General features: G+C 40.9%; 63 protein-coding genes and 1 other RNA gene (1 of these 64 running past the window's edge). 6 read left to right on the forward strand and 58 right to left on the reverse strand.

What is annotated here, in order from left to right; all coding sequences use genetic code 11:
• Positions 1-256: 256 nt before the first annotated feature.
• The 8 genes from DET59_RS21755 to DET59_RS16240 all read right to left on the reverse strand — a co-directional run bounded on the left by DET59_RS21755 (position 257) and on the right by DET59_RS16240 (position 7,711).
• Positions 257-430 (reverse strand): hypothetical protein, encoded by a 174-nt coding sequence (locus tag DET59_RS21755; protein ID WP_181778203.1) that lies wholly within the window; start codon positions 428-430, stop codon positions 257-259.
• 96 nt (positions 431-526) lie between these two features.
• Positions 527-1,666 (reverse strand): THUMP domain-containing class I SAM-dependent RNA methyltransferase, encoded by a 1,140-nt coding sequence (locus tag DET59_RS16210; RefSeq protein WP_113970665.1) that lies wholly within the window; start codon positions 1,664-1,666, stop codon positions 527-529.
• Between the two features lie 152 nt (positions 1,667-1,818).
• Positions 1,819-2,203, reverse strand: an RNA gene (gene rnpB / locus DET59_RS16215) — RNase P RNA component class B.
• A gap of 60 nt (positions 2,204-2,263) precedes the next feature.
• Positions 2,264-2,572: a cell division regulator GpsB gene (gene gpsB, locus DET59_RS16220; protein ID WP_113970666.1), complete on the reverse strand. Its 309-nt coding sequence runs from the start codon at positions 2,570-2,572 to the stop codon at positions 2,264-2,266.
• A 115-nt stretch (positions 2,573-2,687) separates the two neighbouring features.
• Positions 2,688-3,245 (reverse strand): SLOG family protein, encoded by a 558-nt coding sequence (locus DET59_RS16225; RefSeq protein ID WP_113970667.1) that lies wholly within the window; start codon positions 3,243-3,245, stop codon positions 2,688-2,690.
• 258 nt (positions 3,246-3,503) lie between these two features.
• The gene (locus tag DET59_RS16230; protein ID WP_113970668.1) at positions 3,504-3,836 is read right to left on the reverse strand and encodes a CotD family spore coat protein; all 333 of its coding nucleotides are present in this window, start codon (positions 3,834-3,836) and stop codon (positions 3,504-3,506) included.
• 335 nt (positions 3,837-4,171) lie between these two features.
• Positions 4,172-5,455: a ribonuclease H-like domain-containing protein gene (locus DET59_RS16235; protein WP_113970669.1), complete on the reverse strand. Its 1,284-nt coding sequence runs from the start codon at positions 5,453-5,455 to the stop codon at positions 4,172-4,174.
• An 18-nt stretch (positions 5,456-5,473) separates the two neighbouring features.
• Positions 5,474-7,711, reverse strand: a complete 2,238-nt coding sequence (locus tag DET59_RS16240; RefSeq protein ID WP_397540959.1) for a DEAD/DEAH box helicase — start codon at positions 7,709-7,711, stop codon at positions 5,474-5,476.
• A gap of 261 nt (positions 7,712-7,972) precedes the next feature.
• Between DET59_RS16240 and DET59_RS16245 the strand changes: the two genes are divergently transcribed.
• Positions 7,973-8,416, forward strand: a complete 444-nt coding sequence (locus DET59_RS16245) for an Hsp20/alpha crystallin family protein (RefSeq protein WP_113970671.1) — start codon at positions 7,973-7,975, stop codon at positions 8,414-8,416.
• 56 nt (positions 8,417-8,472) lie between these two features.
• Here the strand turns inward: DET59_RS16245 and DET59_RS16250 are convergent, their stop codons facing one another.
• Positions 8,473-8,964 carry a YppG family protein gene (locus DET59_RS16250; protein ID WP_258549705.1) on the reverse strand — a complete coding sequence of 164 codons (492 nt, stop codon included), beginning with the start codon at positions 8,962-8,964 and terminating at the stop codon, positions 8,473-8,475.
• Between the two features lie 201 nt (positions 8,965-9,165).
• On the opposite strand from DET59_RS16250, the gene yppF reads away from it, so the two are divergent.
• Entirely contained in the window at positions 9,166-9,348 is a 183-nt protein-coding gene (gene yppF / locus DET59_RS16255; protein ID WP_181778204.1) for a YppF family protein, read from the forward strand.
• Positions 9,349-9,376: 28 nt separating this feature from the next.
• Here yppF and DET59_RS16260 read toward each other — a convergent pair whose 3' ends face one another.
• From DET59_RS16260 to DET59_RS16270, 3 genes are all read right to left on the reverse strand, one after another.
• The gene (locus tag DET59_RS16260; protein WP_113970673.1) at positions 9,377-9,733 is read right to left on the reverse strand and encodes a YppE family protein; all 357 of its coding nucleotides are present in this window, start codon (positions 9,731-9,733) and stop codon (positions 9,377-9,379) included.
• A gap of 69 nt (positions 9,734-9,802) precedes the next feature.
• On the reverse strand, positions 9,803-10,057 hold the full coding sequence (locus DET59_RS16265; protein WP_113970674.1) for a hypothetical protein: 255 nt from the start codon (positions 10,055-10,057) through the stop codon (positions 9,803-9,805).
• A gap of 363 nt (positions 10,058-10,420) precedes the next feature.
• Positions 10,421-11,458, reverse strand: coding sequence for a DUF2515 family protein (locus tag DET59_RS16270; RefSeq protein WP_258549706.1), 1,038 nt, complete (start codon positions 11,456-11,458; stop codon positions 10,421-10,423).
• Between the two features lie 115 nt (positions 11,459-11,573).
• Between DET59_RS16270 and recU the strand changes: the two genes are divergently transcribed.
• Together recU and DET59_RS16280 are read left to right on the forward strand one after the other, a co-directional pair.
• The gene (gene recU / locus DET59_RS16275; protein ID WP_113970675.1) at positions 11,574-12,182 is read left to right on the forward strand and encodes a Holliday junction resolvase RecU; all 609 of its coding nucleotides are present in this window, start codon (positions 11,574-11,576) and stop codon (positions 12,180-12,182) included.
• Between the two features lie 103 nt (positions 12,183-12,285).
• Positions 12,286-15,027, forward strand: a complete 2,742-nt coding sequence (locus DET59_RS16280) for a transglycosylase domain-containing protein (protein ID WP_113970676.1) — start codon at positions 12,286-12,288, stop codon at positions 15,025-15,027.
• A gap of 37 nt (positions 15,028-15,064) precedes the next feature.
• On the opposite strand, the gene DET59_RS16285 is transcribed toward DET59_RS16280, so the two are convergent.
• From DET59_RS16285 to panB, 12 genes are all read right to left on the reverse strand, one after another.
• Positions 15,065-15,580, reverse strand: coding sequence for a YpoC family protein (locus DET59_RS16285; RefSeq protein ID WP_113970677.1), 516 nt, complete (start codon positions 15,578-15,580; stop codon positions 15,065-15,067).
• Positions 15,577-16,233 (reverse strand): endonuclease III, encoded by a 657-nt coding sequence (gene nth, locus DET59_RS16290; protein WP_113970678.1) that lies wholly within the window; start codon positions 16,231-16,233, stop codon positions 15,577-15,579. Before nth ends, DET59_RS16285 begins: the two co-directional genes overlap by 4 nt.
• A 102-nt stretch (positions 16,234-16,335) precedes the next feature.
• Complete coding sequence (locus DET59_RS16295; RefSeq protein WP_113970679.1) at positions 16,336-17,046, reverse strand: DnaD domain-containing protein; 711 nt, start codon at positions 17,044-17,046, stop codon at positions 16,336-16,338.
• An 822-nt stretch (positions 17,047-17,868) separates the two neighbouring features.
• On the reverse strand, positions 17,869-19,161 hold the full coding sequence (gene asnS, locus DET59_RS16300; protein ID WP_142675601.1) for an asparagine--tRNA ligase: 1,293 nt from the start codon (positions 19,159-19,161) through the stop codon (positions 17,869-17,871).
• A 146-nt stretch (positions 19,162-19,307) separates the two neighbouring features.
• Positions 19,308-20,498, reverse strand: coding sequence for a pyridoxal phosphate-dependent aminotransferase (locus DET59_RS16305; protein WP_113970681.1), 1,191 nt, complete (start codon positions 20,496-20,498; stop codon positions 19,308-19,310).
• A 17-nt stretch (positions 20,499-20,515) separates the two neighbouring features.
• Positions 20,516-20,992 (reverse strand): cell wall elongation regulator TseB-like domain-containing protein, encoded by a 477-nt coding sequence (locus DET59_RS16310; RefSeq protein WP_113970682.1) that lies wholly within the window; start codon positions 20,990-20,992, stop codon positions 20,516-20,518.
• A gap of 12 nt (positions 20,993-21,004) precedes the next feature.
• The gene (locus tag DET59_RS16315) at positions 21,005-21,175 is read right to left on the reverse strand and encodes a YpmA family protein (protein WP_082051082.1); all 171 of its coding nucleotides are present in this window, start codon (positions 21,173-21,175) and stop codon (positions 21,005-21,007) included.
• A gap of 224 nt (positions 21,176-21,399) precedes the next feature.
• Positions 21,400-22,245 (reverse strand): MBL fold metallo-hydrolase, encoded by an 846-nt coding sequence (locus tag DET59_RS16320; RefSeq protein ID WP_113970683.1) that lies wholly within the window; start codon positions 22,243-22,245, stop codon positions 21,400-21,402.
• Between the two features lie 72 nt (positions 22,246-22,317).
• Positions 22,318-25,119: an ATP-dependent DNA helicase DinG gene (dinG, locus tag DET59_RS16325; RefSeq protein ID WP_113970684.1), complete on the reverse strand. Its 2,802-nt coding sequence runs from the start codon at positions 25,117-25,119 to the stop codon at positions 22,318-22,320.
• A gap of 116 nt (positions 25,120-25,235) precedes the next feature.
• A complete protein-coding gene (panD, locus tag DET59_RS16330; RefSeq protein ID WP_113970685.1) occupies positions 25,236-25,619 on the reverse strand; it encodes an aspartate 1-decarboxylase in 384 nt (127 codons plus the stop codon).
• Entirely contained in the window at positions 25,612-26,481 is an 870-nt protein-coding gene (panC, locus tag DET59_RS16335; RefSeq protein ID WP_113970686.1) for a pantoate--beta-alanine ligase, read from the reverse strand. Before panC ends, panD begins: the two co-directional genes overlap by 8 nt.
• Entirely contained in the window at positions 26,478-27,317 is an 840-nt protein-coding gene (gene panB / locus DET59_RS16340) for a 3-methyl-2-oxobutanoate hydroxymethyltransferase (protein ID WP_113970687.1), read from the reverse strand. The genes panC and panB overlap by 4 nt, the downstream gene beginning before the upstream one ends.
• Before the next feature lie 101 nt (positions 27,318-27,418).
• On the opposite strand from panB, the gene DET59_RS21760 reads away from it, so the two are divergent.
• Positions 27,419-27,580 carry a hypothetical protein gene (locus DET59_RS21760; RefSeq protein WP_181778205.1) on the forward strand — a complete coding sequence of 54 codons (162 nt, stop codon included), beginning with the start codon at positions 27,419-27,421 and terminating at the stop codon, positions 27,578-27,580.
• 18 nt (positions 27,581-27,598) lie between these two features.
• Here DET59_RS21760 and DET59_RS16345 read toward each other — a convergent pair whose 3' ends face one another.
• The 7 genes from DET59_RS16345 to DET59_RS16375 are packed head-to-tail and all read right to left on the reverse strand — an operon-like array spanning position 27,599 to position 33,225.
• Positions 27,599-28,582 (reverse strand): biotin--[acetyl-CoA-carboxylase] ligase, encoded by a 984-nt coding sequence (locus tag DET59_RS16345; protein ID WP_113970688.1) that lies wholly within the window; start codon positions 28,580-28,582, stop codon positions 27,599-27,601.
• On the reverse strand, positions 28,567-29,760 hold the full coding sequence (locus tag DET59_RS16350; RefSeq protein WP_113970689.1) for a CCA tRNA nucleotidyltransferase: 1,194 nt from the start codon (positions 29,758-29,760) through the stop codon (positions 28,567-28,569). The genes DET59_RS16345 and DET59_RS16350 overlap by 16 nt, the downstream gene beginning before the upstream one ends.
• Positions 29,761-29,802: 42 nt before the next feature.
• Positions 29,803-30,927: an N-acetyl-alpha-D-glucosaminyl L-malate synthase BshA gene (gene bshA / locus DET59_RS16355; protein ID WP_113970690.1), complete on the reverse strand. Its 1,125-nt coding sequence runs from the start codon at positions 30,925-30,927 to the stop codon at positions 29,803-29,805.
• 4 nt (positions 30,928-30,931) lie between these two features.
• Positions 30,932-31,633 carry a bacillithiol biosynthesis deacetylase BshB1 gene (bshB1, locus tag DET59_RS16360; RefSeq protein WP_113970691.1) on the reverse strand — a complete coding sequence of 234 codons (702 nt, stop codon included), beginning with the start codon at positions 31,631-31,633 and terminating at the stop codon, positions 30,932-30,934.
• 1 nt (position 31,634) lies between these two features.
• A complete protein-coding gene (gene mgsA / locus DET59_RS16365; RefSeq protein WP_113970692.1) occupies positions 31,635-32,042 on the reverse strand; it encodes a methylglyoxal synthase in 408 nt (135 codons plus the stop codon).
• Between the two features lie 12 nt (positions 32,043-32,054).
• Positions 32,055-32,825: a 4-hydroxy-tetrahydrodipicolinate reductase gene (dapB, locus tag DET59_RS16370; protein WP_113970693.1), complete on the reverse strand. Its 771-nt coding sequence runs from the start codon at positions 32,823-32,825 to the stop codon at positions 32,055-32,057.
• Positions 32,812-33,225: a nucleotide pyrophosphohydrolase gene (locus DET59_RS16375; RefSeq protein ID WP_220154070.1), complete on the reverse strand. Its 414-nt coding sequence runs from the start codon at positions 33,223-33,225 to the stop codon at positions 32,812-32,814. The genes dapB and DET59_RS16375 overlap by 14 nt, the downstream gene beginning before the upstream one ends.
• A 100-nt stretch (positions 33,226-33,325) precedes the next feature.
• Between DET59_RS16375 and DET59_RS16380 the strand changes: the two genes are divergently transcribed.
• Entirely contained in the window at positions 33,326-34,195 is an 870-nt protein-coding gene (locus DET59_RS16380; protein ID WP_113970694.1) for a YitT family protein, read from the forward strand.
• 86 nt (positions 34,196-34,281) lie between these two features.
• On the opposite strand, the gene DET59_RS16385 is transcribed toward DET59_RS16380, so the two are convergent.
• From DET59_RS16385 to DET59_RS16515, 27 genes are all read right to left on the reverse strand, one after another.
• Entirely contained in the window at positions 34,282-34,962 is a 681-nt protein-coding gene (locus DET59_RS16385) for a zinc metallopeptidase (protein WP_113970695.1), read from the reverse strand.
• Positions 34,963-35,021: 59 nt separating this feature from the next.
• Positions 35,022-35,813, reverse strand: coding sequence for a sporulation protein YpjB (gene ypjB / locus DET59_RS16390; protein ID WP_113970696.1), 792 nt, complete (start codon positions 35,811-35,813; stop codon positions 35,022-35,024).
• Between the two features lie 66 nt (positions 35,814-35,879).
• Entirely contained in the window at positions 35,880-36,476 is a 597-nt protein-coding gene (lhaT, locus tag DET59_RS16395) for a lipoprotein heptaprenylglyceryl N-acetyltransferase LhaT (protein WP_113970729.1), read from the reverse strand.
• 63 nt (positions 36,477-36,539) lie between these two features.
• Positions 36,540-37,310: a menaquinol-cytochrome c reductase cytochrome b/c subunit gene (locus tag DET59_RS16400; RefSeq protein ID WP_113970697.1), complete on the reverse strand. Its 771-nt coding sequence runs from the start codon at positions 37,308-37,310 to the stop codon at positions 36,540-36,542.
• A 48-nt stretch (positions 37,311-37,358) separates the two neighbouring features.
• Positions 37,359-38,033: a menaquinol-cytochrome c reductase cytochrome b subunit gene (qcrB, locus tag DET59_RS16405; RefSeq protein ID WP_044336350.1), complete on the reverse strand. Its 675-nt coding sequence runs from the start codon at positions 38,031-38,033 to the stop codon at positions 37,359-37,361.
• A gap of 13 nt (positions 38,034-38,046) precedes the next feature.
• Complete coding sequence (locus tag DET59_RS16410) at positions 38,047-38,556, reverse strand: QcrA and Rieske domain-containing protein (RefSeq protein WP_044336348.1); 510 nt, start codon at positions 38,554-38,556, stop codon at positions 38,047-38,049.
• A gap of 140 nt (positions 38,557-38,696) precedes the next feature.
• Positions 38,697-39,161 (reverse strand): YpiF family protein, encoded by a 465-nt coding sequence (locus tag DET59_RS16415; protein WP_113970730.1) that lies wholly within the window; start codon positions 39,159-39,161, stop codon positions 38,697-38,699.
• 174 nt (positions 39,162-39,335) lie between these two features.
• A complete protein-coding gene (locus DET59_RS16420; protein ID WP_044336344.1) occupies positions 39,336-39,875 on the reverse strand; it encodes a ReoY family proteolytic degradation factor in 540 nt (179 codons plus the stop codon).
• A gap of 140 nt (positions 39,876-40,015) precedes the next feature.
• The gene (locus DET59_RS16425; RefSeq protein ID WP_113970698.1) at positions 40,016-41,275 is read right to left on the reverse strand and encodes a tetratricopeptide repeat protein; all 1,260 of its coding nucleotides are present in this window, start codon (positions 41,273-41,275) and stop codon (positions 40,016-40,018) included.
• 34 nt (positions 41,276-41,309) lie between these two features.
• Positions 41,310-42,080, reverse strand: a complete 771-nt coding sequence (locus DET59_RS16430) for a hypothetical protein (RefSeq protein ID WP_181778206.1) — start codon at positions 42,078-42,080, stop codon at positions 41,310-41,312.
• A 257-nt stretch (positions 42,081-42,337) separates the two neighbouring features.
• Entirely contained in the window at positions 42,338-43,630 is a 1,293-nt protein-coding gene (gene aroA / locus DET59_RS16435) for a 3-phosphoshikimate 1-carboxyvinyltransferase (protein WP_113970700.1), read from the reverse strand.
• 12 nt (positions 43,631-43,642) lie between these two features.
• Positions 43,643-44,746: a prephenate dehydrogenase gene (locus tag DET59_RS16440; protein WP_113970701.1), complete on the reverse strand. Its 1,104-nt coding sequence runs from the start codon at positions 44,744-44,746 to the stop codon at positions 43,643-43,645.
• 77 nt (positions 44,747-44,823) lie between these two features.
• On the reverse strand, positions 44,824-45,924 hold the full coding sequence (gene hisC / locus DET59_RS16445; RefSeq protein ID WP_113970702.1) for a histidinol-phosphate transaminase: 1,101 nt from the start codon (positions 45,922-45,924) through the stop codon (positions 44,824-44,826).
• A gap of 2 nt (positions 45,925-45,926) precedes the next feature.
• Entirely contained in the window at positions 45,927-46,328 is a 402-nt protein-coding gene (gene aroH, locus DET59_RS16450; RefSeq protein WP_113970703.1) for a chorismate mutase, read from the reverse strand.
• A 76-nt stretch (positions 46,329-46,404) separates the two neighbouring features.
• On the reverse strand, positions 46,405-47,487 hold the full coding sequence (gene aroB / locus DET59_RS16455; protein WP_113970704.1) for a 3-dehydroquinate synthase: 1,083 nt from the start codon (positions 47,485-47,487) through the stop codon (positions 46,405-46,407).
• A gap of 3 nt (positions 47,488-47,490) precedes the next feature.
• A complete protein-coding gene (gene aroC, locus DET59_RS16460) occupies positions 47,491-48,663 on the reverse strand; it encodes a chorismate synthase (protein ID WP_113970705.1) in 1,173 nt (390 codons plus the stop codon).
• Between the two features lie 214 nt (positions 48,664-48,877).
• Positions 48,878-49,651, reverse strand: a complete 774-nt coding sequence (locus DET59_RS16465; RefSeq protein ID WP_113970706.1) for a CheR family methyltransferase — start codon at positions 49,649-49,651, stop codon at positions 48,878-48,880.
• A gap of 146 nt (positions 49,652-49,797) precedes the next feature.
• The gene (gene ndk, locus DET59_RS16470) at positions 49,798-50,244 is read right to left on the reverse strand and encodes a nucleoside-diphosphate kinase (RefSeq protein ID WP_034758349.1); all 447 of its coding nucleotides are present in this window, start codon (positions 50,242-50,244) and stop codon (positions 49,798-49,800) included.
• Between the two features lie 102 nt (positions 50,245-50,346).
• On the reverse strand, positions 50,347-51,309 hold the full coding sequence (gene hepT / locus DET59_RS16475) for a heptaprenyl diphosphate synthase component II (RefSeq protein ID WP_113970707.1): 963 nt from the start codon (positions 51,307-51,309) through the stop codon (positions 50,347-50,349).
• 27 nt (positions 51,310-51,336) lie between these two features.
• Positions 51,337-52,038 carry a demethylmenaquinone methyltransferase gene (locus DET59_RS16480; RefSeq protein ID WP_113970708.1) on the reverse strand — a complete coding sequence of 234 codons (702 nt, stop codon included), beginning with the start codon at positions 52,036-52,038 and terminating at the stop codon, positions 51,337-51,339.
• A gap of 6 nt (positions 52,039-52,044) precedes the next feature.
• Entirely contained in the window at positions 52,045-52,878 is an 834-nt protein-coding gene (locus DET59_RS16485; protein WP_113970709.1) for a heptaprenyl diphosphate synthase component 1, read from the reverse strand.
• Between the two features lie 204 nt (positions 52,879-53,082).
• Entirely contained in the window at positions 53,083-53,304 is a 222-nt protein-coding gene (gene mtrB / locus DET59_RS16490; RefSeq protein WP_034758340.1) for a trp RNA-binding attenuation protein MtrB, read from the reverse strand.
• 13 nt (positions 53,305-53,317) lie between these two features.
• Positions 53,318-53,884 (reverse strand): GTP cyclohydrolase I FolE, encoded by a 567-nt coding sequence (gene folE / locus DET59_RS16495; protein ID WP_113970710.1) that lies wholly within the window; start codon positions 53,882-53,884, stop codon positions 53,318-53,320.
• A 227-nt stretch (positions 53,885-54,111) separates the two neighbouring features.
• Positions 54,112-54,384 carry an HU family DNA-binding protein gene (locus DET59_RS16500; RefSeq protein WP_169213765.1) on the reverse strand — a complete coding sequence of 91 codons (273 nt, stop codon included), beginning with the start codon at positions 54,382-54,384 and terminating at the stop codon, positions 54,112-54,114.
• Positions 54,385-55,016: 632 nt separating this feature from the next.
• The gene (gene spoIVA / locus DET59_RS16505) at positions 55,017-56,495 is read right to left on the reverse strand and encodes a stage IV sporulation protein A (RefSeq protein ID WP_113970711.1); all 1,479 of its coding nucleotides are present in this window, start codon (positions 56,493-56,495) and stop codon (positions 55,017-55,019) included.
• 253 nt (positions 56,496-56,748) lie between these two features.
• Entirely contained in the window at positions 56,749-57,459 is a 711-nt protein-coding gene (locus tag DET59_RS16510) for a hypothetical protein (RefSeq protein ID WP_113970712.1), read from the reverse strand.
• Between the two features lie 31 nt (positions 57,460-57,490).
• Positions 57,491-57,671: the 3' portion of a DUF2768 domain-containing protein gene (locus DET59_RS16515; protein ID WP_181778207.1), read on the reverse strand. It continues 20 nt past the right edge of the window; only the last 181 of its 201 coding nucleotides appear in the window; its start codon lies beyond the right edge, outside the window; the stop codon is at positions 57,491-57,493.

Here is a 57,671-nt window from a genome sequence, read left to right on the forward strand (position 1 = left end):
GAAAGTTGATTGGAGCGGAAGGATGCTCGACTCCTGCGGGAATAGCTGGACAGGTGAGACCCCGGAGGCTTGCCGAGGAGGCTCACCGCCAGCCCGCGGAAAGCGAGCATCCTGGAGCGGAAATCAACCTATTACTTTCTCTTCTACAAAAGCAACAAGCTATACGAAAAGAGCCTTAACATAAGAAAAGAGACGCTCCATACAGGGGTAGATCTACCACTTGTATGGATGTCCCTAGTCTCCTTTTAGAATACACTCAGTCGTATATTCTCTTTTTCCTTAACCATTCATATTGAAAAGCCTGATCAAGGTTTTTCGTTGCTTCTTCCAAGCCTGCTTGGATGGCTCCTCCTTCTTCTCCTGAAACGGAAGAAATAGAGCTTTGCAATGCCTGATAGATTTTGTGGTAATCGATGAAAGAATGGTCCATCCTCTTTCACTCCTCTAAAAATGATAGAACTATTATACGCAGGAAGTGAAAGGGATATTCTGAACTTCTATTCTTTTTATTGTGAACTTGAAATGATTACCCTTTTCTCGGCGGACGCGGGCCAAAGTATTGATAGAAATCTGTTCGAATAAATCCGTTAAACAATTTACGTTTTTTCGTAGCTTGTTTACCGTAGACTTGTTCAAAGTTTTCATGGGAAGTCATCATGTAAACAGACCAAGTATCCAGCTTCTCGAAAGCTTTCCCCATTTCCTGGTACATTCTCTCCACATCTTTTCTTTCTCCTAAACGTTCACCATAAGGAGGATTTCCGACGATGATGCCGTATTCCAATTCCGAAGTGAAGTCTCTTACTTGCATTTGTTTAAATTTCACCAAGTCTCCAAGTCCCGCTTCCATTGCATTCTCTTTGGAAACTTCAATCATTCGGTGATCGATGTCCGTACCCAGTATTTCAAGAGGCTGGTCGTAGTTAGCCAAATCCTCTGCTTCCATACGTGTTTTCTCCCAGACCTCAGTAGGCATGAGTGGCCAGTTCTCTGACAAAAACTCACGATTGAATCCTGGAGCAATATTTTGCCCGATTAAGGCCGCTTCAATCGGAATGGTTCCAGACCCGCAAAATGGATCTACAAAAGGTCGGTCAGGGTTCCATGTCGTTAATTGGATCAGGGCCGCTGCCAGGGTTTCCTTTAAAGGGGCCTCACCTTGTCCGATTCGATATCCCCTCTTATGAAGACCTTGTCCACTGGTATCCAGGGTGATGCTTGCTACATCTTTATGGATCGCCACCTCGATTTTAAACAAAGGACCCGTTTCGTCAAGCCACGATGTACGTTTGTATGCTGTACGTAAACGTTCAACGATTGCTTTTTTTACAATCGCCTGGCAATCAGGTACACTGTATAGCTTTGATTTGACGGATTTCCCCTGAACGGGAAATTCTGCGTCTACTGGAAGGAAGTTTTCCCAAGGCAGCTTCTTTGTATTTTCAAAAAGTTCATCAAAGGAGTACGCTTTAAAGTCTCCAACGAGTATCTTAATCCTGTCAGCGGTTCTCAGCCACATATTGGCTCGGGCAATAGCCGTTTCATCCCCTTTGAAGATGACTTTTCCGTTATCCACCCGACATTCGTATCCCAATTCTTTCACTTCTTTTGCAACAATTGATTCTAAGCCCATCGCTGCCGTTGCAATTAATGTATATGTACTCATAATTGTCACCCCGTCATTAAGTATCTTTATATCAATAGTATAGTCTTGTTTCCTTAAATATAAAAAGGACTGATACAAAAGAGCAGTGTATTACCTGCATGTATCAGTCACTTGCATTATTTAATCCTTATTGCTCTTATCCCGTAATAATGTTCTGTAAGCCATGTTTTGTTCCGTTGTACTACAAACGACTCTTCGTCTCGTACTCGGGTGGTAATCATCTATCTACAAAGGAAGCTCCTTTGTCCCTCTCTTCGTTCGTTTCCTCTGAGAGGATTCCCCTACCTAATTTGGGTTTCTCGCTCGTGGGGTTTACCTCGTTCCACTCCTGCCATTTCTAACAGGACTTCGTCACTGTGGCACTTTCAAGGTAGTCACACCATATCCAAAGGACTTAGGTGTTTTCCCTGCCGTCAACTCAAAACTTGAGCTGCCCTAGCTTATGAATTGGCTAGGCACGATCACTACGTGCATCTCAGCACCGTGCGAGCATGGACTTTCCTCTACAACTTAACGTTGCAGCGATTACCCGAACACCATTAAGGATCAGCAATAACTAATTATACTGTAGTTCTTCCAAGTATTCAACTGGAAATATCAGTCATACAATTTGTTTCCAAATACATGTTTCTCTAAATTAGACAAGCGCTTAAGAATATCGAAATTCGTTGTGCCTGTCTGTTGAGCCGGAGCAGCGGAGCGTTGTTTACTTGCTCCCTCAACTTGTTTCTTCAATCGCAGGTTTTCTTGCTGCAGATCTTCTATTTCTTGATGGAAGGTTTCATAATCTTTTATAATCAGATCTAAAAATTTATCTACGTCTTCTGGTTTATATCCCCGCATGCCACTTTTGAATTCTTTTTCCAGGATATCCTTGGCGGTTAATTTCACTTTATCTGAGATCATTATATTCACCTCTATATTTATGACTATCATTTTTTCAAATAACCATCAGTTTGTCAATTATAATTGTTTTCGGGGCTATACAATTCCCGAAGTGTTAATGAGTAATAAACATCCTCTACTCATTCTTCCACTGCTCTTCTTCTACGACCCATTGCAGATCATGGAAGGTGATCGCCCTTATTTCAAAGGAAGGATCAGTTTCTTTCTTCTTCTTCGCTTCTTGATAGAAGTACCTGGGTGAGCCTTCTTTTTCTTCATCGTACAGTATCACTAATGCTTGGCTTTTTTGCAAGAATAACTGATTTTTGTTTCGGAATTGCTGTGGACTCTTGTAAGGTTCTTTTGAGATTGACTCGACAAAATCAGCTTGAGAAAGAATGAGTTCATAGTACTCTTTATTGGGGTCGTTCCAATTTTCTTCCTGAGAGAGAAAAGGAGTCAATATAGCCAGTTTAAGATCAGGGTAATCTTCCTGAAGCTCAAACACCACTTCTGCCCCCCAAAGCTCAACCCCAATTTGCCCACTAATGAGTACCCATTCTAATTCTTCATCCAAAAGGGATACTAATTCTTTCTTTAGAGCCTGCTTTATGTAGTGAATTGCTTTGTCATCTTGCTTAAAAACTCCCAGTTCAAAGGATTTATATCCGGTTATGCACGCAACATTACTCAAATGCAAAACTCCTTCATTAAACTTTCAGGACAGACAAGTTCTCTTTAAAGCTTAGTGTGCCCCAATCCTTTACACTCTATTGTAACATATTTTACGAATTACGAGGTCAATATCCCAATATATCAGATAATATTTACCATCATAAAGAAGAGATGACCCTAATAGGCATTAGTCACTTTAGCAGAGCGACACAGTGTATCACTCTGCAAATAAAACTAACCTCTTAGAGGCATCTCTCTGAAGTCTTCACTCAGAATATTATCGTCCCATACCATACGGTCCGAATGGTGGTCTTGGACGCGGTCCGAATCCCGGGCCGAATCCCGGTCCTCCTGGTCCTTGAGGTCCACCTGGTCCACCTGGTCCACCTGGTCCACCGCCACAGTTGAAATGTTGGTGTGAAACACTGTCTACTTGTGATTGTGTTTGTGGGAAATAATGTTTATGTTGATACATAACATTATTTACATTTGTCGTGTGAGTAGGGTGAATGTGTGGCACCTCATAGGTGTTGCATGACTGATTCACACAACATTTTGTCGGGTGCATGACTGCAGGAAGTACTTGATTGGGTCTTGGTCTTTTATACATAGAAACGCTCTCCTTTCATCTCTTAGTTGTTACACTAATAGCCTATGAAACGAAGAGGGTACATGTACTAATGCAAATACCTATTTTTAGGAAAACATTTTGCAGGCTTACATAAAGCTATATAAACTTTCCGGATAATTGGTAAAAACAAAAGCCGTTAAACCAATGACGACAAAGAACAAAATTAAGATCGCTCGGTTCATTTTCATCATCCCATCTAAATATTAAATATTTTCAACACAATTAACTATTTTACATCTACTTTTGAAAATTCTCAATATAAAAATAAGGAGTTTGAACCACTTTTTTAGTATAATTTATAAAAATTTGTATATCTAGGATGGATGGTCTGTATTCTTATTCAATTTTCTTGTTAACCGGTTCTTTCGATGATGAAGTTTCCCTGTAAAGACCTCGTGCTTCTGACTGTTTGCTTCCTTTGTTTCAATCAGCAGTGATTCAAGTTGCTCACATCTTTCTAATGCTAACTGGAAATTCTTCGTTTTGTGCTCATACAATTTAGCCAGTTCCAACAATACGACTTTTCTAATGGACATAGGGGCTGCTTTCCACACTCGTTCCCATAACTCTATCGCCTTCCACTCTTCTTTGTCTTTCTTGTATTGAAGAGCGAGGAGGTGCATCGCCTCATAGTTTGTCCTGTCATCCTCCCTGATTATCTCTTGATAACGTTCTTTTGCAATCTCTCTGTTACCCGTGTATTCAAGCCATCTCCCGACCTCGAACCGCTCTTGGTCAGAGGATTTCTTATGGACATTCAACAGTTGAAACGTTAAATGCGTATAGAGAGTGATCAATGACAATATATCCAGCTCATTATGGGTAATAACCTTGAATATACCCTCCGGATCCTTACGCTCGATATAGTCAAAATAAATCATAGGGGCTAAATATCCCGGAACATCGTCTACTCTATTAAATCCAAGTATCTTTCGCTCTACGTTTACTAATTTTACCGACTCTAACTTGTGCTTGAAGAGTCTTCTGGATCCGTGATAAAGGTCAAAATGTCCAAATGCGGGCAATTTGGGAACATGATCTTTAATGAGTGTATGCCTTGTCTTTACCTGAGGCCAATCAAACGCTTTTCCGTTATATGTCACGAGTGTGTTATAATCCACATGGCTTAAAAAGCTGTGATAGAGAGGTATTTCACTTCCCGGTTGTGGCAAAAAATGCTGGGTCACTATCACCTCTGTTTCTGTCACCCTCCCATGCCCTAATAAAAAGATTGTATTTCCGACCCCCCCACCTAAACCGGTCGTTTCCGTATCAAAGAAAAACATTTGTTCATGAGTAAGCCCTTTAGAAGACAAGGGATGAACACCTGCAAAGTCTTGCCAAGCATCCACCGCCCTAATAAAATCTTTAAACGTGTAGTCCCCATGCTGATGATCGATTGGATATCGCTTCTCTCTCACCAGACAAAAATCACCGTCAATATCGTACATAGTGGCACCATTTTGTTTCCATAAATCAAGAAATGGCAAGTCTGCCGCTTCCTGCTCTATAATGGGAGGCTGACTTTTCTTCTCTTCAGCGTCCTCTTCTCTAATAAGATGTTTCTTCATTCTGGATAATTTATTTTTAAGTGACATTTTGATTCCCTCCTTCTATTATTGAAGGAAAAGATGAAGAAGATTTAATGTATCCACTTTGGCTGTGTCCAGTGAATGATCCGTTCCAATACATGATGGACAACCAGCTTTACACGGACATCTCTCAATCATAGCAGATGTCTCAAGGAGTATTTTCTCCATCTGTTCATACACCTTTTCACTTAACCCGATTCCCCCAGGGTACCGATCGTAGATAAAGACGGTAGGCTGTTCATTATGTGCAGCTTTTATTTGGGGCACGACGAAAATATCACTGGGGTCACACATCACAAATAAAGGAATAATCGATTTCAAGCTCTGTGCCGCCCCAATGAGACCTTCTTCCAAACGCTCCTGACTAAATGAAGCAGCGTCTTTTAAAGAAATCCAGCTTGAGCTCGTATGAAGTTCTTCTTCAGGAAGATGGATGGGTCCTGATCCAATATTTTCGTGGGTATCAAATTTAATTTTCTTAAAAATCGTTGCCATTGCTTGAACAGTTACGTCCCCATAAGCTACGTCATACCTTTCCCCGGTGCGAATCTTGTCTGTTTCGAGTACTCTTAATTGTACAGCCAGATTGGCATCAGTGAAATAATCCACGTCCACTTCCCGTACATACGCTTTCTTTTCTTCCCAATCCAGTTCCTCTACTTGAAATTGTACTCCCTGGTGTAAATAAATCGCTTCATCATGCAATAAGGTCATAGCTGAGAAACGATCCATCTCCCCTATAACTTTCACGGCTGAGATGTCGGTTTGGTCAATAATGATGACATTTTCCTGGGAAGCTGAGCGAAGGCTGATGTTATGTGCAGGAAACACATCATTCATCCAATACCATTTTTCACCGTTCTTATGAACCACCCGCTCTTCTACTAAAAATTCTAAAATATCATCAATGTCGTGCCTGCCAAATTGTTCCCCTTCCTTAAAGGGAAGCTCATAAGCAGCGCACTTGATATGATCAATGAGAATAATCAAATTATCAGGGTTGATTCTCGCCGTTTCAGGCGTTTGCTCAAAGAAGTAATCCGGATGCTCAATAATGAACTGATCTAATGGGCTAGAGCTTGCCACCATGATGACCAGAGATTCCCCATGTCTTCTGCCGGCTCTTCCGGCTTGCTGCCAAGCACTTGCGATCGTCCCGGGATAGCCGGTCATGATGCACACTTGTAATTGACCGATATCTACCCCTAATTCAAGGGCATTCGTGCTGACAACTCCGTAGATTTCACCAGATCGCAAGCCTTTTTCAATCTCCCGGCGTTGAGTTGGCAGATATCCTCCCCTGTACCCTCTGATTGATTTCGTTCCTAATTGACTTTTCACCAATTCTTGTAAGTAGGTAAGGATAATTTCCACCCTTACCCTGCTTCTGGCGAATATGATCGTTTGCACCTTATTCTTCAATAACTCACCAGCAATCCTCCTGACCTCGAGGGTCGCACTCCTGCGTATATTCAACGGTTTGTTTACAACAGGGGGATTGTAGAATACGAAATGCTTTTTGGCACTTGGTGCACCGTTATTATCTATCAAATTCATTTCATTACCTGTTAAATGCTCTGCCAGCTCTTTCGGGTTTGCAATCGTTGCCGATGTACAGATGAAAATGGGAGAAGCTCCATAAAACTCGCAAATCCGTTTCAATCTCCTGACCACATTGCTTACATGGGAACCAAAGACTCCCCTATATATATGAAGTTCATCGATTATTACGTATTTAAGATTCTCAAATAGAGACACCCACTTTGTATGATGAGGAAGGATGGCTGAGTGGAGCATATCTGGATTCGTTATGACGATATGCCCAGCTTTCCTTACTTTTTGCCGGATATTGGCGGAGGTATCTCCATCATATGTATAGCTATTAATAGAAGCTTCTGCTTCTGAGATGATTTCGTTCAACTCGCTTTTCTGATCTTGTGCGAGAGCTTTAGTTGGAAAAATATATAACGCCCGTGCACCCGGGTTGTCCATGATCGATTGTAATACGGGAAGATTATAACAAAGAGTCTTTCCCGAGGCTGTTGGAGTTACCGCGGTAAAGCTCTTTCCTTGCATTGCCAGCTGAAAAGCGGAATGTTGATGGGTATAAAGCTTTTCGATGCCTCGTTTTTGCAGTGCATTTTTTATTTTTTCATTTATCTCCAGTGGCATATCTACCAATTGAGCAGGTTTTTCATCTATGGTATGCCAGTGAACAATCTGTTTATTGAAATCATCGTCTTTTTTAAAATGTTCTATCAACTGCTGAAGATTGTTTTTCTTAAACACAGGTATCACCTCTTCTATTCATTTTACCGAATCTATGTTCGAAACTAAAGAAAAAAAACCAGGTTATCTTTTCCGCAATTATCTAATTAGAATGTAAAGGAACTTATATGGGGGAGACTTTGATTCTTTGCCCTTGTTCATGAACCGGTTTATATGGAGGTATAGGACAAATGCACATTTTCAGCAAGCGTTCATACACTAGTATGAATACTTTTGCGTGAGAGGAGAATACCCATGTCGAACGAGAGAAAAGGTTTTGGTGACCTGATGCATTCCATGAACGAGTTTTTTCATGAAAAACCTATGAAAGGAATGCTTCAAAGCATTGATGAATTTTTCACATCTTCTTCTAACCCATTTGGTTCTTTCCCGGTCGAGTTAACTGAAACAGACAATTATTATATCGTGACTGCACAACTACCTGGTATTAAAAAAGAGCAGATTCATCTTGATGTGTTCCCTCAGTACATTACGATTTCTGTGACCAATAAAGAAGAGTTCTCCGAGGAAAATGATCAAAATCAAATGATCAGAAGAAAGCAATCCATGAAAAAAAGCAGCAGGACCATTCCATTTCCAAGGGTGGTTAATGAAAAGAATGTGAAAGCTTCTCATAAAGATGGATTGCTGACTGTCAAGGTAGACAAAGAATCCGGTAAACGAATCCCTATAGAATAAGTTTCCTATTACCATTTGAAAAAGGAGCTGCCGAGTCGGCAGCCCCTTTTGTCATTCTATAGTTTAAATATTCCACCCAAGCCTTTTACCAAAGAGGAGACTTGATTAATTGCCCCCATCATTTGTCCTGTCGTATTCATCATTTTATTAAAATCCAAAGATCCATCCTGTGACTTGAATGAATTCATGATCGAACTTACTCCTCCAGACTGAGGTTTAGCCATGAACGAGGCTTTCGGATATGGATTAGCATAAGCCTGTTGTTCCATTGCTTTCATTTGGTACGGATTGTATTCTTTCTGCTGTAAAGGATTTTCAAAATATGGATTCATTTGCTGCTGGTTCATCTGTTGATATTGGTTCATTTGAAACCCCGGTGCAGGATATTGGGCTTCTGGTTGAGGATAATAATTAGGTTGGAAAGCTCCATATTCTGGAGGTCGCATACCCTGTCCTTGATAGTTCATCACTGTGCCCATATACGTTGATTGCGAAAGATAACTTGGATGATAGTTACGCATCTGTCTCGAATGAAGTAAAGAATTCATACTTAGCCCCCTTACTTTATAATGGTTACTATACTTTATGTTTTAACTGGATAAATGGTGAAAGAACCCATAAAGATATTTCGACAAACCCAAGAAGAATGTCGGAAGTTACACTATTCTTACAACTTAAAGAAAGGGTTTTCTATGATAGGATAAATGTAGATGCAACGCAATGAAATATAAGTATTGGGAGGAATTAAGGTGAACCTGAGTGAACTGCTGAAGAGATACGAAAGTAGTAAACATTATCAAGCAACGGATCAACAAGAACTTCTTACAATGGCCAAAAAACTTTATATTTCTAATGAGATTTCACTGCATCATTATAAAGAGCTAGCGAAGCAAATCAATACAGTAGAAGAAAAAGCAATTTCAACTCCATAATGTAAAGAGGCTGCCGGTCGGCAGCCTCTTATTTTTCATTCAATTCATCCAACTGGGTCTGCAGTACATATGAGACAGATTGATAATGACTGATAAACCGGTTGTAACTGGACTCTGGAAAGAAACAGTGAACCGATAGCATCTCAATATTGTCGAACGTGTTTAAAATTTGAGGGAAATGAAGGTGTTTTGGCCTTTGTTCCTTGATCCAAATCAAGGACAATTCTTTCCACGCATCATTCGCCGCTTTTACTTTATCGGCAAAAGGTTTCACTTCTGTGTAAAAGTCTCCTTTTTCACTTGACTCACGTCTGCCTTTATATTCTTTCATCATCTGCTCAACAAGGATGAGCAGTTCCCCCGTAACTTGCTTCAACTCTTTCAAAAATAGCCCTCCGTAAAAATGTAGACAAAAATAAAAAGTAGCACAACGCTACTTTCTTATTAATTCAGTTTAAGACGTCTTATAGGATAATTCAAGTTTTTGTAAGACAAAGGACTTTTCTCTATTTTTCATAAGAACGGTTTTAGACTCCGCATTTCTCTCCACCGAGTTCAATTTACTGTCGATTTTCTGTATCTGGTTCGTCAACGAATTCATTCCTTCTTGTTCTTCGACTGAGATTCGATCATGCAGACTTTGTTCTAATTGATTCAAACTTTCTTCAATTTCAGCTAGTTTCAACATAATATCTTGTTTTGGAAGCATTGTGAATCCTCCCACCTTTTTTTTGGATTAATACTGTAATTCTCTCTTTATGAACCGTTCCCTTCCCCCCTGACAAAACTAGAAGCGTTTCGCCAAAGAAAGTGTTAAATGGACATGAGGTTAATTATGTTTCGACACTTACTGAATAAATAAGGCGTTAACTAGAAAATAATATAGGTGGAGGTGTTACCCAATGAAAAATCAAAAAAACAAACAAAACAAACAGCAAACTACAAATTCAGCCCAAACCAAAGCCTCAAAAGGCAACCCTAAACTACAAGGCGAAAACCGTCCTTCTACCTAAAAAAGCGGAGGCGGCTCGTTCAGACCCGACAAGCATGACAAGAAGAGACCAGCACTACTTTAGGGTGTTGGTCTCTTCTTCTTTCTATCCCTCTTCCAGATCTTTTTTAACCCATCTTTTACATTTGCCACCTTCTCAAGCTGCCTTTGCTTATGAAAAAACCATTTTGTTAATTCGATTCCATGAGGGAGTCCCTGCTCTTTGTACCAATCCTTATTCATCTTCTTCTTAATCGACCAGTCCGTATGAGTCTTCCAGTGATGTGGAACATCGTCATAAGCTTGATGGAGCATTGGCGTATTCGTTTCTGGGACTCCCTTACAATACTGTTCGTAGTCTCTTCTGGATCCTGTATGCTCTACTTGTAAAGCAAAGTTCAAAAAGGAGGAGTGATGATCAGGATGAAATAAAATCGTAAATAATTTATTTCCTAAAAGAATTCTGTTTTCTATTTTTCTGAAGCCATGGACACTCGCTCCTAAAAGTTCCCCCTCTAATGTCGGAAATAGAACGGAGCTGAAATGGAGATGATCTTCAATAAAGAATAGAGTTGAACCAAACACCCTCTTCTTAAATACCTCATGTTCAATGACCGGTCCTTGAATGAGGTGCTGCTCATTTATTATTAGGGAATGAACCAATCTATGGTCATCTCTCTCCACCCAATAACGATTCCACTCCTCTTCCATGAAGCTTGAAATATGAAATTCTTTAAACAAATGAAACATTTTCTTCTTGTACCTCGTCGAATAATGATAGAGAAGGAGTTGAGGAAAGGCATCCTGAAAAATGCTCCAGTTAGCTCTTTCATACGTCATGAATAGATCATCGCGGGTAGCCGGATGTAAAAGGCGCGTGAAGATATCACCTTTCAGATCGGTCATATTCCAGCCGGCATTCCTTGATACCATCGAAGCCAGGAAAGACCATTTTATTTCAGGATGAAGAAGGAAGAATTTTTGATAAGCCATCGTTCTTGATATATTATCTTGATTATGCAGATTCACTAGTTGCTTGATTTCATAAATCCACTCATTTGTACGTTTAGGTTCAGGTATATAGGGTAAAAAGCGATAAGTATTGCTCATTTCATCCATTCTTATTATCCCCCTCTCTCCTATAGCCATAGATTGAGGAGATTTGTAAACAATTATTCACACAAATTGGAGTGGTTTCTGTTATGATATAGATTAGTCTGCGAGGTGAATTACCATGAAATTCCATTATCCTAATGGTAAGAAACATGTGGAAGCGTCATTACCCTCAAAAAAAGCGAAGGCAAAACCGAAACAACTATCATATAGCAACAGAGGTATGACCCTTGAAGATGACATTAATGATACGAACCAATATTATTTAACGTTTCATAAAGCAGTCATTCACAAAAAACCGACTCCCGTTCAAATTGTGGATGTCCATTATCCATCGAGAAGTGCGGCCGTTATTAAGGAAGCCTACTTTAAGCAGCCCTCCACGACGGATTATAATGGTGTGTACAACGGAAGATATATCGACTTTGAAGCGAAAGAAACAAAGAATAAAACATCCTTTCCACTTCAAAATTTTCACGAGCATCAAATCCGGCATATGGAAAACGTCCATAATCAAGACGGCATTACCTTTGTACTAGTAAGGTTTTCTGCTTCCGAAGAAGTGTTCTTACTTCCCTACCAAGCTCTAAGGGTTTATTGGGACCGCATGATAAATGGAGGAAGAAAATCAATCAAACGGGAAGAGCTTGAGGAAAAAGGAGTCATCATTCCTTTAGGGCTACATCCCAGGGTCGATTATTTAAAAATAGTCCATCAGTTATATTTTTAGTTTACGAAAAATGAGTTAATCTATAATTTATCTCAATATCAGTAGTATATTTTAAATCTTAGACAATACTAAAAACACTGAAGATTGAAAGTGAGGAAACAATATGGCTGGTCAATATAAGTCAAGGGAAGAAAAGCGTCTGGCCCAACAAAAGTCAAAATCCACAAAGAGCAAGAAAAAGGGCTCTATGGTTAAGCGCGTCATTATATCATTATTTATCATCGGTATTATCGGGATGCTTGCAGGTGCTGGATTATTTGCTTATTATGCGTCCAGTGCCCCTAAGCTTGATGAAAAATTACTCAAGGATCCGATTGCATCAGAAATTTATGATATGAACGGGGATTTGATCACGACCGTCGGGAAAGAAAAACGGGAATACGCAAACTTCGATAATATCCCAAAGATCATGCAGGACGCGGTCCTTGCCACAGAAGACAATCGATTCTATAAGCATAACGGAATTGACTTGATTCGATTAGGGGGCGCCGTCATAGCCAATGTGACAGGCGGTTTCGGTTCAGAAGGAGCTTCGACGATTACCCAGCAAGTGATCAAGGGTTCTTTTTTAAGCCCTGAGAAAACATTAAAAAGAAAAGCTCAAGAAGCATGGCTGGCTCTTAAGCTTGAGCAGGAATATACAAAAGAAGAAATCTTTGAAATGTATTTCAATAAAGTGTATATGTCCGCTGGAATAAACGGAATGGCTACTGCTGCAGACTATTATTACGGTAAAGACATTAAGGACATCGAGCTTCATGAAGCAGCCCTGATTGCCGGACTGCCTCAAAGTCCAAACAATTATAATCCTTTTAAATACCCTGAAAAAGCGGAAAAGCGACGAAATATCGTTCTATCTTTAATGGAACAGCACGGTAAAATCAATGAAGAAGAAAAAAAGGAAGCACAGGCCATCCCGATCACTAAAGGATTGGTATCAGCTGAAGAAGTCGAAAAGAAAAACGGAAACAAATATCCTGCGTTTGTGGATGCGGTTATTGATGAAGTACAAAAAATGGGTGACTATAACCTATTTTCAGATGGCTTAAAGGTTTATACAACCGTTGATCCAAATGCTCAAAAACGTTTGGAAGAAATTTTAGCAGGTGAAAATACCAGCTTCAGTTATCCGGAGAATCCTGAAGAGCCCCTGCAGGCGGGGGTAACCCTTATGGATACGAAAACGGGAGAAATCAGAGCGATTGGTGGCGGCAGAGAGCAGGATCCAAACGTTCAGCGTGGATTTAACTTTGCAATCGATACAAAACGTCAGCCCGGATCTACGATTAAGCCTTTATTAGACTATGCTCCTGCCATCGAGCATTTAAAATGGTCAACCTACCATATTTTAAATGACGAGCCTTATAAATATTCTGATGGAACAGAACTCAATAACTATGATGGTCAATTTAAGGGGCCGATCACGATACGAGAGGGTCTCTGGGATTCCCGAAATATTACTGCCCTAAAAGCCTTTCAGGAAGTCGGTCCAGAGAAAGCAGAGGAATTTGTGAATGGTCTCGGATTAAAGTTCGATCATTATTATGAATCTGCTTCAATCGGTGGTGTGTCTCCTGGAGTAAACTCCGTACAAATGGCCGGCGCTTATGCCGCATTTGGGAATGAAGGTATTTACAACAAGCCACATACGGTTACAAAAGTCGTCTTACGCGATGGTGAAACAGAGATTAAAAATGATAATAAACCAAAGCCTGCAATGAAAGAATATACCGCTTATATGATTTCTGATATGCTGCAGAGCGTCATTGATCATCCAAGAGGAACAGGCCTTTATGCCAAGGTGCCAGGTTTACCGATGGCCGGAAAATCAGGTACGACGAACTATACTCAAAAAGAACGCGAAAAATACGGAATTGCTAAGACAGGCGCACCTGATTCATGGTTTGTAGGCTATACCACAAACTACACAGCGGCAGTTTGGACTGGATATAAGACACGTTCCATATCACTATCCCCTACGGATAGAAGGGTTTCACAATACATCGTCAGTGACCTGATGAGCTATGTTCACGAAGGCGTTGACACACCTGATTTTAATAAACCGGACAGCGTGGTTGAATCCAAGGTTGAACTAGGAAGCAATCCGCCTAGACTTCCAAGTGAATACACTCCAGATGACAGAGTGATTACTGAATTATTCGTCCGTGGAACGGAACCTTCCAAGGTTTCAAAAGAATTCGACAAGATTGATGCACCTTCAAATCTGAAAGGTAAATTCAATAAGAAGGATCAAACCATCACTCTTGCCTGGGACTATGGTAAAGAGAAGGACGTTCAGTTTGAAGTTGCGGTTTCGATAAATGGTGAAGCGAAACAAGTATTAACGACAACGGATAAGAAAGGATTAAATGTAGAAAACATTCAATCCCAAGGAACGTTCACCTTTGAGGTTGTAGCCATATCAGGAGATCAGCGCAGTAATCCTGCAACGGTCAATGTTGATGTCAAGGCTACTGATGATGAAGATGAAGAAAACCCAGATGAAAACAACGATGAAAATCAAGATAACAATGGTAATGGTAACAATAATGGAAATAGCAACGGTAATGGAAATGGTCAAGGAAATGTTCAAGGAAATGGGAACGAAGAAGATTCAGGTAATGATGGTGAAGACACAGGTGACGATGATGGCACTACTCCTCCACCTGAAGGAGATGGGACTGGTGACGGAGGTACAGATGACGGCACTGGTGATGGAACTGGAACCGGAGATGGAACCGGAGATGGAACTGGTGACGGTACCGGCGGTGGCTCTGGAACTGGAGATGGTGCCACGAATGGTGCACCTGCCACCCAATCGGACTCCCGAAGAGAACAAGAATAAGGTAAAAAGGCAACGAGAACATGTTCTCGTTGCCTTTTTAGTTTTCTCTAGCCCGCTTTAGAGCCAGAGATTTAGCATATTGTTTATGTTGTTCCACGAATAGCTGAGATAACTGTACGAAAGAATGGAAAAGGGTTGGATTAATCCTGATAAATGACATTCTCTCCCCTGCGTTGACCGGTTTAATGGAAAGACTATCAATGGGAGTAATGTCAGAATTTAATATTACCGGCATTGAATTACTCCAGTATAAAAGCATATAAGCTTGTGCAATACTCTTTTTCATCAGAGGTAATGTATCCTTGGAACGTTTATTAAATAACGTTTTAAGACACTCCTCCCCCTCTCTCCAGCTCTTAAGTATGTTATTTATAAAGTATTCATGATCCACCCAGGGAAGCGAACCTGGAGACTCCTCATTGAAATAGAGAATTTCATACGCGAAGAAAGGCTCATAAGGTATGATATGAGAAGTATCCACCCTCACTTTTAAATCAGGAAAGAAAAAAGGATCCTTTAGTTGTAATGGAATGCTTAAGGTCATTTCTTTCATATGTTACCTTTTTTCTTTAGCCTCTTCTGACCTTCTCTGCATAGATCGACCAGCGGGCATACATCACATTGAGGTGATTGGGCTTTACAATGGTACCTTCCAAAGAAAATCAACCGGTGATGAGTTTCGGACCATTCTTCCTTCGGGATTTTTTTCATTAACGTTTTCTCTACTTCTAATACGTTATCTTTCCATCGGCAAATCCCTAATCTCTTACTTACACGTTCAACATGGGTATCTACTGCCAGAGCAGGCACTCCAAATGCAACCGATACTACTACATTTGCTGTTTTCCTTCCTACACCCGGCAGCTTCACTAATTCTTCATGACTTTCAGGAACATTCCCCCCATGTTCAGTCAGGATGATCTCACATAGTTTACGAATGTTTTTCGCTTTGTTTCGGTATAACCCGATGGAACGTATATCCTGTTGAAGTTCTTCCAAAGAAACATTCAGATAATCTTCAGGTTGCTTATATTTTTCAAATAAGCCTTTTGTAACTTTATTCACGAGGGCGTCAGTACATTGAGCCGACAGAAGCACCGCAATGACAAGCTCAAAAGGATTTTCATGACGCAGCTCACAGTGAGCGTCTGGAAACATCTCTCTCATTTCATCTAAGCAAATTTGTATTTGTTTTTTATTTAGCATGTATCCTAATACCTCCAACTTGTCCTAAAAATCAACAAAGATTATCCAAAATAAAAATAGACCAACCCTCAAGCATTTGAGAGTCAGCCCCTTTTTTTCGCCCTATTGCTCAAGCCAATTATAAAATGGTACTGATTTTCGTTTAGGAGAAGCAGCAGAATCATTGGAAGCTGCGGGGTTTTGATGAGAACGGAAGCGCTGGCTTTGGTTACGCGCATCTTCAATGGTTTTCACACCGTTTTTCTTCCATTCGAATAGAATCCGATCGATATATCTAAAATTCAGCTTGCCGGATATGACAGCTTCTCTCAATGCTGCTTTAATAATAATAGCATTATGATCATCCTGATCCAACCACATGGCCAGGGTTTCACATTCTAACGGAGATAGCGGACGACCAAATTCCTGTTCGAATGTCGTGTAAATGTCCGCTTCTTCTTCCATGGATTTCTCCATCTGCTTCATTTTGGAATCCTGTATTACGAACTCAGCCATTTTTTCCCATAAAGGATTAAGAGAATACTTTTCAAACAGGATTCCATCAGGTGAAGATCCCTCTTCGATCGATAGAAACTGTTGTTGCATTAACTTTCTTAAAATAGATGAACAGTATTCAGTAGAAATACTCATAGGTTCCGAGAGCTCTTCTGGTGTCGGGAAATAGTTTCCCTTTTCCAGATGACCGTAAATTTGCAATAACAGAACAAACTCTGACTCATTTAAACCAAGGGTATTGTAATTTGATAATAATAATTGCGGAATGTTAAGTGTCCCCTCTTCGATCCAGGACACCATTAAACGTTTATAATCCATATTCGGCACACCTCACTCACTAGTATATCATGCTTCAGTATATGTGGACATGGTTATGAATTAGAAGAAAGATGGAAATAAGAAAAGATGAGCCGACTTTTCAGGACCAACAAGCCTTTAAGGAACAGTAGGGGCAACTGTATAAAAAATGCTGTTTTCACAAGGATATTGTTTTGTAACATACGATCTGCTAGAAGCTCTGTCAACAAGCTTGTGCTGGATGGTGAGGGGAACAGCTCCGCTTTCCGCGGACGTTCGGCCGAGCCTCCTCAGCTTCGCTTCCGGGGTCTCGGCACGACCGTACTTCCGCAGGATCTTTAAGAGATTTTCGTGACAGAGCTTAAAAGTGTAGAAACAATCTAAAAAGACAATTTCTTATGCTACTTTGTAGATCGTTTGTTTTTGGAAACAAAGAATCAATAAATCTACAATAATTTGTGTTTTCTTTCCGTCATTTTGCAGTAAAAATATGGATTCACAGAGTGGATTGTAGCGGAGGGCACTTGACTCCTGCGGGAGATAGAGGAAAGGTCGAGACCCCACAGGGCAAAAGCCCGAGGAGGCTCGACTTCCTCCCCGGGGAATCTTGTGCCTGGAGAGAAAAGGAACGGTCCCTGTTTTCTAACTACCACTTAGAATAAATTCACTTTCTTGAAGGTATACAAGCACCATCCCCGCGGAAAGTTAGCATACTATATCAGAAATGAATTCCTACTTTCATCTACAAAGTAGCCACAATCTCAACAAAAAAAGAGCCAAAATAAAAGAACCGGCCGGATTGCTTTTTAAGCAATCCAGGCGGTTCGTTGTAGGATGTTTGTATTATGGATATAAACGGTTTAGTAGACGTGGGAATGGGATGGTTTCCCTTACGTGTTCTACTCCGCTTATCCAAGCCACCGTTCTTTCAAGTCCAAGACCGAATCCTGAATGAGGAACAGATCCATATTCTCTTAGTTCCAAGTACCACTTGTACGCATCCGTAGCAAGTTCGTGCTCTTCAATGCGACGTTTCATAAGTTCCGCATCGTGGATACGCTCTGAGCCACCGATAATCTCTCCATACCCTTCTGGTGCGATCAGGTCGGCACATAATACGACATCATCACGGTCTGGATCAGGCTGCATATAGAAAGGCTTTAGAGAAGTCGGGTAATGCGTGATAAATACCGGCTTGTCGTAGCTTTCAGCTATGGCTGTTTCATGTGGAGCTCCGAAATCGTCTCCCCACTCGATATCATCGAACCCTTTTTCATGCAATAACTTAAGTGCATCATCATAAGTGATTCGCGGGAAAGGCGCTTTGATCTGCTCTAATTTAGATGTATCTCTTCCTAATCGGTCTAATTCAAGCTTGCAGTTTTCCAGGACCGATTGAACGATATAAGAAACATATTGCTCCTGCACTTCCAGGTTATCTTTAAAATCATAGAATGCCATTTCAGGCTCGATCATCCAGAATTCGATTAAATGACGACGAGTTTTCGATTTCTCCGCTCTGAAAGTCGGTCCGAAAGAGAATACTTTCCCTAATGCCATGGCCGCTGCTTCCATGTACAGTTGACCACTCTGAGAAAGGTAGGCATCTTCTTCAAAATATTTAGTGGCAAATAACTCGGTCGTTCCTTCCGGAGCACTGCCAGTCAGGATTGGGGGATCCACCTTTACGAATCCTTCTTGATTAAAGAACTCATAGGTTGCACGGATGATTTCGTTACGCACTTTCATCACGGCATGCTGTTTACGGGAACGAAGCCAAAGGTGACGATGATCCATCAGAAATTCTGTTCCGTGCTCCTTCGGTGTAATTGGATAGTCCACTGCTTCATGAATCACTTCTACGCTTTTCACTTGCAGTTCGTATCCAAACGGCGAACGGGAATCTTCTGAAACCGTTCCTGTAACATATAGAGATGTTTCTTGAGTTAATGATTTTGCTTTTTGAAAGATTTCTTCTTCCACTTCACTTTTTACGACAACACCTTGAATGAATCCAGTTCCGTCACGAAGCTGAAGAAAGGCAATCTTTCCACTTGAACGTTTGTTGGCAAGCCAAGCACCAATGGTTACTTCTTCTCCTACAAACTTACTTACTTGAGATATAGTAGTTTTCACAATTTTTTCCCTCCAAAAAAACTTAAGACGCTTATGTATCGTTATTTATTATACATTTACCATTATCCCGCCGCAATAGATACAGCAAAACGAGATGATTTTAAGGAAAAAGCAGACCGAAACGAACGCGGTCTGCAAACCTTATATTATTTACTCTTACTGACAACAAATTCATGCATTCTCTCAATTGCTTTTTCGAGTGCATCAAGACTTGTGGCATAAGAAAGTCGGATATTATTGTCCGATCCGAAACCAGAACCTGGAATAACCGCTACCTTTGCCTCTTCCAGCAGAGCTTTGGTAAATTCGTCCACATTGTTGTAGCCTGTTTTCTCGGCCGCCTCTGACACATTCGGGAACAGATAGAAAGCACCTTGAGGCTTCAAACAATGAAACCCTGGAATACTATTCAATTTATCAAAAACAATGTTTAGTCGCTCTTCAAATGCCTGTCTCATTTCCTCTACAGGTTGTTGATCTCCTAAATAGGCAGCAACTGTCCCATATTGTGAAGTCGTCGTTGGGTTAGAGGTAGAATGACTGGCAAGATTGGTCATTGCTTTAATGATTGCCTCGTTCCCTGCCGCATATCCAATTCTCCATCCCGTCATGGAATGAGATTTTGACACCCCATTGATCACGATGGTTTGCTCTTTAAGTTCCGGAGATAATTCAGCAATAGACGTGTGTGAGTTCCCGTCATACACAAGCTTTTCATAAATCTCGTCTGAAACGATCAGAATATCGTTCTCTAAGCATACTTCTCCAATCGCTTGTAACTCTTCTTGGGAGTAAAGCATGCCTGTAGGGTTACTAGGTGTGTTGAGAATGACTGCTTTCGTTTTGGAAGTAATCGTCTCTTTTAACTGCTGTGGAGTAACTTTGTACTCATTCTTTTCTTTCCCTTCAACGATCACGGGAGTTCCTCCGGCAAGCTTCACTTGTTCAGGATAGCTGACCCAGTATGGAGTAGGGATGATGACTTCATCATTTTCGTTTAAAAGAACTTGAAACAATGTATAAAGGGCATGCTTTGCACCACTCGTCACGATGATCTCAGATGGTTTATACGTAAGTTTCTGATCTGTTTCAAATTTATGGATGATAGCTTCTTTTAATTTGGCCATACCACCGGATGGAGTATACTTTGTGTGGCCTTCAGTCATGGACTCATACGCAGCATTGATGATATGTTCAGGAGTATTAAAGTCAGGTTCACCTGCACCTAAACCGATAACATCAATACCCTGTGACTTCATTTCCTTTGCTTTTGCAGTAATCGCTAAAGTCGTTGATGGTGTTAAAGCACTTACTCTGTCAGCTAACGTAAATTTCATTGCAGTATTCCCCCTGATCATAAATTTTCAATTTTTCTCCACCATTCTCCAGTAGAAAACAGCAGGTAGAAGTAATTTAAATTGTCTTGTTGATCCAAGTAGGTGATTTCCCATACAGGCCCAACAGATTCATATCCTAAACGTACCGATAATAATTCCTTCGGTTGTTTTTCCTCATTTAGTTTATTGATTGCCTGTTCTTTTGAGATACCATCTGCCCATTTTTTCTGGATTATTTCCCCTTTTTTATTGGGTACCCAAGCCACGAGCTTCTCATTTTGATCATCCTTGCCTGTCACAACAACATATGACTTAGATCCGTTATAGAAGCTTGTGTTTTCAACTTCAACGATAGCCGTTTCAGCTTTCACTCTATCCAGAGCTTTCTCTGCCTGATTATCCAACGGGTTCCGTGAAACTTGATAAAGTACTACCGAAGCCGTTATCCCAATGACTAAGAACAATAGGGCGAAAATTGTTATCCATTTTTTCATTACAATCACTCTTTATGTACGATATATTGTTAATACTGCTTGATTCTGATCTTCCGGATCTAAGGCTAAACCAAACATATAATCATCTTTTTTTAAGGTTCTATTTAATGTATCAACCACTTTATATAAGTTATCCGTATATTCGATACGAACGGTGGAAAGAATTTCAATTCGGCTCTCCATGGTGTTCCTCCTTTTACCCGCTTACTTAAGATATTCCTCTATGAAAAAACATTTTTTCTACTCATGACGCCACTGCTATCCGCCACACTATGAGTAAGAAACGCTACCCACATTATAACAACATTAATGGCTATTATGGTAGAGCGTATCCGAAAAAACTATATTCTAATCCACACTCCGTTCAGGCTGACAGCGTTGTCAGCCTGACTTTCTTTCTTTCAGCATTAGTGTGTTCCGTCCTCTTCTTTAAACACTCCATCTTCTTGATCAAAGGTAAGTACTTCGTAGTTTCGCTTATTAAATTTGATGGCGATCAATCCATGTTGCCCAGTTAAATACAGATCAATCCACGCCTCGTTGATGGCTTCGAGCATTTCACCATTAAGAAGCCTTTCCTTAGAACGGTACAGTAAAGCCGTTTGAGGATCGATATGCTTCAGAAGACTGTGAGACATGCTTTCCGATTTAGAATGAAGAGGTATTTTGACAATATTGACGTTCTTTAGGGGTTTTGTAAGTAAAACCTTTTCAGAATGCAATGATTGTGAGCTCAGCCACAAAAAGCGATGATGGAAGAAGGTAATGGAAAAGTCCAATCCCTCTCCTTTGTCATTGTCTTCATGCATCACATTTAATGCTAATTCTTTTGAAAGCGGGTATGACTGATCTTCTGTAATCGTGTGTATCGTAAAGGAACCTTTTTTCTGTATTGCTTCAGCCAGGGATCTACCCGTTATTATTTCTTTTATGGAGTACTTCTTATCAAGTTCAGTAATCATATCCTCATGCACTTCTCTTTTTTCCGTGAGGATGATTCCCTTAATGTTGTCAATATGCATTTGATTCAAATAATAATATAATTGTTTACTTTCCTGAAGGGGTCCGGTATTAATTAAATAATTTTTCCCGGAAGCTAAATGAAGAACTGCTACCTCCCCTTTTAAAACAGGAAGAAAACTAATCGCATACTCCTCATGTGATACATGTAAATCCACCTGAGGCACTTTCATTCCATAGGCATTTGAAATGACAAGGAAAAAAGTCAGCATTACCGAAAAGATCACTCTCATTTTCAATCCTCCAGTTTTCACATCTACTCTTTAGGTTGTGTTAAAGAGTAAAATTTATCACTGAAGTTTAGTCTAGAGCCAATCTTCAATCCATGAAACCAAATCAAATAAATCTCCTTCTTTTAGTTCCATTGAAGGAATCGACTGCAAGAAAGCCTTACCGTACCTTGTCGTCATCACTCTTCGGTCATATACAATCACGATTCCCCGATCACTGCTTCTTCTAATCAGCCTTCCTACCCCTTGCTTGAACCGAATAATCGCTTCGGGTAAAGAGTGAGAAGAAAACGGGTTCTTCCCTTGGGCCTTGAGGATATCTGATTTTGCCTGATTGACAGGCTCGTCAGGTGGTGAAAATGGAAGTCTGACCATGGCAAGACAAGACAGGTCTTCTCCTGGAATGTCTACACCCTCCCAGAAACTACTCGTTCCAAATAAAATCGCCTTGTCAAATCGCTGGAAGTTCTTTGTCAGCCGTGTACGACTTCCTGATGTGATTCCTTGTGCCATTAATACATATTCCTCTAATAATCCACTTTCTTTCATCAGCTCATACGTTTTCCTTAACATATCGTAAGACGTAAATAAGATGAGCATTCGCCCTTTAGTCGCTTGAGCCACTCCAATTAAATGCGAGCTTATTGCTTCAATATACTCTTCACTTTGAACTTGCTGAATTTCAGGGACGTCTGTTGGGACGAACAATCTGGAAACTTCATTGTAGTCAAAAGGAGAAGTAAGCTGTAACTGCTTTACCCCTTGACCTATGAGTCCAATCTCGTTTAAGAAGTAATTGAAAGACCCGCTGACGGTCAGGGTAGCTGAAGTAAGGACGACACTTTTCTTTTTGGCAAAGATCTCATCTTGAAGATTACGATTGACGGTAACTGGTTGAGCTTGGATAGAAAGACTATTCGGTAATGATCTTGTATCTCCATCTAACCAGAGAACATGGTTGTTCATTTCTCTTAAAAAGACGGTTTGAAAATTCATTCTCAACTCTGCCCAATCCACTAAAAAGCTGTAGAATTCTTCAATCAAGGCTTTTTCTTTATCCTGCAGCTTGATCTTCTTATCCTTGATTGTCTCCAGAATCTGCTGAAACTCCTTTTCCACAAACTTCATTCCTGAAATAACCCGTTCCATGGACATGAGTACAGGTTGGAAGTAGCTGCTCTTCTTCATTTCGTCCGTAATTCTCAGCTGTATTTTTTGTACCCCGGTTCTCTTTTTGGCTTTCTTATAGAAAACGCTCGTCAACACTCCGATGGCCTCTTCTAAATCAATGTAAAACTGACTAATACGAGAATTCAATTCAAATGAGTGGGTATTCATTTGAACTGAATGGTTGGAAATAAGCTGATCAAGTCGATAGAACAACTGTTTTTGGTCCAGAGTTCCTAACTGGGAAGTACTAAACTTAATGGAGAGATAATCCATTACAACTCCAAGATGCTGTCTTGCTGACTTCTCCAGATGATGAGCCTCATCTATCACTAAGTAATCGTAAGGAGGCAGCATGCTGCTTTCCTTCACAATATCAGTCAGAAGCATTGAGTGATTTGTAATGATGATATCTGCTTCTTGAGCACTCTTTCTTGCGAAAAGATAGAAGTCTTTCCCCACCCAGGGATCTTTCGTATGAGGTAAGTGCCATCCGTCATGTTTTAGACGATTCCAGAACAACTGCCCCCCGGAAGTAAGGTTAAGTTCATCCATATCACCGGACTCTGTTCGTGTAAGCCATACCAGAATTTGCATCTTTGTCAGTACTACGTCATATTGAGACTCATCTTCCCTGAGAGACTGTTCAAACTTGAACAGGTTTATGTAATGATTTTTCCCTTTTAGTAGTACGGTTCTGAATGGTGTAGGGCTTATTTTTTCCAATAATTTAATTTCTTTATGAAGTAATTGCTCTTGCAATTGGATGGTGTATGTACTGATGACCACTTTTTCATGAGAGCCCTTGGCAAACATGACCGCAGGCCATAAGTACCCCAGTGACTTGCCAACCCCTGTCCCCGCTTCTATGACCACATGCCGGGATTCATGAAAAGCATGTTGAATCTCATCCATCATCTCCATTTGCTGCACTCTCTTCTCATAGAAGGGAACATATTGTGCCAAGTGTTCTTCTATATCAGGTTCATCAACATGGAGCTCTTCAATAGGTGGAACATCTTTCTTTGAAGCATCTTTCTTCCGAAGAGCCAGTCCTCGATACACCTCTAACTGTCGTGGAAGATCCTCTACGTGTTTTTGTTTCTCACTCACAATTCTGTCAAACAATAAGGAAAGATCACTTTTCAAATGACGTGAAAGCTTGTGAAGATTTTCGAGTGTGACTAAGGGCAGCTTTGACAATTCTTCAATAAAATAAAGAAGAATTTCGGCTGTCACATAGGCATCACTGTCTGCCTGGTGAGGCCTTACGTGGCTTAATTCCAATGAATTGGATAATTCCGTCAGCTTAAAACTGTCTGCTGATGGTAAGACCACTTTAGCTAATTCTACTGTATCGAAGCTAGGACCCGTAAATGGATTATATCCTGCATCTTCCAGTTCTGCTTGAAGAAATGATAGATCGAATTGAACGTTGTGAGCAACAAAAACGCCATGATTCAGAAGCTCAAGTATTTTCGGTGCAATTTCATGAAAAGCTGGAGCGTCCTTGACCATATCATCATTGATCCCCGTCAATTCCTCAATAAACGCAGGAATCGGTTTTCCAGGTGAAACAAATGATGTAAATTGATCAATGATTTTTCCGCTTTCTATAATAACCGCTGATAGTTGAATGATTTTTTCTCCCTTTTTAGGAGAATTCCCTGTTGTTTCAAGATCGATAACAACGAGTTTAAATGGGTACATGTTCTTCACTGCCTTTATTTAGATCCTGCATCATACTCTTATGATTTCTAAATAAGTGTACCATAAACAAAAAAGCAAGTCTCCTATTCACAAATGAGGAGACTTGCCGCTTTCTTTTATAGAATTGTCGCTTCAGGTTCTGTTCCGATCATGTCAATGATACGGTTATTCTCTCCCATGATAGCTACTTTGGGGATATGATCATGGACCATTTCTTCAGCTATCAGTTTATACGATATGATGATGACAATATCACCTTTTTGCACAAGTCTTGCAGCGGCGCCGTTCAAACATATGACGCCGCTTCCTCTTTCACCTGGTATAATGTAAGTCTCCAGGCGGGCTCCATTGTTGTTGTTGACAATCTGAACCTTTTCATTCGCCATCATTCCGACTGCATCTAATATATCCTGATCGATGGTAATGCTTCCCACATAATCCAAGTTCGCTTCTGTTACAGTCGCTCTGTGGATTTTCCCACTCATCATCGTTCTAAACATTTGAATCCTCCTCTGGTTCTACACTGATGATTATATTATCAATTAATCTGGCCTGTTGAAATTGAACTGCCAAAGCTATAATGATCTCACCATGTAATCTGGACAGTTCCGCTAGCTCAGGAAAGGAGTACACTTCCACATAATCGATTTTTCCAGAGGTATTTTCTTGAACGTTCATTGAAATCATGGAAATAATCGAATCGGGGTCTCTCTCTCCGGCATCAATACGATTTTTTGCTTCTATCAGACTTTGATAAAGTGAAGGAGCTTCCCTTCTTTCTCCTTTTGATAGATAAACATTTCTTGAGCTTTTCGCCAAGCCATCCTCTTCCCTGACGGTAGGCACCCTCACAATTTCCACCGGAAAGAAATAATTCCTTACTAACCCTTCCACTACTGCAATCTGCTGGGCATCCTTCAGCCCGAAATACGCTCTGGTCGGCTGAATAAGGTGAAACAATTTAGTCAGGACGGTTACTACTCCGTCAAAATGACCTTCCCGTTTTCGTCCGCACAGTACTTCTACCCGCTCTATCACACTCAAGGTTACAGATTGTTTCCCATCATACATATCTACTACTTCAGGAATAAAGAGTATATCAACCCCGACATTCTTTGCTAACTCCGTATCTCTTTCAACATCACGAGGATAGCGGTCGAAGTCTTCATTCGGACCGAACTGCAGGGGGTTTACAAAGATACTCATCACGACAGTATCGTTGTTCTTACCCGCTTCCTCCGCCAGAGTCAAGTGCCCTTCATGAAGGTATCCCATTGTAGGGACAAATCCGATAGAGGAACCTGAATTCTTTACTTGTTGTATCGAAGCTTGCAGATCTTGTATGGTCGTTATCACTTTCATTTTTTCATTCCACCATAGAGAGCATCCAATTCTTCATCCCGCATCGTGAAGGAATGGTCATCAGATGGGAAGCTCCCCCCTTTAACTTCTTCTATATAGTTTTTTATGCTGATATGAATGGCTTCTGATACGTTGCTGTATTGTTTAACAAACTTAGGCACACGATTCACCCCGTATGTTACAAGATCGTGGAACACTAACACTTGGCCATCTGTTTCACTGCCTGCACCAATTCCAATGGTCGGAATCGTTAATGCTGCTGAAATCTCTTTGGCTATTTGCTTTGGTACACACTCTAACACAAGAGCAAAGGCACCTGCCTGTTCACATTTTATGGCATCATCGATCAACTTTTTGGCTGTGTCGGCTGTTTTCCCTTGTACTTTATATCCTCCAAGGACACCGACGGATTGAGGCGTTAAACCTAAATGAGCCATAACGGGTATGCCGGCACTTGTAAGGGAATGGATACGATCAACCACATGATCTCCCCCCTCTACCTTCACAGCGTGAGCGCCTCCCTGTTGAAGAATCTGAGCCGCTGTTTTAAGAGTTTCATCCCTTGACAAATGGTAGGACATAAACGGCATATCAGTGACGATAAAGGTATCTCTCGCCCCTCTTTTTACGGCTTTCGTATGATGGATCATATCTTCAACTGTAACAGGTACCGTTGAGTCGTAACCCAATACAACCATTCCGAGGCTGTCACCAACAAGGATGACATCAATTCCCGCTTCCTCCGCTATCTTGGCACTTGGAAAATCATACGCTGTAAGCATGGAAATCTTTTCTTTCTTATTCTTCATCTTAAGAAAATCTGTTGTTTGTTTCATAATGTCCTCCTTCTTTTCAGTCAGAGGTGACGAAACGAAATGAAAGCACTTTCATTACACAAATAAAAAAACCTCCTGAATAAATGACAGAAGGATCATAAGTGTTTAGTATCATTGTTTCGACCCTCTGTCCCAGTCCACAATGGATCAAGGCAGAAATTGTATTGAAGTTATTAAAAGCTGAACGTATAGGGGTGCAGTTCCAAGGATACTGCCCAATGAGATTATACCATAAAAATACCGGGATGGAAGCAATCGAATAGCCTCTATCCCGGTTTCATTTAAATATTCACTTCAATATCTGCAGAATAAATCTGATGAACGGTCCCTGCTGAGTCTTCGATCTTCAGAACTCCTTCATCGGTTATCCCGAGTGCCCTTCCTTCAATCGTTCCATTGATGGTACGGGCACGGATTTTCTTACCGATACTGATTGCATAACTCTCCCATAACAGCTTGACCGGAGTAAAGCCTTCCTTCATATAAATAGAATATAGGGCTTCGATTCGTTCTAACACCTTTTGAACAATTTCTGATCTTGATAAAGGTTCTCCTTGTTCTATAGCCAGTGAGGTTGCAATCTTCTGAAGTTCATCAGGAAAGTGTTCCTTCGTGTGATTTACATTCATGCCGATCCCGATAATAATGGAGTTTATTTTATCAGATTCAGCCTGCAGCTCCGTCAAAATCCCCGTCACTTTCTTTCCATCGATTAGAATATCATTCGGCCATTTGATTTGCGGATGAAGGTCTGTTACTTCCTCGATCGCTTGAACGACGGCAACGGCAGTAATGAGTGTAAACTGTGGGGCCTTTTGGGGTGGAAGAAGGGGCTTTAAGATCAGACTCATCCATATTCCCGTTCCCTTTGATGAGTGCCACTCTCTCATTAACCTGCCTCTTCCGGCAGTTTGTTCATCAGCAATGACCAATGTACCTTCTGATGCACCGTCGCCCGCAAGCACATGAGCGATGCGCTGTGTACTTTGAACCGACTCTTCATAGTGGATCACTCTGCCTAGGGTTTTCGTTTGTAATCCTAAACGGATCTTACTTTCTGTCACACTATCAGGGGTTTCAATGATTCGATACCCTTTTTTTCGTACGGCTTCTAACACAAAACCTTCTTTACGAAGTTCTTCAATATGCTTCCAAATAGCCGTTCTTGAACACCCTGCTATATCAGCCAGTGCTTGTCCTGATAAAAATTCCTGATCCGATTCAGACAAAGCGTGAAGCAGTTTCTTCTTTATAGTCGATTGCATGTCTGTAGCCACCTCCTTATCGTTTCTTTATCGTTATGGATTGCATCGGTTATAATCGCCCATTCAATTTCAGCCAAAAGTTCTTTCATCCATGGACCACCCTTTTTGTTCGCCCATATCATTAAGTCCTCTCCTGTTACATCCAGTTGTTGTCTCGATGTAATCGCTAATGATTGATATTCTTCTTTCACGTTTTCTATAGAAGAAACGGGTTTGGATTCTATGCATTCATGGACTTTCTCAACATTAACCGCTGCTTCCAGGCCGGCACGATAAAGCAAAGGCTTAGACCAGCCGGACTTCCTTCTTTCCTTTAAAATTCCAAGCTCCTTCGAACGTTCCCGTATCGTTTTCGTCGGGAGCCTCCAGTCTTTGAGAAAATCCTGGGTATCAATATCCCCAATATACAAAAGAAGTAACCATGCTTGGTCCTTATTTATGTCTTCTAATCGAGGAAGATCCGCAACTTGTTGAAGAGTTTCTTTGTGTTGAGTTAAATGAGGGAGTTCAGTATATAGGTTGGTACGGACCAGGAGGGAAAGTGCCTCTCGTTTCCATTTACCTCCCGCAATCTTCTCGAACTCCATCGTCTTTCTTTCTACGGCTATATGCTCAAGAAGGCTGGAGTGCTCTTCTAATGCATTCAGTGTAACAGGCTCGACCTTGAAGCCTAATTGACTGACAAAGCGCACTCCCCTCATCATACGAAGAGCGTCCTCAGTAAACCGTAAATCCGGTGATCCCACGGTCCGGATCACTCTATTATGTATGTCTTCGAGGCCCTTAAAGGGATCATATACTTTACCCTCAGCATCCATGGCCATACTATTCATGGTAAAATCACGGCGCTCCAGATCTCCTTCTAATGAGCGGATGAATTCTACCTTATCCGGCCTTCTAAAGTCCGCATAGGCAGATTCAGTCCTGAATGTCGTGATTTCATATTCCCTGCCCTCATCAATGACCAGAATGGTTCCGTGTTCTATGCCGATATCAATTGTTCGCGGAAATATCTCCTTTATTTCTTGTGGATAGGCAGACGTTGCGATATCTACGTCATTAATCGGCCGACTCAGGAAGTGATCCCTGACGGATCCACCAACGAAATAGGCAACGAATCCCGCCCTTTCAATCTTCTTTAAAACCGGTACGGCTTGTTGGAAAATACTCGGTAACATTTTTAACACCTGCTTTACTAGGATCTTTTCCTTCCGACTTTATCATGATAGAAGCTCTTTGTAGATCCGTTCATACTCTTCGACAATTTTGCTGGAGTGAAACTTTGTTCGGGCCGTTTGTAGTGCATGTTCCGAGAGTTCCTTGTGAAGTGTTTCATCTTTCAGCAACAGCAGAGACTTTTCTGCCACTTGTGCAACGTTCCCGACTTCACATATAAAGCCGTTGTATCCGTCCTCAATGACTTCCGGAATGCCTCCTACATCTGTTCCAATGCTCGGCACGCCGCAAGCCATAGCCTCCAGGGCAACTAAACCGAAACTTTCTTTTTCTGAAAGCAGCAGCTTAATATCACTAAGCGAATAAAGCTCTTCTAAGTTATCCTGTTTTCCAAGGAACAAAACTCGATCTTCTAGTCCTAGTTCTCCCACCTGTCTGCATATCACCGTCATTTCAGGTCCGTCCCCCACAAGGAGAAGCTTGGCTGGAATCTCACTTTGTATAAGATTGAATGCTGCTACAACATCCTTTACTCTTTTCACCCCACGAAAGTTGGAAACATGAATAATGACTTTTTCATTGTCCTTAATCCCATATTCATTTCTAAGATGCTGGGAATCTACTGCCTTGTATACTCTTTCGTCTATGAAATTATAGACCGTTTGAATGTCCTTATCCGGCTGTATCAAGTCATTGGTTTGTTTCACTAATGCGGAAGAAACCGCGGTGACCACGTCAGACTTTTCGATCCCGAATCGAATCGCTCCTGTTAAAGAAGGGTCATAACCAAGTACGGTAATATCGGTGCCGTGCAAGGTGGTGACAATCTTCACATCTTTACCAGACATTTGTTTACCCAAAATGGCACAGACTGCATGTGGGATCGCATAATGTACATGAAGGATGTCCAGGTTCTCACGCTCCGTAATTTCTGCCATCTTATTCGCCAGTGCTATATCGTAAGGCGGATATTGAAACACTGAATACTGACTCACTTCCACTTGATGAAAATAGATGTTGTGATACATTTTATTTAACCGAAATGGAATGCTCGAGGTGATAAAGTGAATTTCATGACCTCTCTCTGCTAATAATTTCCCAAGCTCTGTTGCTACTACGCCAGAGCCTCCAACAGTCGGGTAGCAGGTAATACCTATTTTCATTTTCATACCATTAATCTCCTAACAAATCTTGATGCAATATTAGGGTGTTATAGGAAAAGAATCCTTCTGCATAACGTAAGCCCGCTTCTTTCCCCATCATTCGCTCCCTCGCTTCAACCGCTTCTATGTACCCTTCAGTTAAAGGAGTGGACACTCCTTCAGATCCTTGGTTAAATTGGCTCGTATATGCCTCTAAGCTATGAATCTTTGTATTCATAAATGCCTCAATATTCACTACAAATTGAGGTTTATGAAAGCCGTTGATGATATAAAAATACAGATTATCCGCTTTATGTGCCGGAGTTGTGGCATGAAATTTCCGAATTCCAGCTGAAAAAAAAGCTTCTTTGATCAATCGTGAAGCATTCCCATGATCAGGATGGCGATCCTGCTCGTAGGGAGCAAATATCACTTTCGGCTTGTACATTCTGATCACGTTAACCACTTTCTGTATATTTTCATCTGTTATGTAAATGCCTCTATCAGAAACATCCAAGGTCTCCCTCTTGCAGGCACCTAATATATGTGCAGCTGACATTGCTTCTTCTTTACGCAAAGAAACGGTTCCATTTGATGAAAGCTCGGCTTCTGTGAGATCGCAAATCACAATCTTCTTTCCTTCTGCCGCATATTTTGCAAGGGTGCCCCCCATACCGATCTCCACGTCATCGGCATGTGCGCCAAATGCGAGGATGTCTACTTGTTGATCCACATTACTCCTCCTTATCCTTTACCACACTCCGCCACTCGATATCTCCTCTTTGAAGCCCTTTTACCAATACTTCTGCGGTTCCCATATTGGTCGCTAATGGAACTGAATACACATCACATAGTCTGATTAGTGCAGATACATCAGGTTCATGAGGCTGAGCTGTTAAAGGGTCTCTAAAAAACAGGACAAGATCCATATTATTATTGGCAATATAAGAACCTATCTCCTGGTCTCCCCCCAGTGGACCTGACCTGAAACGATGGACAGATAATCCCGTTTCTTCCCCGATTCTCTTTCCCGTTGTTCCAGTGGCATAAAGAGCGTGTTTCTCAATTATCGACTTATAAGCCAATACAAAACGAATCAGATCATCTTTTTTCTTATCATGAGCTATTAATGCGATATTCATAACACTCACCCTTTAATCTAATATATTTTCCAACCCGTAAACAAGTGTATCCAGCTTCATGACCGTATCAACGGAAACTTTCACCCCTGACATGAAGCTTCCCCGGTTAAAAGAGTCATGTCGGATTGTTAATGTCTGACCTTCCGCCCCTAACATCACCTGTTGATGAGCAATTAATCCCGGCAGGCGGACACTATGGATATGCATGCCGTCAACATTCGCTCCCCTTGCACCAGAATGCGTTTCTTTTTCATCTGGGTGTCCCTGCTGCTTCGATTCTCTCACTTCCCTGATCATTTCTGCTGTTTTCAGAGCAGTCCCTGAAGGAGCATCCAGTTTTTGGTCGTGATGTAATTCAATGATTTCGACATCATTAAAATACTTAGCTGCCATTTGGGAAAATTTCATCATGAGCACTGCACCGATTGCAAAGTTAGGAGCGATGATACATCCCAATGACTTTGATTCCGCAAGGGTCTTGAGTTCATTTAATTCATCAGTAGAAAAACCTGTCGTCCCCACCACGGGTCTAACGCCGTATTCAAGGGCGGTTTTCGTATGGTGATAACCTACCTCTGGAGTCGTTAAATCGATAAGCACATGTGGGGTTTGATTTTGAAAGCATGTTTCAATATCAGCGTACACCGGTACATCAATATCTATTTCTTCCTTGTAATCAATCACACTAATAAGCGTAAAATGTTCAGTATCCCTTACTAACTGAACCGCTTCTTTCCCCATTCTTCCTCTTGGTCCTGCAATCGTGACGTTAATTTGTTCCATCTTCATCCCTACCTTCAATTCTTGTCCAGCGATCTTTATCTCTTGTATTAAATTTATGCATCACACGATCGTGAGCCTCTTCCAGGCTGATATCCAGGGAGTTTGCCAGGCAGATGACCACAAACAATAAATCCCCCAGTTCTTCTTCAATCGTTTTTTCTTCTTCTGAATTCTTCTTAGGTTTTTCTCCATGATAATGATTCACTTCTCTCGCCAGTTCACCCAGCTCCTCGGTGAGCCTCGCAACCATTGCCAATGGACTGAAATAACCTTCTTTAAACTGACTTATGTATTGGTCTACTTCCTTTTGTAATTGATCCATCGTTTTTTTATTATCCATAAGAAGCCACACTCCTTCAGTATCTCCTATCATGTTAGCTAAATCCTTCCCGTTTGACAAATATTACGTTTGATTTATTAACTCTTCATTGCCAGTTTGTTTCTCTTCTTATATAATGTCTCTGTCAACGAGATAATACGAATAGAAGGAGGGAGCACACATGTTGGGATTACGTATAAAAAATATATTATTCATCCTGTTGGGGTCAGCTATCTTCGCATTTGGTCTTGTCCATTTTAATATCCAAAATAAATTGGCTGAAGGCGGGTTTACCGGTATAACACTCATCCTTTACTTTTTATTTGACATTGATCCGTCTTACTCCAACCTGGCCTTAAATATACCCCTATTTTTCTTAGGCTGGAAGCTTCTCGGAAAGAAAGCTTTTTATTATACTGTACTCGGAACCGTCAGTCTTTCTGTATTTCTATGGATTTTCCAAAGATATCAAATGACGATCAACCTGGAAGGCGATCTGTTTCTTGCTGCATTATTTGCAGGGGTTTTCATCGGGGTTGGACTGGGGATAATTTTCAGATATGGCGGTACGACAGGTGGCGTGGATATCATCGCCCGACTCGCCCATAAGTACATAGGATGGAGCATGGGGAAAACGATGTTTATGTTTGACGCCATCGTCATTGGAGCATCTCTCATCACGTACCTGGAATACAGGGAAGCCATGTATACACTGGTCGCTGTATTCGTGGCGGCAAGGGTCATTGACTTTATGCAGGAAGGGGCATACTCAGCCAGAGGAGCTATGATCATTTCCGACAGCCATGAAGAAATCGCAAGTGTCATCAATGAAAAAATGGATCGGGGAGTAACCGTGTTAAGAGGGCATGGTTCGTTCACGAAACAAAACCGGGAAGTGCTCTACTGTGTGGTCGGGAAAAATGAAATCGTCCGCCTGAAAAATATTATCACAAGCGTCGATCCACACGCATTCGTCTCCGTCACCGTCGTACATGACGTACTTGGCGAAGGATTTACGTTAGACGCAGATAAGAATCCTTTACATGACTAAAAGGTATTCAATCACCTACCTGCATCTTCATCATACAAAAAGAAGCTGGACCCTAGTATTGAGTCCAGCTTCTTCTTTATTTAGAATCAATCGTCACCATTCATGCCAGTAAAGATTAATACAAGTCTAAGTAATTCAATAACCGCAACTGCTGCAGCAGCTACATATGTCATTGCCGCGGCGTTCAATACTTTACGTGCATGTCGTTCTTCTTCATTCCGGATCAGTCCAAGTGAAACGATTTGGTTCATAGCCCGGGAAGAAGCATTGAATTCTACAGGAAGAGTGATCAATTGGAACACGACCCCAGCTGCCATCAGAATGATACCCAGGAGGAACATCCCTGTCATTTGAGTGAACATCCCGATCAATAAGAAGATCCAGGACATATTGGAGCCTATGTTCGCTACTGGAACCAACGCATGACGGAATCGTAGAAATGCATAGCTTTCAGCATCTTGAATCGCATGGCCGACTTCATGGGCCGCCACAGCTGCTCCCGCTACAGAATGTCCGTGATAGTTATCCGGTGACAATGCAACCGTTTTTGTAATCGGGTTGTAATGGTCACTTAAAAACCCTCTGCCTTCCACGACCTTCACGTTGTGTAATCCATTGTCGTCCAAAATCCTTCTAGCCATCTCCCTGCCAGTCATACCTGAAGTGGTGGCTACTCTTGAATATTTCTTAAACGTACTCTTTACTCTCATTTGAGCTCCAATTGGAATCAGAGCAATGAGTAAAAAGTAAATTAAAAATCCTGCCATTATCGCAATAACCTCCAGATGTTTAGATACCTAAATTTTATAGTGCTAAAAGCGCGCTGTCAATTTTTTTGACGCTCTGACTTTTTCGCTTCCCCTAGTCCTTTATATTTTCTCCAACCTACATAAGATAATGTAGAGACAATGATACTGCCGGTTGATATGATCACCCACCAGAGGGAAGGATCTGCTTCATCCTCTTGTTTATTCTCAAATAGCTTCTCAAGGTCCGTTTCCAATGATGTTAACTCGTTCATTGTTTCTGTGCTTTCCAACACGTCTTGCCTATAATGATCTAAGTAAGAAATTCTTGCTTCCAGCGCTTGAGCCCGTTCTACCGGAATATCCAATTTGATACTTGGTTGAATAATATTATATTTCGATAAAAACACATTCAATGTGGTATGGTATTCATCTACATTTCCATCTTCCGCTGCCGACTTCACTCCATTAAACGCTTCCATGATCGGGTCTTCCATTTCGACCCACAAAGGCTGATATTGACTGCTTAAAGCATCCATCACAAGGCGGAACTTTGTAACGGCGTTCACCTTCTGCTCCATGTCAGCAGAGGTCTGATTGATACTCTCCACTGCCAGATTATGTGAGATGGTGAGAATTCTAAGCTCATCCATTGAAAAAGAGCGTTGGGCACTCAAAGACGCAAATTCATCAGAGAAATAAACCAGTAGATGTTTCGCTTCTTCATATCTTCCAGCCTTTGTCATTTGTAAGGCCTGGTCTGCAACTTCATCAAGCTCGTTCATCGGAGACGTCGACTCTACTGCATTTAATGGGTGAGGTATTAAAATGAGAAAAAAGAAAAGCGCGATAAAGAATTGGATAAATTTCATACTTGTCCCCCCTAAAACTTCTAGTAAAGTTTATGAAAGGGTGGACAAGAGTAGACCAAAAAAAGACTATGGCCTAACTTGAATATCTAACCGTTTCGTTTTTTGCGTGAAGAAATAAGCGATAGCGATCGAGACAATACTTAACCAAAAAGTGAAGTATCCAATATGCTGTATGTACATAGACAAACTGGAGTAAACGGGAAACTGCATATATACGTAATCGATGATGTCATTATGTACAGTCCATACGGCACCGACTATAATGTGCCAAATCCTCACTCGGTAAAAGGAAGAATACAATATCCCTTGTAAAGCCATTGCTCCATGTGACGCCATGAGCATATAGCCCTCCCAAGGTAAATCACCGGAAACCCACAGTGTCAACAAGTTCATTACCACAGCCCATATCCCGTATTTAAATAGCGTGATAATGGCTAACACTTCAAATAGTGGCCAATTGCGATTCAGTAAAAATGCTAAGAGAACAAAACAAAAAAACAGACTGGCTGTCGGGCTGTCGGGAACAAACACTAAAAATTGCGAGGGAGTATTTCGTAGTTGAGGGATATACCATATATAACCGTAAATAGTGCCAAACAAATTCACAATGAGAAGCAACCATATAAACGTTTTATTCTTCAAGATGGACATGATCCAGAGCATATATTTAATCCTCTCTTTCAAGTAGAAAAAAAGAGCCAACGTAAGCCGGCCCTTTTTCATTGTTTATTCTTTTAAACCAGAGATGAATTCAGCCAGTTTGTCCAGCTCTTCGTCTGATCCTTTAAATAACCCTGCAGGCATGCCTGGTGGTTTACCGTTTTTAGCAATATCCGCTACTTCTTCAGGTGAGAGGCCTGTTGCAACTAAAGAAGGTCCTGCTCCACCTTGCAGATTTTCACCATGACAGTTAATACAACCATTTTTCTGGTCTGCATAGATTTTATATCCTTCAGATTCTTTATCGATATCTACTTCAGCCTGGATCTTACCTTGTTCTTTCGCTGCTTCCCAGTCATGAGTCACAACTGATTCCCAAGTCAAGAAATATGTTGCTGCAAGTGCCAATAACATGAATCCTACTGCAAATGGGCGTTTAGTTGGGCGACGTTCAGGTCCTACGTCGATAAATGGAGCAAGTAAAAGGGCTCCAAATGCGATTCCAGGAATTACGAATGCTCCAATAACATTATAAGGTCCAGATGCATATGTGTATTTAAGTAATTGGTATAAGAATAAGAAATACCAGTCAGGTAATGGAATATATCCAGTATCTGTTGGATCGGCAACACGCTCTAACGGTGATGGATGAGCAACCGTTAAACATAGATAACCGATTAGGAAAACAGCTCCAACTAACCATTCTTTTAGTAAGAAGTTTGGCCAGAAAGCCTCTGTTTTTCCAGGGAACTCCGAATAATCTTTAGGAATATTCGGCTTTCTGTCTGCAGGTACACGTGAGTCCCCTACAAACTTCATCCCTTTTCCTCGATGCATAGCGTCCCCCTCCTTCTAATTTAAGGTTTATTAATTTATGTTCGTATCTTATAGTGGTCCTGAAATACCTTGCTTACGGATCATCAGGAAGTGAGCTCCCATTAGTCCAAGCAATGCTGCAGGCAGGAAGAATACATGAATAGCGAAGAATCTCGTTAGTGTTTGTGCACCAATGATAGAAGAATCTCCTGCGAGTAAGATCTTCACTTGCTCACCGATAAATGGTGTAGCAGCTGCGATTTCAATACCAACCTTCGTAGCGAATAGCGCTTTCATATCCCACGGTAATAAGTAACCAGTGAAACCAAGTCCTAACATTACGAAGAAAATAAGTACTCCAACAACCCAGTTCAATTCACGAGGTTTTTTGTATGCACCTTGGAAGAAGACACGTAGTGTATGTAGGAACATCATTACGATAACCAAACTAGCTCCCCAGTGATGCATTCCACGGACAATTTGTCCAAATGCAACTTCATTTTGCAGGTAATACACAGATTCCCAAGCGTTTTTAATATCTGGAACATAGTACATTGTCAGGAACATTCCAGATAAAATTTGAATTACGGTAACGAAGAATGTTAATCCACCAAAGCAGTAAACAAACGCTGAAAAGTGATGCGCCGGGTTTACATGTTCAGGTACTTCGTGATCCGCAATATCGCGCCACAAAGGCGTAATGTCCAAACGCTCGTCAACCCAATCATAGATTTTGTTCAGCACAGATTACGCCCCCTTACTTAACATATTTATTTGGTTCAGGTTGTCCAAGGTATAAAATACCGTCTTTTTCTTTTGTTGGATATACATCCAACGGTGCTGTCGGTGGTGTACCAGGAACATTTTTCCCGTTTTTCTCATACAGACCACCATGACAAGGGCAATAGAACTTGTTTGGGTTACTCTTGTCTCCCGCCCAGTTAACAGTACATCCAAGATGCTTACATACTGGTGAAAGAGCAACAACATTCCCCTCTTTGTTCTTATAAACCCATGCAGTTTGTGTTACTTCTGATGTGTACCACGCATCTTTTTGTTCATAAGAGAAATCGACACGTACTGGTTCATTTGTTAATTCTGAAACTTTTTGCTTTGTCGCTTTAAATTCTCCAGCAGCTGAAGTTTTTAATACTGGATCTACAGCAAATCGAACCATCGGCATTAACATTCCTGCCGCCATGAAACCGCCTACACCCGTAAGTGTATAGTTAAGGAATTGACGTCTAGATACACGATGTTTGCTCATCCTTTTCCCCCCTCTATCGTAAGGTAAGTCCATCGGACATATTTCGCACAAATATAAAACTAGGACATAACTATGATATATTAAACTCTATACAAGGTCAATAACTCTCTAATCTAAATGATGGACACAATGTGAAGTTTTTATGAATTTTTTTGCCATTTTTGTACAATCACATTTAAGAGCTGTTTCACTTGATCTTCCATGATGGAATGTTTGTACTGTTCATCTAAATGCTCAAGCGGTATAGAGGGCACCCAAATCAAGCGGTCATGCAATTTCCCCTCTACCTTTTTCCATTCACTGTCCGATGTAAGAAAGAACGTATGCTTCACTCCGCTGGCACTTAATTCTTCGGCCCATTGGGTTAATCTTGAAACCTCATTTTCTCTGGAAGCAGACATAGTATACGTAAATGGAGGTGTCATGATCATCCTGCCTTTAAATTGTCTTTCAAGGTGAAAGGTAAGCAGTGTGATGAATTCGGATTGTGCTGCGGACGTCTTGATATCCTTTAGGAAATCAACAGGAACAATCGGAATGACGGCAGTATCTATGTATTCTTTTTCAGATTCAAAGACTTCAATATCTTTTACGTTCCAATTCATTGTAAAACCCTCGTTTCTTCTTTCATTTTCACTTCCCATCATATCACTTTATAACACTCGTTTAAAAGCGATTTCACTTTTTTAATAGTATGCTCCATAAACCTTCTTCCTATTTATCTGAACCTGCAAATAAAGCTCGAATGAAGAGATGTACCTTTCTCTTCATTCGAGCTTTTAGCTTAAGCTATTCAATTCTTTGGTTAATTTCTTGAAGGATTTTTCATCACCGGTATCAAGAGCCTGATCTATGGCCTTTAGCAATCGATCACGTTGAAAGGTTTGCAAACTGTCTTTGAGGAATTGTTCGGCAACAATCCTGTCTTTTTCATTAATCAAAAGATACTTCGGCATAAAAGGGTTTTCTTCAAGTACTGCTGCAAATTGATAACTTGAATTTGCCTTACTGAAGTTCAATTGAATATAAATATCTTCGTCCTTATTTAATCGAATATCGTGAAATGACTTCTCCGCATCAGTTGTCATGATGTTCTCTTTATAGAATCGGAATGGCACATCCTCAACACAATGCGTGGACATCACAAGACCTCTTGGACAGTACTGAGATTCTTCAACAAAATGAACTTTTTTCATTAATTGATCATGACTCATCAGATAATTCAGTATCCACACACATTCTCTTCTTTTTAATTGATATCGGTTTAAAAACCAGCGAATAAATTCTTTCTTCTCGTTGACAGAAACAGGGGTGGTCATGGTTTTCCCTCCTCTGCAGAATCCTTTTTAGTTTAGGTCCGTTTTCCTTTTGACATACAGCTTAAAAACGTTAGCAACTCTAAGGTGATTTCATGTTTACACGCCAGCCAAATCCCTTTGTACCACCGACGTCGTTTCGTTTAGTCTTGTAATCTTTCAATCAGGTCCTGCCACTCGTCATTTGAAGGATCCATTTCAATCAGGTGTTTATATACTTCTACCGCTTCACCTCTGAGTCCTTCTTCTACTAGAAATTGTCCGTACTCTAGTAAAAACTCTTGATGATTCTTAAAGTAAGTATATGCAATACGGTATTGTTTTAATGCATGATTAAATTGTTCAAGCCCCTCATAGGCCTTTGCAAGATCCCAGTTGATTTGCGGCTCTTCTTCCCCTTCAACCTTAAGCATCTGGGCGATCTCCAATACATCCTCAAATCGATCTTGCGTAAAGAACAATTTATTTATGACTAAAGCTGCTTCAACATAACCTGGATCTAAGGCTAAAGCTTCTCTGAAAAATGTCTCTGCCTCTTTTTCCAGCCCAAGCTTTAAGGAAATTTTCCCACCAAACAAATTCAGCTCCTTGTTGTATTCATCCTGTTTTACGCCCTCTTGAATGGTTTCCAGGCTTTCCTGCAGCTTTTCTTCATGTTCATAGGATCTGGCTAATAATAAATACACCGAATGATATTCCGGATCCAGCTCTTTTACCGAAATAAACTTTTCTATGGCTTTTTCATAGAATCCAGCCTGATATGCAGTAACGGCATATCCGAATAGTGTATTGATTTCCAGGTGATCTTGAAGAGCTTTTTCGTAATGTGTCAATGCTTCTTCAAAGGCTCCCCCTACACTATAAGCTTCAGCTAACCTTTGATGGACATTGGTTCCACCCAGCTCAGTCGTGCCTTTCTGAATGAGGGCATGATAATGTCTTATCGCTTCCAGGAACCTGCCTGTTTCAGAGTATAATTCCCCCAGGCCGAAATCAATGACAGGCTCATCTGGTAATAACTTCTTGGCTTGTAAAAGCTTCTGTTCACTAACTTCAAATAAACCCTGCATTTGATACAGATCTGCCAAAAGGAGCAATGCTCTTGGATATGTGGGGTCTTCTTCATCCAATTGTGCGAGTTTGTCTATCGCCTCTTCTTCATTATCCATCTCCACCATCACTTCTGCGAGCTCGATCAGGAGTTCTCCCTCTCCCGGGTAATATTCCAGCAGATTTTCATACAACTCTTTTGCTTCCTCAAGAAACCCTAAATGGTGTAATTCTTCAGCCAGGCTGAATTTTTCTTCATGACTTCCAAACTCCAATGCTTGCTTATACTGTTTCTTTGCTTCGTCCAATTTCCCTTCTTCTAATGAAGATAACATTCGTTCAGCGTATGACATGGTCAATCCCTTTCTATAAAAAAGCTAATAGTCTTTAAATAAAGTACCCGGGTGTTTGAATGAATAGTTCTTCACCAGCACCAGGATAATAATAGCCTCTATTATTTAAGTAAAAACATTTTCCTTTATTCATTGTACATTTTAGCACATGTTGGTCAGTTTTAAATGCAGAGGGCTCAGCACCATTCTCACCTTCGATATTCATATAGAGGTTATAACTTATTTCTCCACCCACCAAAAAATTTCCTCTAAGGGGATATATTCCAATTTTCTTCAGTTCTTTAAGCCTCAATGGTTCTTTTTGCGGGATTTCATTTGAAAGATGAGGAATTTTCTCGTTTTCCATCGTATTTTGCCATATTTTAAGATGCTTCATTTTTGTTTTTATGTCTATATTTGTCGTAAAAAAAGGGACAAAAGTAATAGGATAATCATATAAAAATCCTTTGATCCATCCCCAGCGAATTTTCTTGAATAGATCTATTTCATTAATGTCAATCCAGACAACGGGAACTTTATGTCTTTTACACGACCGAATGACTGCAGGGGTAATAAGATTTGCGGATGTTTTTAACCCAATCGTGTAATCAAGAGGACTATTTAACAAGGACGTTTTGCGTTCATTCAATTTAGCTAAGAATTCGTATTCGTACCCTAATGTAAATGCCGTCAGGACAGTAGTACAACCTTTGTGGATAAATTCATCCAGGTAATAATTCTTTATTGAAAGAAAATCAGTTCCTTCAGGCACCTCTAAATCACACATTACATGTCCGGGAGTCATCATGAAAGATGAAACATCCATCCTCATGTACCGATAATAAGAAAACCTGTCTCTTATGGCCGATATTTTATCGTCTTTAACGAGTAAAGAAGTTTGAGTGATCTTGGAATCTTTAACCCAATTCGCGTTTTCAATAATATACGTACTCAAATCACCATCACCTTCCTTTATAGACAAGCTATGAAAGAAGGGATGAAATCATGCTATGCAATCATATAAAAGGAGAGGTGTTCGGGCTAAACCATAGTCCGAACACCTCCCAAAAGGAATCATGTACATTATTTCTTTAACAACTTGTTTATATGCTCAAAGAAAGTTGGATACGATATGTTCACTGCATCCGCACCTTCAAGAATAACGTCAGAATTTGTTATTAAAGAAGCTACAGCCAGAGTCATTCCAATCCGATGATCTCCCCAGGAATGGACCTCCCCACCGTGCAATGGCGTTTTGCCTTCGATGATCATGCCGTCCTCAGTTCCTTGAATGTCAGCACCTAGGTTTCCAAGCTCTTGTACAATGGCATCGATCCGATTTGTTTCCTTAACCTTTAACTCCTGTGCATCCTTAATGATCGTCTTTCCCTTTGCCTGGGAAGCTAACAAGGCGATAACAGGTATCTCATCAATCAACGATGGGATCAGGTCTCCACCAATTTCAATTCCCGTAAGATCTGAAGATTCCACCAGGATGTCCCCTATCGGTTCTCCAGTTTTTGAACTCTCCATTATTTCTATGGATGCCCCCATCTTCTTCATCACTTCAACAATCCCCACACGGGTTTCATTAAGACCGACATTTTTCAGGAGCACTCTACTATTCGGCACAATCGCAGCGGCTACCATAAAGAAGGCTGCTGAGGAAATATCCCCGGGAACATAAACTTCAGTTCCTTTTAACACCTGACCGCCCTTTACCTTGATTGTATCTCCATGCCTTTCAATATGGCCACCAAATTCGATAATCATTTTTTCTGTATGGTTTCTTGTTTTTTCAGGTTCTTGAATTTCAGTTGTACCTTCGGCCTGGAGCCCTGCCAACAAGAGTGCTGACTTCACCTGTGCACTCGCTACAGGCAATGTGTATTTAATCCCTTTGAGGTCACCCCCGCGGATTGATAAAGGAGTATAGTTGCCTTCTGAACGACCGTCTATTTTAGTCCCGAACTTTTTCAATGGTTCTGTCACTCTTTTCATTGGGCGTTTCGCGATCGAGTCATCTCCAATAAGGATTGAATGAAAAGGTCTCCCTGCCAATATCCCCATAATAAGACGAGTAGTGGTACCTGAATTACCCACATCCAGAATGTCCTGTGGTTCTGATAAATGATCCCAGCCTTCACCTGAAACAATCACTTCCTCATCTGTTACTCTGATATCGACGCCTAACTTACGGAAGCACTCAATCGTGCTTAAACAATCCTCTCCCATAAGAAAATTATGTATAACGGTTTTCCCTTCCGCAACTGAACCAAACATAACAGCCCGGTGTGAAATAGATTTATCCCCAGGAACATTGAGTTCCCCATTAAGACCTTTTTGGGGGTTCATTAATTTCTTTTTTCCTTCCATCCTTATCACCCTTTACCCTAAGAATAATTCATAACCCGTATTTTCATTTAAGCAGTGTAAAGCCCTTTCTCTATCTTCAAGTGTTTGAAAGCTGATGACTAATACTCCGTAAATATCTTCTCTCGTTTCCAGGATTCTTATGTTTGTTAAGCTTATGTTTTCACCGGCAAGGTAAGCAGTAACCTCAGAAATCACCCCTGGATAATCAGGAACATCAACAAATAAGTCATAGAACGAAGGGATGGCCCCTTTTTCCTGAATGGGAAGATCATCGCGAAACGTTTTCGCTTCTGTGAAGTAATCAAAGATTCCCTGTGAGTCCTTCTCTTCAATAATGGTGATGACTTCATCCATCTCTGTTTTCCACTGTTTGAGAAGCGAAAGCAAAACCGCTCTGTTCTGAAGCGTAATATCCTTCCACATCGTCGGGTTAGAAGAGGCAATCCGCGTGATATCACGGAATCCTCCAGCAGCGAGCCTCCGCAAATAAGGGTGCTGTACAGATGACTCTTTCGCTTGATGAACAAGAGATGCCGCTACAATATGTGGAAAATGACTGATCGTACCCGTTAATTCATCGTGCTCCCTGGGTTCTACAATCAGAAATTTGGCACGCGTTCCTTTTAGCCATTCTTGAAGTTCTTCTACTTTTTCACCAGTAGCACCAGAACCTGGAGTAAGCATATAGAAGGCATTTTCAAATAAGATTTTTTTAGCTGCTGCTACACCGCTTTTATGAGAACCTGCCATTGGGTGTCCACCAATGAACTGAATTCCTTTAGTAGTCAGTTCTTCGGAGCACTTCATAATTTGTTCTTTTGTGCTCCCCGTGTCGGTAATGATCACTGTTTCTTTTAACGCGAAAGATTGAAACTGTGCAATGATCTTTTCAGTTTGAAAAACTGGTGTAGAAATAATGATGAGATCCGCTCTTTCAGCAGCAGACTGTAAAGATAGTGACATTTCATCGATAATTCCCAGTGATCTCGCCAACCTTAACTCTTTATGATTAACATCATGTCCAATGATTGTAGCATCGGGGTGATCGCTCTTTATACAGAGTGCTAATGAGCCTCCGATTAATCCCATCCCAATGACCAATACCGTCCCTTTCATGATTGTCCCCCTCAGTTGATTTGAAAAAAGTCGGAAAGGGCTCAAAATACTAAGCCGTTCCGACCATCCATTCCTTTTTACACTTGCTTTTGAAGGTCTAAAAATTCCTTCATTCTCTCAATAACCTCTTCATTTTGTTCATGAGAGCCGACCGTTACCCTCACAGAATGAGGATATCCCAGGGCCTCTCCGGACCGTACAATGAATCCCTTACTCATTAAGTATTGAAACACATCATCACCGCTTACACCGAAATCGATTAACACGAAGTTTGCTTGTGATGGAATATAATTCAGGCCGTGTTCCTCGCAGAACTGGTAATACTGCTCCAGTCCTTTGCGATTTTGCTCCCTGCATTCTCTAATAAACTCCTGGTCCAGAACGGCTGCGGATGCGGCTCCCTGACCTAAAGCATTATTATTAAACGGTTCACGGATCGGCTCTAACTTCCTAATCACATCTTCATTCGCAATTCCGAATCCTACTCGAAAGCCGGCTAATCCGTAAGCCTTTGAGAAAGTACGAGTAATCAATAATTGTGGGTACGATTTTAATAATTCCAATGAATCATAGTAATCACCGGCCACAACATATTCATAATAGGCTTCATCCAATACGACTAGTACGTGTTCAGGAACCGCATCCAGGAAGGAGATGATCTCTTCACTGCGAATATATTCACCTGTTGGATTATTTGGTGAACAAAGCCAAACGACTGAGGTCGTTTCATCAATTTCAGCAAGCATTTTGGTTAACTGATGTCTACCGGCTGAATCAAGGGGAACTTCTCTTATTTCCGCTCCTTCAACAATGGCATTGTGCTTATACTGAGGGAAAGTCGGCGTAGCCATAACCGTGCTCTTATCACCATCTAATAATGCTCTTGAAATCATCTGAATCACTTCATCCGAGCCATTCCCGAAAAGTAACTGTCCAGGGTCCACAGATAGCTGCTCTGCCACCTTCATTCGCAATTCCTTCGCATAGCCGTCGGGATAAATCGCATGTGAAACAGCATTCGTCTTGAGAAAGGTTTCAACGTTCTTTGAACATCCAAATGGATTTTCATTCGAAGCAAGCTTCACTACTTTCTCGAGATTGAATAGTTCTTTCACATCATCCATCGTTTTCCCGGGCTGGTATGCTTTAAGATTTTGAATCTGAGATCTCCACTTCATGCTTACCTTCCTTTCAGGTCGTTTTCATTTGAAATAGGCGGGGTATCTTTCAAGTCAGGACGCAGGCTGACTGCATTTTTCATATAAATATGTTGGATGTCTTTCTGAGGTGTAGATGTATTTAAATGAATCATCACTCTAATACAATATGGCAATGCATCAGGGACATCCAACTCCTGCATACACATGACAGGAACATATTTCCACTCTTCAAACCTTCTTAATGCTTTTGCCGGAAATACACTCCCAATGTCACTGGTGGCAGAAATAAACACAGATGCAACATCCTCTGCCATAATATTATTATGTAAAATCATTTCCTTTAAGAGACTTTCAGTTGAAAGGAGAACTTCCTTATCATTATCACAATCCGCTGTAGTGGCGCCTCGAACTCCCCTGATCATTCTTCCACTCCCTTTTCTCCTGTTATTAAACACTCTCTTTTTGTACTTGCGGGTTTTTATTAATCCAGAGTACGTTTTACAACTGGCGGATAAACTCATCTGCCCGTCTTAAATCATCTACAGATACCTTCACCATTAATGGCTCGCCAATATCCTTCAATAACACAAAAACAGGATGTCCATATTGGGATTTCTTATCATGTCTCATTCCCTCATATAATGTTTCAAATGTGATATGAGATGGAATGTTTAGATTGTAGCCAAGTGTAGTGACCCATTTGATAAATTCAAGTAGATTAAATGAAAGTTCGCAGTACTGTTCACTAAGATACAGAGCAAAGATCATCCCGATCATAACCGATTCACCATGTGTGCGACTTCCGTATCCGCTGGCACTTTCTACAGCGTGCCCATACGTATGTCCAAAGTTTAAAAAAGCTCGTATATTCGACTCTCTTTCGTCCTTTGAAACAATATCCCCTTTTACACGTATCCCTTTCATTAGGCAATCCGTTAAAAATTGTTTATCCATTTTTTCCGGAGAATGGAACGAATGCATTAATTCTTGTAAAAAGGATCGATCGGATAAGAAAGCATGCTTGATCACTTCTGAAAATCCTGATAGCACTTCAGTTCCAGGCAAAGTTGTAAAGTAATCTAAATCAAAAAACACACCTTCAGGCTGATAAAACTGCCCTACCATGTTTTTGCCAAGGGGATGGTTAATCGCTACCTTCCCGCCAACAGCACTATCATGAGCGAGAATCGTTGTCGGGACACCTATGAAGGGGATCCCCCTCATATAGGTGGAAGCGACGAAACCAGCGAGATCTCCGATGGCTCCGCCTCCGAATGCTATCACAAGGGCTCGGCGATCGACATGATTAGAAAGACCGTGGGTGATGGCACCCTCATAAATGGCGAAGCTTTTGGCGTGTTCTCCTTTAGGAGCCAGATAAGTCGTTACGTCAAATGATTCACTTAAAATTTCTGAGAAAGCTGTTCCATGAAGGTTGAAGACCTCTTTATCCGCAATGATCCACAGTTTAGATACTTGCGGGAAGGTCTTTTTTATAAAAGATACAATTTCATTCGTCATTTCCACTCCAATTTTCACATCATACGTTTTGGAAGCAGTTTGAATGGTTACCCGTTTCATTCATTAATACTCCTTGGACTCTTGACGTTGTCTATTGATATCTTCATGGAGCTTATCGAATTGATCACTATGGAATTGTTCCACGATAGCAGAAGCAAGTTCCCACGCCACTACGGCCTCTGCCACTACGCTTGCAGCCGGTACCGCACAGCTATCGGATCTCTCGATACTTGCTTTAAATGGTTCCTTTGATTCGATATCCACGCTTTGTAATGGTTTATACAGGGTGGGGATAGGCTTCATGACTCCTTTTACACGGATCGGCATGCCTGTCGTCATACCGCCTTCAAAGCCGCCTAATCGATTTGTTTTACGGTAGTACCCCTGTTCTTCACTCCAGGCTATTTCATCATGCACTTCACTACCCGGCTTTCGCGCCATTTCAAATCCCAAGCCGAATTCGACCCCTTTAAATGCATTGATACTCATGACGGCCATGGCAATCTTCGCATCAAGCTTACGATCATAATGGACATAGCTACCGACTCCTGAAGGCATCCCTTCAACGATGACTTCAACCACACCACCAATGGAATCTCCATTATTTTTCGCTTCATCTATTAAGTCCATCATTTTCTGTGCAGCTTCTTTATCCAGGCAACGGACCGGAGAATCTTCTGTTATATCTCTTAGTTCATTTATAGAATCGTAGTGTAGTTTCTCTGCTTTAATTCCACCAATTTCAAGAACATGACCTACAACGTCGATACCTAATAGCTTTAGTAGCTTTTTCGCGACGGCACCTGCAGCAACTCTTACAGTGGTTTCTCTGGCTGATGACCTTTCTAATACATTCCTAAGGTCCCTATGTCCATATTTCATACCACCGACAAGGTCTGCATGTCCTGGTCTTGGTCTTGAAATCTTTCTCTTTACCTCTTCTTCTTCTCCAGGCTCCAGAGGTTCGATGCCCATCACTTTCGTCCAGTGAGTCCAGTCTCTATTCTCCACAACCAGTCCTAAAGGAGAACCCAGAGTATATCCATGTCTCACTCCTCCAACAATCGATGCCTGATCTTTCTCAATCTGCATCCTCCGCCCCCGGCCATAACCTTTTTGCCTTCTTGCCAGATTATCATTGATATCCCCTGCTTCTAAAGGCATTCCTGCAGGCAGCCCTTCAATGATGGTCGTTAATTGCGGTCCATGTGATTCTCCAGATGTTAAGTATCTCATTCACTTTCCCCCTTCAACTCGTTAAAGAATTATGTACCAATATAACATAGAATTCAGATCATTTCCTAGCCCTTACGTTTAAAAAATTTTCTAAAAACCTCTCTTATATAGAAAAAAACGATGTAACCCGACATATTTGGACTTTTAAACTGTATCGTTTCTAAAAAAGCAAGCGTACAGCCGTCCAGTAAATGTAAGATCAACATCGTAAATTTTAGATTTTTTTATAGAAGAATGTGTCTTCTGTCTCGAATCCGTATTGGGATGGGTTGAAGATTTGTTCGGTACTCCCGACAAAAAGCACACCGCCGGGTCTCAGAGAGGCATTGAATTTTTTATATAATAGGTTTTTTGCTTCCTCCGTGAAATAAATTAACACATTTCTGCAAACAATCAAGTCGTAATTCCCCTCAAATGGGTCTGACAGCAGGTTCTGCTGCTTGAAAGTCACGTTTTTGCTGATCTCTTCATTCAATTTGAACAAGGCGCCTTCCTGAGTGAAATAACGGGCTTTCATTACGGAGGGGACCTCATTCAGCGATCGTTCAGGGTAGAGACCGTTCCTTGCACGTTGAATGGCATTTTTATCGATATCAGTCGCGGTGATGGTCCGTCCTGAAAGAGTCATGTGTTCCGACAGCATCATGGCGATCGTGTACGGCTCTTCCCCCGTAGAACAAGCTGCGCTCCATATATTAAGTGATTTGTTTTCCTGTAGAAGTCTGGGAAGGATTTTAGTCTCGAGAACTTCCCACCGTTTGTAGTTTCGATAAAACTCTGAAACATTGATCGTCATTCGATCGAGAAACTCTTCCATTTCTTCGATGTCACGATTCAGCTTACTGAAGAATTCTTGAAAACTCCCGAAGCCCTTTTTTTCATACAGTGCCGTTAATCTCCGTTTCATTTGAGCTTCTTTGTACAGGGAAAGATCAATTCCCGTTTTTCTTTTTATCCCTTGAATAAATTCCAGATAATCATTTGACATAAGGACCCACTCACTTTGCTACATTAAAGGTATAAGACTATATGTATTATATCGAACGCTATACAGAAAAGTTAAATCCTATTCAATAGAAAAGGCAAGTCGCCTTATCACGACTTGCCCTAAAAAGATTATTTGTTTAACAGGTATTAATAAACCCACTCGTTCATTAATTTAGAATACTCTACCAGTTCTTCTTCTTTGAAGAATAAGCCGATTTCTCTAACAGCGCTTTCGGCAGAGTCAGATCCGTGGATGATATTCTTTCCGACTGTCAAGCCGAAATCACCGCGGATTGTTCCAAGTGCAGCATCCTTAGGGTTTGTTGCTCCCATCATTCCACGAGCTGTCGTGATAACGTTTTCACCTTGCCAAACCATTGCAAATACAGGTCCAGATGTAATGAAGTCAACAAGCTCTCCAAAGAATGGTCTTTCCTTGTGCTCACCGTAATGCTCTTCAGCAAGCTCATTTGAAATGCTCATCAGCTTTGCCCCTACTAATTGAAAGCCCTTTTTTTCAAAACGTGATACGATATCACCGATTAACCCTCTTTGTACGCCGTCCGGTTTTACCATTAAAAATGTCTTTTCCATCTTCCCCACTCCTAAATATGTATGTATAGAAGTCCTAAGGACATCCCACGAAAATAGTAACACTGATTGGGGGTTTTGGCAACGTTTCCATTTTAAATTTTCTTAATATTTTCTCTTGCCAATAAAGTTTGCGATATTCTTCAATGTTTTCTTCACGCGGTTGTATGGGAGATGATTCAGATCTTCCAACGCTCTGTCTAAGTACATTCTACTTAGCTGATGGGATCGATCTATGGCATCGGTCGCTAAGATGGACGAAATGATTTCTCTCATCTCTTCAGGAGAAGTATATTCATTCACTCTTTCAATCTTCGTTTTAAGTTCAGGGTTTTCCATCGCATATAAAATCGGAAGGGTGATATTACCTTGCCACAAGTCACTGCCGGCAGGCTTACCCAGTTCTTCCTCACTTGCAGTAAGATCTAAAATATCATCTGTAATCTGAAAGCTCATTCCTACATTATAACCAAATCGGTATAAGCGACGATGAATTTCTTCAGGGGCACCGGAAGAAATGGCACCGATCTGGCAGCTTACAGCAATAAGCAGAGCCGTTTTCCGCTTGATTCTAAGGAGGTAATCCCTCAGATTTTGATCAAATCGATATTTATCTTTTATTTGAGCGATTTCACCCTTACATACTTCAACAATGGTGTGTGAAAGTATTTGATGTGCTTCAGGCGCTTTAATATTCGTCATATACTCGAGAGCTCGTGCAAAGATGTAATCTCCGGTGTACATGGCAATACGATTGTCCCATTGAGCTTTAATCGTTGGCTTTCCTCTTCTTAACTCTGCATCATCGATCACGTCATCGTGAACAAGGGATGCCATATGAATTAACTCCAAAGCCACTGCTACATTTTTCACAATGTTAATATCATATTGTCCGAATTTTGCAGAGAGCAAGACAAAAACAGGTCTGATTCTTTTACCACCTGCTTGCAGAAGGTGAAGGGATGCCTCTTGTAAAAGTTGTGATTCTGACTCAATCGCAACTTCCAGTTCCTTTTCAATTTCATCAATATCCGTTTTTAGAAACGAATACATCCTGTTTAGCTTCATAGTTTTTCCACCTAATTTACGAATTTCTTACTTTCTGCCTGAATGCATGGCAGCCACTCCGCCACTATATGGTTTCACATGTATATCTTTAAAGCCGGCTTCTTCAAACATATCAGCAAGCTCCTTCATCCCCGGGAAATCTCTGGCTGATTCCTGAAGCCATGAATATTCATTAAAGCTCTTGGCAAAGATCTTGCCGAACAGTGGCATCACGAAACGAAAGTATGCGTAATACATCTGTTTGAAACCGAGCATGGTTGGTTGAGAGGTTTCAAGGCAAACAGCCATCCCTCCTGGTTTCACTACACGATTCATTTCTTTTAAGACGTGGAGGTAGTCCGGAACATTCCGTAAGCCAAAGCCAATCGTGACATAATCAAAGGTATTATCGTCAAAAGGCAGCTCCATTGCATTTCCATGGATCAGCTCAATGTTGTTCAAGGGGGATCGTTTCACTTTCTCTTCACCAATAGAAAGCATATTTTGGCTGAAATCCAGCCCCACTACCTTGCCCGTTTCTCCGACTTTCTCTCCTATCGCTAACGTCCAATCCGCCGTTCCACAGCAAACGTCCAGTGCCTTTGAGCCTGGCTTCACATCCATATGCTTCATGGTATCTTTTCTCCACTTTTTATGCTGTTGGAAACTGATTACCGAATTCATCTTATCATAATTGGAATATATTTTTTCAAATACTCCGTGGACTTTTTGTTCTTTGGACTGCTGCATTTCGATTTACCCTTCTTCCGCATATAGTTTGGTCATAGGTTCAGGCTCAGCATAAGGTAATAGCTCTACAATCAGCTTTTTAAAATATGGTGTTACCGGTTCTATGTTCTCTAACTGTGTTTGAATGGTTTTCTTCGTTGAGGAAATTAATTTATCCACCCTTGAAAGCAAATGTCCGGACTCTTCTTTCGTTAGCTTTAAAGATGGTGTTTCACTGGCTGATTCGAACGTTAAAGTCGACAACGCTTTTATAAAGCTCGTATTCTGTGAGTGCTCTATACAAATTCTTTCTTGAACGAGCTTCTTGTATAAAAGGGCTTGCTCTACAATCCGGATCCATTTGTCATCTTCAAAAAAACGAAAGAATTTTGAAACGATCGCTGATTCTCTTGTCCTCAAGCTTGACATTAGCCCATCAAGGTTTTGATGTTCCTCTTTATAAATGGAAATTTTGCTTTCGTTGATTTCTTTTATCGCCTTGGCTAATACTGCGATAAGATCCACATCATCTGTGTCGGCAAGGATTTTATAGTAAAGGCTGCTGAAGTATACTCCTGCAAGTACCGTAAGCTGCCTCTCTTTCAATGGATCAAGCTCAGAGATTGTAACCTTTTCATGGGTATCAAGGGCTATCTGCAATAGCATGGCAGTCGAAATCCACTGTACAACTTCTTTATTCAAGGTCCGTCCCCCACTTACAAAAGGAAGGAGCAGGAAATAAATCCGATCCCGATCAATGTAAGGCTGATCTATATACTCCTTTAAGTAAGAGTGATGCAACTGCTCTTCTATGTATTGATGAATGATATTCGCTTGATGGTTACAATCAATGAATTTCATACCCTTTAATCCCCATTTCTACTATGTATCGGTCTAAAAATTTCAGCAATAGATATTATACCATAAAATCCTCAACAATAGGGAATCAGTCTTGCTCTTGCCCTCCCTATTTAGCTTTAGTATAACAAAGGGGACGACTACGAAGTTCAACTACCCATAGTCAGTCCCACCTGTATCTTCTCTGGAACGTAAATGCCCAGAGGATTATTTCTTGTTATCACTTTCGACTTCACCGTAACTTGTAACGATGGTTGCTTTTCCTCTAACTTTAATCGCAGAGGTATGGTCTGTAAACTGAGCAATCATGACTTCACCTTTATCAAGCTTTTCTGAATGATGAAATCTGGTATCTGTCCCTCTTGTCAGCCCGATCACGTTCACACCATCTTCAATCGCCTTAATCACAATATAATCATTTGAATTCATCCTTAGCTCACTCCTAATTCTTTATAAAAGAAAGAACTTCGCTTCGTGCTTGAGGGTCTTCTTTAAACGAGCCCCTTACCGCAGTTGTCACTGTACTTGAACCAGGCTTCTTTACACCTCTCATTGTCATGCACATATGCTCAGCTTCAACCACTACCATTGCACCATAAGGCTCAAGGGTTTCCATGATCGTATCAGCCACTGTCGAAGTGATTCTTTCTTGCAGCTGAGGTCGTTTAGCAACAGATTCAACGGCCCTTGCCAGTTTACTAAGTCCGGCCACTCTTCCGTTTCTGGGAATATATGCTACATGAGCTTTTCCGTAGAAAGGTACCAAGTGGTGTTCACACATCGAATAAAAAGGAATATCCTTCACAAGCACCAGTTCTTCATGCTCTTCACTGAATATTGTTTCAAAGTATTCTTTCGGATCGTGACCGATTCCCGAAAATACTTCTGCATACATTTTCGCCACACGCTTTGGTGTATCTAATAAACCTTCTCTATTAGGATTCTCTCCAATAGCTTCTAATATTAATCGAACTGCTTCTTCTATTTGGCCATGATTGACTTGTGCCATTATGTTGTCCTCCTAAAATACTTAAAGAAATAGTAACATTGTTAATATTAGCACAAGCCTATAATGTCATCAAAGACTAGTGCTTTAGAAGTTTTATAATAATATAAAACTTCCTTTAAAGGAATAATACTTCGTACATATTTTAAGGAGAAATAACCAAACTATAAATGAATAGCAAAAAAGGCCGCATAAATATGCGACCTTTTCTATACGCTCAAAGTATGTAATTATTTTACAGCTTCTTTAAGCGCTTTACCTGGTTTGAAAGCAGGTACTTTGCTAGCTGAGATTTCGATCTCTTCACCTGTTTGTGGGTTGCGACCTTTACGGGCTGCACGCTCACGTACTTCGAAGTTACCGAATCCGATTAATTGTACTTTATCACCGTTTGCAAGTGAATCTTGAATTGTATCGAAAACAGCGTCAACCGCTTTGGTAGCGTCCTTCTTAGATAGCTCAGCAGCTTCTGCAACAGCATTGATTAGTTCTGTCTTGTTCATGCCATTCACCTCCTCCCAAGGAAATGTCTCAGTCATGATTCATTTACTTTAATATCATTAGTAAACAAGTTTAGCGAATTCTATACATAAAGTGTAGAAAAAACGCTTGAAAACGTTGCTGAATCAATATTCAACAACAATTCTGTTAAAAGATTATCACAATAGATTAACCTTAGCAAGAACAAATCAAGAAATAATGGGAATCTTTTCTTATTTGAAACACAAATGTAATAGAATCCCTTCAAAGCCCTTTATTCTTGCCGTCTATTCAACCTATCACTTCTTTTCGATGACTGCAACTAATACCCTCTCCTCATTGGGTACTCTATCTTACTTCCCAACCTTGAAATCCCTTAAACATCGACTCCCTTATTTTCATCTATAATGAATATCCATCAGGTTGCAAAGTCCTGAAATCCACATGGCCAAAACCTATATATATCAAGGTTCTAGAGCCTCCCTCTGCTTTTTTACACTTTTATCTTCCCAGCTACAAATTTATAAATATACAATGTGAAAATCAGCAATTAAAAGCAGGAATCTCACAAAAAAATTCAGAGGTTTAATATAAAAATGGAAGATTTCAAAGAAACAAAACAAAAAAAGACCCTCCTAAGAAGGTCAAAAGACATTTATAATATGATGGCGATCAATCCACCCGATCCCTCGTTGATGATTCTTTCCAACGTATCTTTGAGTTTATATCTTGCATTCTCAGGCATTAAGGAAAGTTTCGCTTGGATCCCCTCTCTTACAATGGAACTTAAGCTTCTGCCGAAGATATCGGAATTCCAGATGGATAGCGGGTCATCTTCGAAATCCTGCATTAAATAGCGCACCAGTTCTTCGCTCTGTTTTTCTGTACCGATAATCGGTTCGAACTTGGACTGTACATCCACTTTGATCATGTGGATGGATGGTGCTACTGCTTTCAAGCTGACTCCGAATCTGGAACCCTGTCTGATGATTTCCGGTTCATCCAGACTCATATCATTTAAAGAAGGCGCTGCGATGCCATACCCCGTCTGCTTCACCATTCTCAATGCATCTGAAACCTGGTCGTATTCCGCTTTTGCATGAGCGAAGTCCTGCATTAATTCCAGGAGATGATCTTTCCCGCGAATTTCCACCCCTACAATCTCCTTCAGTACTTCATCATACAGTTCGTCAGGGGCGTACAGGTCAATTTCTGCAATTCCTTGCCCCATATCAATGCCGGCAAGCCCTGCCCGTTCGATATGATCAAAATCACTGAAGTAATGAACAACACGATCCACATCCCGCAGTCGTTTAATATCCTTAACCGTTTCTTTCACAGCTTCCTGATAGTTCTGTCTTAGCCAGTGCTCTTCTTTCAGAACCATTACCCAGCTTGGAAGATTCACATTCACTTCAAGTACCGGGAATTCAAATAGTGCTTCTCTTAACACGTTGAGGACATCTGAGTCTCTCATGCTCTCCACACTCATGGCGAGAACTGGAATGTCATATTTATCTTGAAGTTTCTCTCTTAGGTCTTCTGTCTCAGGAGCATGAGGTCTCGCCGAGTTGATGACCATGATAAATGGTTTACCTACTTCTTTCAGTTCCTCAATGACTCTTTCTTCCGCTTGGATGTAATCTCCTCTGCCAATTTCCCCGATGGAACCGTCGGTTGTCACCACAACCCCGATCGTGGAATGTTCCTGGATGACTTTACGCGTACCGATTTCGGCCGCTTCATGGAATGGTATAGGCTCTTCATACCATGGGGTATTGATCATCCTGGGTCCATTTTCATCCTCGTACCCTTTAGCACCCGGGACCGTATATCCTACACAATCTACCAATCTAATATTCACTTCGAGGCCTTCATCGACGTGAACAGAGATGGCTTGATTAGGAACAAACTTCGGTTCTGTCGTCATGATGGTCCTGCCTGCTGCACTTTGGGGTAATTCATCCTGCGCTCTTGCACGTTCTGATTCACTGGCTATGTTAGGAAGGACCACAAGTTCCATGAACTTCTTGATGAATGTTGATTTTCCTGTTCTAACTGCTCCTACCACACCTAAATAGATATCTCCGCCTGTTCTTTCGGCAATGTCCTTAAATAGATCGACTCTTTCCAAGAGATTCCCTCCCATCTTATATTCCAGGGATGTTTCATCCGTGTATTCTGTCTCTCAATCTATATTTATGATGTTGTCCCAATGACTTATGACTATTAATATGCTTTTTTTCCCCCCTTATGATTAAAAGTATAAAAATTTATTATGTCTTTAGCATTTATGATCATTAGTTTTGATGAAATTTCCCTATAAAGGATGACATAAAAATAATAACCCTTCCCTTACAATATATTTTGTAAGGAAAGGGTTATGCCTATTTTGTCATAAAGACAGGTTCGTTATTTTCATCTACCGTATAAGGTAAAGAATAAGCTGGGACAAAAAAAGTGTCCTCAACAAGTAAATTCCGGATATCTTCACCAGGTTTTAGTTCTTTATCAGTCGATTTGATCTGTTCAAATAAGTCCATTGAGTAATCTACAAATATGTCACCGTCACCATTGATGACAAGGGGAAGGTTCTTGTTTGAGTAGGGGCTATTTACATACACTTCCCCATCATACCCCAGTTCTTTATAATTCAATGTATAGACATTATTGGCTACTTCCTCTTTAAATGGCGGGTAGCCTTGAGCTTCTATTCTGATTTTCAATTCCCTTATTTGTTCAGCCAGCCGCAGATCAAAAATCTTGACTTGAGGATCTTCCTCCACGTCAGTCAGAACATATTGAAAAACTCCACCATTTTCGAAAGCATTTCCTGGAATCTCCGCTAAGTACTGAGGTGAAAGCTTTCTGAAATCAATCGGATACTTCTGATAAATGGGTGTATCCTGGTCTCGGGTCTTAATTGGCAGCAACCCATTATTGTCCTTCTGATAGGTTACGACTGCATCTTGTACAGCCTTCACCTGCGTTTCATAAGGGATCTGGTTCTGACTAAGCTTTTCCTCAGGGTACATACATCCTGAAAGAATACTTATAGTTAAAATAAGAAGAAATGCAATTAAACCTAAGCGTTTCAATCTAAAAACGTCCTTTCAATCGGACCGCAACCTAATTGGTCGGTCCACTAAATACAATATAGATCATCATAAGTCCGCCGGCAATCATCATTATATATGCCATGAATGCTGTAATAAAACGCAGGAATCTCTGCTTGATCTTATACCTGCTAAAATAGATCGTTAATATGGCAAAAAACATGAATCCCATCGATGCAAACGAAATCCACATC

Origin of the sequence: Rossellomorea aquimaris, from assembly GCF_003315075.1 — a bacterium.
Classification (GTDB): Bacteria; Bacillota; Bacilli; order Bacillales; family Bacillaceae_B; genus Rossellomorea; species Rossellomorea aquimaris_C.

What these genes read in the sequence shown, in the direction of transcription:
- aroH (WP_113970703.1), bottom strand. Translation starts at nt 46,328, where the DNA reads ATGATCAGGGGAGTTCGAGGCGCCACTACAGCGGATTGTGATAATGAT.
- bshA (WP_113970690.1), bottom strand. Translation starts at nt 30,927, where the DNA reads ATGAAAATGAAAATAGGTATTACCTGCTACCCGACTGTTGGAGGCTCT.
- DET59_RS16310 (WP_113970682.1), bottom strand. Translation starts at nt 20,992, where the DNA reads ATGAAAAAATGGATAACAATTTTCGCCCTATTGTTCTTAGTCATTGGG.
- DET59_RS16295 (WP_113970679.1), bottom strand. Translation starts at nt 17,046, where the DNA reads ATGGATTATAAACGTTTAATGGTGTCCTGGATCGAAGAGGGGACACTT.
- dinG (WP_113970684.1), bottom strand. Translation starts at nt 25,119, where the DNA reads ATGTACCCATTTAAACTCGTTGTTATCGATCTTGAAACAACAGGGAAT.
- DET59_RS16425 (WP_113970698.1), bottom strand. Translation starts at nt 41,275, where the DNA reads ATGTCATACGCTGAACGAATGTTATCTTCATTAGAAGAAGGGAAATTG.
- DET59_RS16230 (WP_113970668.1), bottom strand. Translation starts at nt 3,836, where the DNA reads ATGTATAAAAGACCAAGACCCAATCAAGTACTTCCTGCAGTCATGCAC.
- ypjB (WP_113970696.1), bottom strand. Translation starts at nt 35,813, where the DNA reads ATGAAATTTATCCAATTCTTTATCGCGCTTTTCTTTTTTCTCATTTTA.
- DET59_RS16385 (WP_113970695.1), bottom strand. Translation starts at nt 34,962, where the DNA reads ATGGCAGGATTTTTAATTTACTTTTTACTCATTGCTCTGATTCCAATT.
- DET59_RS16345 (WP_113970688.1), bottom strand. Translation starts at nt 28,582, where the DNA reads ATGCAATCGACTATAAAGAAGAAACTGCTTCACGCTTTGTCTGAATCG.
- DET59_RS16315 (WP_082051082.1), bottom strand. Translation starts at nt 21,175, where the DNA reads ATGGAGAGCCGAATTGAAATTCTTTCCACCGTTCGTATCGAATATACG.
- DET59_RS16320 (WP_113970683.1), bottom strand. Translation starts at nt 22,245, where the DNA reads ATGAGAGTGATCTTTTCGGTAATGCTGACTTTTTTCCTTGTCATTTCA.
- recU (WP_113970675.1), top strand. Translation starts at nt 11,574, where the DNA reads ATGAAATTCCATTATCCTAATGGTAAGAAACATGTGGAAGCGTCATTA.
- DET59_RS16245 (WP_113970671.1), top strand. Translation starts at nt 7,973, where the DNA reads ATGTCGAACGAGAGAAAAGGTTTTGGTGACCTGATGCATTCCATGAAC.
- DET59_RS16270 (WP_258549706.1), bottom strand. Translation starts at nt 11,458, where the DNA reads ATGGATGAAATGAGCAATACTTATCGCTTTTTACCCTATATACCTGAA.
- DET59_RS16235 (WP_113970669.1), bottom strand. Translation starts at nt 5,455, where the DNA reads ATGTCACTTAAAAATAAATTATCCAGAATGAAGAAACATCTTATTAGA.
- DET59_RS16280 (WP_113970676.1), top strand. Translation starts at nt 12,286, where the DNA reads ATGGCTGGTCAATATAAGTCAAGGGAAGAAAAGCGTCTGGCCCAACAA.
- DET59_RS16265 (WP_113970674.1), bottom strand. Translation starts at nt 10,057, where the DNA reads ATGCTTCCAAAACAAGATATTATGTTGAAACTAGCTGAAATTGAAGAA.
- DET59_RS16210 (WP_113970665.1), bottom strand. Translation starts at nt 1,666, where the DNA reads ATGAGTACATATACATTAATTGCAACGGCAGCGATGGGCTTAGAATCA.
- gpsB (WP_113970666.1), bottom strand. Translation starts at nt 2,572, where the DNA reads ATGATCTCAGATAAAGTGAAATTAACCGCCAAGGATATCCTGGAAAAA.
- DET59_RS16380 (WP_113970694.1), top strand. Translation starts at nt 33,326, where the DNA reads ATGTTGGGATTACGTATAAAAAATATATTATTCATCCTGTTGGGGTCA.
- DET59_RS16400 (WP_113970697.1), bottom strand. Translation starts at nt 37,310, where the DNA reads ATGCATCGAGGAAAAGGGATGAAGTTTGTAGGGGACTCACGTGTACCT.
- mgsA (WP_113970692.1), bottom strand. Translation starts at nt 32,042, where the DNA reads ATGAATATCGCATTAATAGCTCATGATAAGAAAAAAGATGATCTGATT.
- aroC (WP_113970705.1), bottom strand. Translation starts at nt 48,663, where the DNA reads ATGAGATACTTAACATCTGGAGAATCACATGGACCGCAATTAACGACC.
- mtrB (WP_034758340.1), bottom strand. Translation starts at nt 53,304, where the DNA reads ATGAATTCAAATGATTATATTGTGATTAAGGCGATTGAAGATGGTGTG.
- lhaT (WP_113970729.1), bottom strand. Translation starts at nt 36,476, where the DNA reads ATGCTCTGGATCATGTCCATCTTGAAGAATAAAACGTTTATATGGTTG.
- DET59_RS16285 (WP_113970677.1), bottom strand. Translation starts at nt 15,580, where the DNA reads ATGAAAGAAATGACCTTAAGCATTCCATTACAACTAAAGGATCCTTTT.
- DET59_RS16420 (WP_044336344.1), bottom strand. Translation starts at nt 39,875, where the DNA reads ATGACCACCCCTGTTTCTGTCAACGAGAAGAAAGAATTTATTCGCTGG.
- folE (WP_113970710.1), bottom strand. Translation starts at nt 53,884, where the DNA reads ATGGCACAAGTCAATCATGGCCAAATAGAAGAAGCAGTTCGATTAATA.
- DET59_RS16485 (WP_113970709.1), bottom strand. Translation starts at nt 52,878, where the DNA reads ATGAAATTCATTGATTGTAACCATCAAGCGAATATCATTCATCAATAC.
- DET59_RS16305 (WP_113970681.1), bottom strand. Translation starts at nt 20,498, where the DNA reads ATGAAATTTACGTTAGCTGACAGAGTAAGTGCTTTAACACCATCAACG.
- DET59_RS16480 (WP_113970708.1), bottom strand. Translation starts at nt 52,038, where the DNA reads ATGCAGCAGTCCAAAGAACAAAAAGTCCACGGAGTATTTGAAAAAATA.
- DET59_RS16410 (WP_044336348.1), bottom strand. Translation starts at nt 38,556, where the DNA reads ATGAGCAAACATCGTGTATCTAGACGTCAATTCCTTAACTATACACTT.
- DET59_RS16350 (WP_113970689.1), bottom strand. Translation starts at nt 29,760, where the DNA reads ATGTTACCGAGTATTTTCCAACAAGCCGTACCGGTTTTAAAGAAGATT.
- DET59_RS16500 (WP_169213765.1), bottom strand. Translation starts at nt 54,384, where the DNA reads ATGAACAAGACAGAACTAATCAATGCTGTTGCAGAAGCTGCTGAGCTA.
- nth (WP_113970678.1), bottom strand. Translation starts at nt 16,233, where the DNA reads ATGCTAAATAAAAAACAAATACAAATTTGCTTAGATGAAATGAGAGAG.
- panB (WP_113970687.1), bottom strand. Translation starts at nt 27,317, where the DNA reads ATGAAACAAACAACAGATTTTCTTAAGATGAAGAATAAGAAAGAAAAG.
- DET59_RS16250 (WP_258549705.1), bottom strand. Translation starts at nt 8,964, where the DNA reads ATGAATTCTTTACTTCATTCGAGACAGATGCGTAACTATCATCCAAGT.
- hepT (WP_113970707.1), bottom strand. Translation starts at nt 51,309, where the DNA reads ATGAAGCTAAACAGGATGTATTCGTTTCTAAAAACGGATATTGATGAA.
- DET59_RS16465 (WP_113970706.1), bottom strand. Translation starts at nt 49,651, where the DNA reads ATGTCAAATGATTATCTGGAATTTATTCAAGGGATAAAAAGAAAAACG.
- DET59_RS16415 (WP_113970730.1), bottom strand. Translation starts at nt 39,161, where the DNA reads ATGAATTGGAACGTAAAAGATATTGAAGTCTTTGAATCTGAAAAAGAA.
- aroB (WP_113970704.1), bottom strand. Translation starts at nt 47,487, where the DNA reads ATGAAACGGGTAACCATTCAAACTGCTTCCAAAACGTATGATGTGAAA.
- panD (WP_113970685.1), bottom strand. Translation starts at nt 25,619, where the DNA reads ATGTTTAGAACGATGATGAGTGGGAAAATCCACAGAGCGACTGTAACA.
- DET59_RS16440 (WP_113970701.1), bottom strand. Translation starts at nt 44,746, where the DNA reads ATGAAAGGGACGGTATTGGTCATTGGGATGGGATTAATCGGAGGCTCA.
- ndk (WP_034758349.1), bottom strand. Translation starts at nt 50,244, where the DNA reads ATGGAAAAGACATTTTTAATGGTAAAACCGGACGGCGTACAAAGAGGG.
- hisC (WP_113970702.1), bottom strand. Translation starts at nt 45,924, where the DNA reads ATGAAGTGGAGATCTCAGATTCAAAATCTTAAAGCATACCAGCCCGGG.
- DET59_RS16430 (WP_181778206.1), bottom strand. Translation starts at nt 42,080, where the DNA reads ATGGATGTTTCATCTTTCATGATGACTCCCGGACATGTAATGTGTGAT.
- aroA (WP_113970700.1), bottom strand. Translation starts at nt 43,630, where the DNA reads ATGGAAGGAAAAAAGAAATTAATGAACCCCCAAAAAGGTCTTAATGGG.
- dapB (WP_113970693.1), bottom strand. Translation starts at nt 32,825, where the DNA reads ATGGAACAAATTAACGTCACGATTGCAGGACCAAGAGGAAGAATGGGG.
- panC (WP_113970686.1), bottom strand. Translation starts at nt 26,481, where the DNA reads ATGAAAGTGATAACGACCATACAAGATCTGCAAGCTTCGATACAACAA.
- DET59_RS21755 (WP_181778203.1), bottom strand. Translation starts at nt 430, where the DNA reads ATGGACCATTCTTTCATCGATTACCACAAAATCTATCAGGCATTGCAA.